Annotated in this window: 53 protein-coding genes and 4 tRNA genes (1 of these 57 only partly in view); 16 read left to right on the top strand and 41 right to left on the bottom strand. The window is 71.5% G+C overall.

The window, feature by feature from the left end; translation table 11 throughout:
* The 7 genes from FS825_RS13480 to FS825_RS13450 all read right to left on the bottom strand — a co-directional run.
* Nucleotides 1–451, bottom strand: partial view of a type 1 periplasmic-binding domain-containing protein gene (locus FS825_RS13480; RefSeq protein ID WP_144713869.1) — the 5' portion only. It extends 122 nt beyond the left edge of the window; the window shows 451 of its 573 coding nt (coding positions 1–451); its start codon is at nucleotides 449–451; its stop codon lies beyond the left edge, outside the window.
* Nucleotides 452–461: 10 nt separating this feature from the next.
* A complete protein-coding gene (locus tag FS825_RS13475; RefSeq protein ID WP_144713867.1) occupies nucleotides 462–1,850 on the bottom strand; it encodes an MFS transporter in 1,389 nt (462 codons plus the stop codon).
* Nucleotides 1,851–1,930: 80 nt separating this feature from the next.
* On the bottom strand, nucleotides 1,931–3,076 hold the full coding sequence (locus FS825_RS13470; RefSeq protein WP_144713865.1) for a cystathionine gamma-synthase: 1,146 nt from the start codon (nucleotides 3,074–3,076) through the stop codon (nucleotides 1,931–1,933).
* A gap of 14 nt (nucleotides 3,077–3,090) precedes the next feature.
* Entirely contained in the window at nucleotides 3,091–4,455 is a 1,365-nt protein-coding gene (locus FS825_RS13465; RefSeq protein WP_144713864.1) for a cystathionine beta-synthase, read from the bottom strand.
* 10 nt (nucleotides 4,456–4,465) lie between these two features.
* On the bottom strand, nucleotides 4,466–5,899 hold the full coding sequence (locus FS825_RS13460; RefSeq protein WP_186377243.1) for a mechanosensitive ion channel domain-containing protein: 1,434 nt from the start codon (nucleotides 5,897–5,899) through the stop codon (nucleotides 4,466–4,468).
* The gene (locus tag FS825_RS13455; RefSeq protein WP_144713860.1) at nucleotides 5,896–8,088 is read right to left on the bottom strand and encodes an adenylate/guanylate cyclase domain-containing protein; all 2,193 of its coding nucleotides are present in this window, start codon (nucleotides 8,086–8,088) and stop codon (nucleotides 5,896–5,898) included. Before FS825_RS13455 ends, FS825_RS13460 begins: the two co-directional genes overlap by 4 nt.
* Before the next feature lie 112 nt (nucleotides 8,089–8,200).
* Nucleotides 8,201–10,090: an ABC transporter ATP-binding protein gene (locus FS825_RS13450; protein WP_144714203.1), complete on the bottom strand. Its 1,890-nt coding sequence runs from the start codon at nucleotides 10,088–10,090 to the stop codon at nucleotides 8,201–8,203.
* A 137-nt stretch (nucleotides 10,091–10,227) separates the two neighbouring features.
* Here FS825_RS13450 and FS825_RS13445 point away from each other — a divergent pair, with 137 nt between their 5' ends.
* Nucleotides 10,228–11,652 (top strand): amino acid permease, encoded by a 1,425-nt coding sequence (locus FS825_RS13445; RefSeq protein WP_144713858.1) that lies wholly within the window; start codon nucleotides 10,228–10,230, stop codon nucleotides 11,650–11,652.
* Nucleotides 11,653–11,854: 202 nt separating this feature from the next.
* Nucleotides 11,855–12,775: a hypothetical protein gene (locus tag FS825_RS13440; RefSeq protein ID WP_144713856.1), complete on the top strand. Its 921-nt coding sequence runs from the start codon at nucleotides 11,855–11,857 to the stop codon at nucleotides 12,773–12,775.
* 181 nt (nucleotides 12,776–12,956) lie between these two features.
* On the opposite strand, the gene rplL is transcribed toward FS825_RS13440, so the two are convergent.
* The 4 genes from rplL to FS825_RS13420 all read right to left on the bottom strand — a co-directional run bounded on the left by rplL (nucleotide 12,957) and on the right by FS825_RS13420 (nucleotide 16,657).
* A complete protein-coding gene (gene rplL, locus FS825_RS13435; RefSeq protein ID WP_144713855.1) occupies nucleotides 12,957–13,340 on the bottom strand; it encodes a 50S ribosomal protein L7/L12 in 384 nt (127 codons plus the stop codon).
* Nucleotides 13,341–13,391: 51 nt separating this feature from the next.
* The gene (gene rplJ, locus FS825_RS13430) at nucleotides 13,392–13,907 is read right to left on the bottom strand and encodes a 50S ribosomal protein L10 (RefSeq protein WP_144713853.1); all 516 of its coding nucleotides are present in this window, start codon (nucleotides 13,905–13,907) and stop codon (nucleotides 13,392–13,394) included.
* Between the two features lie 364 nt (nucleotides 13,908–14,271).
* On the bottom strand, nucleotides 14,272–15,858 hold the full coding sequence (locus FS825_RS13425) for a sensor histidine kinase (RefSeq protein ID WP_144713851.1): 1,587 nt from the start codon (nucleotides 15,856–15,858) through the stop codon (nucleotides 14,272–14,274).
* A 10-nt stretch (nucleotides 15,859–15,868) separates the two neighbouring features.
* Entirely contained in the window at nucleotides 15,869–16,657 is a 789-nt protein-coding gene (locus tag FS825_RS13420) for a response regulator transcription factor (protein ID WP_144713848.1), read from the bottom strand.
* A 57-nt stretch (nucleotides 16,658–16,714) separates the two neighbouring features.
* On the opposite strand from FS825_RS13420, the gene FS825_RS13415 reads away from it, so the two are divergent.
* The 5 genes from FS825_RS13415 (at nucleotide 16,715) to FS825_RS13395 (ending at nucleotide 22,302) form a co-directional block, all read left to right on the top strand.
* Complete coding sequence (locus tag FS825_RS13415) at nucleotides 16,715–17,752, top strand: acyl-CoA dehydrogenase family protein (RefSeq protein ID WP_144713846.1); 1,038 nt, start codon at nucleotides 16,715–16,717, stop codon at nucleotides 17,750–17,752.
* Nucleotides 17,749–19,107: a PIG-L family deacetylase gene (locus FS825_RS13410; RefSeq protein WP_260981179.1), complete on the top strand. Its 1,359-nt coding sequence runs from the start codon at nucleotides 17,749–17,751 to the stop codon at nucleotides 19,105–19,107. The genes FS825_RS13415 and FS825_RS13410 overlap by 4 nt, the downstream gene beginning before the upstream one ends.
* Entirely contained in the window at nucleotides 19,104–19,832 is a 729-nt protein-coding gene (locus tag FS825_RS13405) for a glycosyltransferase family 2 protein (protein ID WP_260981178.1), read from the top strand. The genes FS825_RS13410 and FS825_RS13405 overlap by 4 nt, the downstream gene beginning before the upstream one ends.
* Nucleotides 19,833–19,960: 128 nt before the next feature.
* Entirely contained in the window at nucleotides 19,961–21,487 is a 1,527-nt protein-coding gene (locus FS825_RS13400; RefSeq protein WP_144713840.1) for an ABC transporter permease, read from the top strand.
* An 83-nt stretch (nucleotides 21,488–21,570) separates the two neighbouring features.
* A complete protein-coding gene (locus tag FS825_RS13395; RefSeq protein ID WP_260981177.1) occupies nucleotides 21,571–22,302 on the top strand; it encodes an ABC transporter ATP-binding protein in 732 nt (243 codons plus the stop codon).
* Nucleotides 22,303–22,435: 133 nt separating this feature from the next.
* Here FS825_RS13395 and FS825_RS13390 read toward each other — a convergent pair whose 3' ends face one another.
* The 6 genes from FS825_RS13390 to FS825_RS13365 all read right to left on the bottom strand — a co-directional run bounded on the left by FS825_RS13390 (nucleotide 22,436) and on the right by FS825_RS13365 (nucleotide 28,791).
* Complete coding sequence (locus FS825_RS13390) at nucleotides 22,436–23,368, bottom strand: TolB family protein (protein ID WP_144713839.1); 933 nt, start codon at nucleotides 23,366–23,368, stop codon at nucleotides 22,436–22,438.
* Nucleotides 23,369–23,472: 104 nt separating this feature from the next.
* Entirely contained in the window at nucleotides 23,473–24,312 is an 840-nt protein-coding gene (locus tag FS825_RS13385; protein ID WP_144713837.1) for a carbohydrate ABC transporter permease, read from the bottom strand.
* Nucleotides 24,305–25,297 (bottom strand): carbohydrate ABC transporter permease, encoded by a 993-nt coding sequence (locus FS825_RS13380; RefSeq protein WP_144713835.1) that lies wholly within the window; start codon nucleotides 25,295–25,297, stop codon nucleotides 24,305–24,307. The genes FS825_RS13385 and FS825_RS13380 overlap by 8 nt, the downstream gene beginning before the upstream one ends.
* A gap of 214 nt (nucleotides 25,298–25,511) precedes the next feature.
* The gene (locus FS825_RS13375; protein ID WP_144713833.1) at nucleotides 25,512–26,813 is read right to left on the bottom strand and encodes an ABC transporter substrate-binding protein; all 1,302 of its coding nucleotides are present in this window, start codon (nucleotides 26,811–26,813) and stop codon (nucleotides 25,512–25,514) included.
* 89 nt (nucleotides 26,814–26,902) lie between these two features.
* A complete protein-coding gene (locus tag FS825_RS13370) occupies nucleotides 26,903–28,048 on the bottom strand; it encodes a Gfo/Idh/MocA family protein (protein ID WP_144713831.1) in 1,146 nt (381 codons plus the stop codon).
* Nucleotides 28,045–28,791, bottom strand: coding sequence for a sugar phosphate isomerase/epimerase family protein (locus FS825_RS13365; RefSeq protein ID WP_144713829.1), 747 nt, complete (start codon nucleotides 28,789–28,791; stop codon nucleotides 28,045–28,047). Before FS825_RS13365 ends, FS825_RS13370 begins: the two co-directional genes overlap by 4 nt.
* Before the next feature lie 145 nt (nucleotides 28,792–28,936).
* On the opposite strand from FS825_RS13365, the gene FS825_RS13360 reads away from it, so the two are divergent.
* A complete protein-coding gene (locus FS825_RS13360; protein WP_186377241.1) occupies nucleotides 28,937–30,148 on the top strand; it encodes an ROK family transcriptional regulator in 1,212 nt (403 codons plus the stop codon).
* Between the two features lie 106 nt (nucleotides 30,149–30,254).
* The gene (locus FS825_RS13355) at nucleotides 30,255–30,977 is read left to right on the top strand and encodes a YqaJ viral recombinase family protein (protein ID WP_144713827.1); all 723 of its coding nucleotides are present in this window, start codon (nucleotides 30,255–30,257) and stop codon (nucleotides 30,975–30,977) included.
* A gap of 9 nt (nucleotides 30,978–30,986) precedes the next feature.
* On the opposite strand, the gene FS825_RS13350 is transcribed toward FS825_RS13355, so the two are convergent.
* The 6 genes from FS825_RS13350 to FS825_RS13325 form a co-directional block, all read right to left on the bottom strand.
* Complete coding sequence (locus FS825_RS13350; RefSeq protein ID WP_144713825.1) at nucleotides 30,987–31,595, bottom strand: Pr6Pr family membrane protein; 609 nt, start codon at nucleotides 31,593–31,595, stop codon at nucleotides 30,987–30,989.
* Nucleotides 31,596–31,692: 97 nt separating this feature from the next.
* The gene (gene rplA, locus FS825_RS13345; RefSeq protein ID WP_070418374.1) at nucleotides 31,693–32,382 is read right to left on the bottom strand and encodes a 50S ribosomal protein L1; all 690 of its coding nucleotides are present in this window, start codon (nucleotides 32,380–32,382) and stop codon (nucleotides 31,693–31,695) included.
* A gap of 87 nt (nucleotides 32,383–32,469) precedes the next feature.
* Nucleotides 32,470–32,901 (bottom strand): 50S ribosomal protein L11, encoded by a 432-nt coding sequence (gene rplK, locus FS825_RS13340; RefSeq protein WP_022906459.1) that lies wholly within the window; start codon nucleotides 32,899–32,901, stop codon nucleotides 32,470–32,472.
* A 144-nt stretch (nucleotides 32,902–33,045) separates the two neighbouring features.
* The gene (gene nusG / locus FS825_RS13335; RefSeq protein ID WP_144713823.1) at nucleotides 33,046–34,089 is read right to left on the bottom strand and encodes a transcription termination/antitermination protein NusG; all 1,044 of its coding nucleotides are present in this window, start codon (nucleotides 34,087–34,089) and stop codon (nucleotides 33,046–33,048) included.
* A gap of 118 nt (nucleotides 34,090–34,207) precedes the next feature.
* The gene (gene secE, locus FS825_RS13330; RefSeq protein WP_395886284.1) at nucleotides 34,208–34,471 is read right to left on the bottom strand and encodes a preprotein translocase subunit SecE; all 264 of its coding nucleotides are present in this window, start codon (nucleotides 34,469–34,471) and stop codon (nucleotides 34,208–34,210) included.
* A 35-nt stretch (nucleotides 34,472–34,506) separates the two neighbouring features.
* A tRNA-Trp gene (locus FS825_RS13325) sits at nucleotides 34,507–34,579 on the bottom strand.
* Nucleotides 34,580–34,751: 172 nt separating this feature from the next.
* On the opposite strand from FS825_RS13325, the gene FS825_RS13320 reads away from it, so the two are divergent.
* Entirely contained in the window at nucleotides 34,752–35,942 is a 1,191-nt protein-coding gene (locus FS825_RS13320; RefSeq protein WP_144714198.1) for a pyridoxal phosphate-dependent aminotransferase, read from the top strand.
* A 31-nt stretch (nucleotides 35,943–35,973) separates the two neighbouring features.
* Here the strand turns inward: FS825_RS13320 and FS825_RS13315 are convergent, their stop codons facing one another.
* Genes FS825_RS13315 through FS825_RS13305 form a run of 3 tightly spaced genes read right to left on the bottom strand, consistent with a single transcriptional unit; the run spans nucleotide 35,974 to nucleotide 37,873 of the window.
* Nucleotides 35,974–37,002: a UDP-N-acetylmuramate dehydrogenase gene (locus FS825_RS13315; protein WP_186377240.1), complete on the bottom strand. Its 1,029-nt coding sequence runs from the start codon at nucleotides 37,000–37,002 to the stop codon at nucleotides 35,974–35,976.
* 2 nt (nucleotides 37,003–37,004) lie between these two features.
* A complete protein-coding gene (locus FS825_RS13310; RefSeq protein WP_144713819.1) occupies nucleotides 37,005–37,427 on the bottom strand; it encodes a MaoC/PaaZ C-terminal domain-containing protein in 423 nt (140 codons plus the stop codon).
* On the bottom strand, nucleotides 37,424–37,873 hold the full coding sequence (locus tag FS825_RS13305) for an FAS1-like dehydratase domain-containing protein (RefSeq protein ID WP_144713817.1): 450 nt from the start codon (nucleotides 37,871–37,873) through the stop codon (nucleotides 37,424–37,426). Before FS825_RS13305 ends, FS825_RS13310 begins: the two co-directional genes overlap by 4 nt.
* A 135-nt stretch (nucleotides 37,874–38,008) precedes the next feature.
* Here FS825_RS13305 and FS825_RS13300 point away from each other — a divergent pair, with 135 nt between their 5' ends.
* Nucleotides 38,009–38,398: a hypothetical protein gene (locus FS825_RS13300; RefSeq protein ID WP_144713815.1), complete on the top strand. Its 390-nt coding sequence runs from the start codon at nucleotides 38,009–38,011 to the stop codon at nucleotides 38,396–38,398.
* Between the two features lie 396 nt (nucleotides 38,399–38,794).
* Here FS825_RS13300 and FS825_RS13295 read toward each other — a convergent pair.
* The 5 genes from FS825_RS13295 to FS825_RS13275 all read right to left on the bottom strand — a co-directional run bounded on the left by FS825_RS13295 (nucleotide 38,795) and on the right by FS825_RS13275 (nucleotide 41,432).
* A tRNA-Met gene (locus FS825_RS13295) sits at nucleotides 38,795–38,868 on the bottom strand.
* Between the two features lie 32 nt (nucleotides 38,869–38,900).
* Nucleotides 38,901–38,972 (bottom strand) — tRNA-Thr (locus tag FS825_RS13290).
* Between the two features lie 91 nt (nucleotides 38,973–39,063).
* Nucleotides 39,064–40,335: a M23 family metallopeptidase gene (locus tag FS825_RS13285; protein ID WP_144713813.1), complete on the bottom strand. Its 1,272-nt coding sequence runs from the start codon at nucleotides 40,333–40,335 to the stop codon at nucleotides 39,064–39,066.
* A 102-nt stretch (nucleotides 40,336–40,437) separates the two neighbouring features.
* Nucleotides 40,438–41,289 (bottom strand): inositol monophosphatase family protein, encoded by an 852-nt coding sequence (locus FS825_RS13280; protein ID WP_260981174.1) that lies wholly within the window; start codon nucleotides 41,287–41,289, stop codon nucleotides 40,438–40,440.
* A gap of 58 nt (nucleotides 41,290–41,347) precedes the next feature.
* Nucleotides 41,348–41,432, bottom strand: a tRNA-Tyr gene (locus tag FS825_RS13275).
* 138 nt (nucleotides 41,433–41,570) lie between these two features.
* On the opposite strand from FS825_RS13275, the gene FS825_RS13270 reads away from it, so the two are divergent.
* Nucleotides 41,571–42,059: a YajQ family cyclic di-GMP-binding protein gene (locus FS825_RS13270; protein ID WP_022906448.1), complete on the top strand. Its 489-nt coding sequence runs from the start codon at nucleotides 41,571–41,573 to the stop codon at nucleotides 42,057–42,059.
* Nucleotides 42,060–42,075: 16 nt separating this feature from the next.
* Nucleotides 42,076–43,536 carry a cardiolipin synthase gene (cls, locus tag FS825_RS13265; protein ID WP_144713811.1) on the top strand — a complete coding sequence of 487 codons (1,461 nt, stop codon included), beginning with the start codon at nucleotides 42,076–42,078 and terminating at the stop codon, nucleotides 43,534–43,536.
* A gap of 81 nt (nucleotides 43,537–43,617) precedes the next feature.
* On the opposite strand, the gene FS825_RS13260 is transcribed toward cls, so the two are convergent.
* Genes FS825_RS13260 through FS825_RS13245 form a run of 4 tightly spaced genes read right to left on the bottom strand, consistent with a single transcriptional unit; the run spans nucleotide 43,618 to nucleotide 48,109 of the window.
* On the bottom strand, nucleotides 43,618–44,736 hold the full coding sequence (locus tag FS825_RS13260; RefSeq protein WP_144713809.1) for a heparan-alpha-glucosaminide N-acetyltransferase domain-containing protein: 1,119 nt from the start codon (nucleotides 44,734–44,736) through the stop codon (nucleotides 43,618–43,620).
* 17 nt (nucleotides 44,737–44,753) lie between these two features.
* A complete protein-coding gene (locus FS825_RS13255; protein ID WP_144713807.1) occupies nucleotides 44,754–46,154 on the bottom strand; it encodes an FAD-dependent oxidoreductase in 1,401 nt (466 codons plus the stop codon).
* Between the two features lie 51 nt (nucleotides 46,155–46,205).
* On the bottom strand, nucleotides 46,206–47,285 hold the full coding sequence (locus tag FS825_RS13250) for a polyprenyl synthetase family protein (RefSeq protein ID WP_144713805.1): 1,080 nt from the start codon (nucleotides 47,283–47,285) through the stop codon (nucleotides 46,206–46,208).
* Nucleotides 47,286–47,317: 32 nt separating this feature from the next.
* Nucleotides 47,318–48,109: a demethylmenaquinone methyltransferase gene (locus FS825_RS13245; RefSeq protein WP_144713803.1), complete on the bottom strand. Its 792-nt coding sequence runs from the start codon at nucleotides 48,107–48,109 to the stop codon at nucleotides 47,318–47,320.
* 69 nt (nucleotides 48,110–48,178) lie between these two features.
* On the opposite strand from FS825_RS13245, the gene FS825_RS13240 reads away from it, so the two are divergent.
* Complete coding sequence (locus FS825_RS13240) at nucleotides 48,179–49,438, top strand: isochorismate synthase (RefSeq protein ID WP_144713801.1); 1,260 nt, start codon at nucleotides 48,179–48,181, stop codon at nucleotides 49,436–49,438.
* A gap of 80 nt (nucleotides 49,439–49,518) precedes the next feature.
* On the opposite strand, the gene menD is transcribed toward FS825_RS13240, so the two are convergent.
* On the bottom strand, nucleotides 49,519–51,267 hold the full coding sequence (gene menD, locus FS825_RS13235) for a 2-succinyl-5-enolpyruvyl-6-hydroxy-3-cyclohexene-1-carboxylic-acid synthase (RefSeq protein WP_186377256.1): 1,749 nt from the start codon (nucleotides 51,265–51,267) through the stop codon (nucleotides 49,519–49,521).
* On the bottom strand, nucleotides 51,260–51,643 hold the full coding sequence (locus FS825_RS13230; RefSeq protein WP_144713796.1) for a PLDc N-terminal domain-containing protein: 384 nt from the start codon (nucleotides 51,641–51,643) through the stop codon (nucleotides 51,260–51,262). Before FS825_RS13230 ends, menD begins: the two co-directional genes overlap by 8 nt.
* Nucleotides 51,644–51,708: 65 nt before the next feature.
* Between FS825_RS13230 and FS825_RS13225 the strand changes: the two genes are divergently transcribed.
* The gene (locus tag FS825_RS13225; protein ID WP_260981173.1) at nucleotides 51,709–52,032 is read left to right on the top strand and encodes a DUF4229 domain-containing protein; all 324 of its coding nucleotides are present in this window, start codon (nucleotides 51,709–51,711) and stop codon (nucleotides 52,030–52,032) included.
* Between the two features lie 41 nt (nucleotides 52,033–52,073).
* Here FS825_RS13225 and FS825_RS13220 read toward each other — a convergent pair whose 3' ends face one another.
* The 4 genes from FS825_RS13220 to FS825_RS13205 all read right to left on the bottom strand — a co-directional run bounded on the left by FS825_RS13220 (nucleotide 52,074) and on the right by FS825_RS13205 (nucleotide 55,771).
* Entirely contained in the window at nucleotides 52,074–53,069 is a 996-nt protein-coding gene (locus tag FS825_RS13220; RefSeq protein ID WP_144713794.1) for a 1,4-dihydroxy-2-naphthoate polyprenyltransferase, read from the bottom strand.
* 98 nt (nucleotides 53,070–53,167) lie between these two features.
* On the bottom strand, nucleotides 53,168–54,310 hold the full coding sequence (locus FS825_RS13215) for an AMP-binding protein (protein ID WP_144713792.1): 1,143 nt from the start codon (nucleotides 54,308–54,310) through the stop codon (nucleotides 53,168–53,170).
* 16 nt (nucleotides 54,311–54,326) lie between these two features.
* On the bottom strand, nucleotides 54,327–55,256 hold the full coding sequence (locus FS825_RS13210; protein WP_144713790.1) for a 1,4-dihydroxy-2-naphthoyl-CoA synthase: 930 nt from the start codon (nucleotides 55,254–55,256) through the stop codon (nucleotides 54,327–54,329).
* Nucleotides 55,257–55,279: 23 nt separating this feature from the next.
* Nucleotides 55,280–55,771 (bottom strand): hypothetical protein, encoded by a 492-nt coding sequence (locus FS825_RS13205; RefSeq protein ID WP_144713788.1) that lies wholly within the window; start codon nucleotides 55,769–55,771, stop codon nucleotides 55,280–55,282.
* Nucleotides 55,772–55,900: 129 nt separating this feature from the next.
* Here FS825_RS13205 and FS825_RS13200 point away from each other — a divergent pair, with 129 nt between their 5' ends.
* Complete coding sequence (locus FS825_RS13200) at nucleotides 55,901–56,890, top strand: o-succinylbenzoate synthase (RefSeq protein WP_260981172.1); 990 nt, start codon at nucleotides 55,901–55,903, stop codon at nucleotides 56,888–56,890.
* Nucleotides 56,891–57,075: the final 185 nt, after the last annotated feature.

The raw sequence follows: 57,075 nt of genomic DNA, 5'->3' as shown, positions 1-57,075 counted from the left end.
CGGTCCCCGACGCCGGCAGCGGGTCCCCCAGGGCGACGATGACCACGCCGGCGTCGTGCGCGACCTGGATCTCACCGGTCAGGGCGGACGGGTCCGCTGCCTCGACGAGGATCGCCTTCGCGCCGGCACGGACGAGGGCTCGGAGGGCGGTCCGCTGGTCGGTCGCCGGGTCGCTCGCGCCAGCGACCCGCACGTCGGGCCGGAAGCCCGCGGCGGTGAGGTCGTCGTGGAGGCGGTCCGACAGAGCGACCCCGCCGGACGTCGTCCCGGGGGTGGCCGCAGCGTGCAGCAGGACGACCCCGACCACGGCGTGCTGGTCGAACCCGCCGTCCGAACTCGTCAGGTCGGTGCTCTGGACCGGCGTCGGCGCAGCGGTGGTCGTGCCCTGGCACCCGGTCAGGGTGAGGGCGGCGCCGAGGACGGCGGCAGCGGCGACGATGCGGAGGAGCACGGCTGCCACGCTACCCGCCCGCCGGTGCGGCCGACGGCCCGGGAACCGGCCCGAGACGTCGGACGGCGGCGATCGCGAGCACCGCGATCACCGTCATGGCGCCGAACACGAGCGGGAACGCGGCCGGGGCGTCGGCGCCGCCCGTGCCGGTGAAGAGCAGCCCGGTGACGGCGAGTCCGATCACGCTGCCGGAGGCGTCCGCGATCGTCAGGGCCGAGCTGGCGAACCCGTCGTCGCCCTCGCCGGAGAACCGGAGCGTCAGCATCGACGTCCTCGGGTACGCCACGCCCATGCCCGCGCCGCCGACGAACCACCCGACGACGAGCAGCCACCACGGCAGCCCGAACGACGCCACGGCGAGCGCGGTGAGCAGGCTGACGAGCACGAGCGCGAGGCCCGCCCCGAAGGCCCGCGCCGCGCTCAGGCGCTGCTCGCCGAGTCGACCGTGCACCCAGCTCGACCCCGCCCAGCTCAGCGCCCCGACCGTCAGGGCGAGTCCGGCGGCCGAGGCGGACAGGCCGTCCTCCGCCTGCAGCAGGTACGGCACGTACGCCTCGGCGCCGAAGAACGAGGCGGCGAGGAGCCCGCGGAGCAGGACCACCGACGGCAGCCCGGGGGCCGCACGGAACGTCCCGACGGGCAGCAGCGGACGGAGGGCGGACCACGCCCCGACGAGTCCGACGACGATGGCGGCCACCTGCGCCCAGGTGCCGAGGTCGGGCGCGACGTTGAGCAGCAGGATCGCCACGGCGGCGGCCACCGACCAGCCGATCCGGGAGCGCTGCCAGGGCGGCCGGAGCTCGGGAGCCGGCGGGTGCAGCCGCCCGAGGGTCGGCACGAGCACGGCGAAGGCCCCCACGGCGATCACCAGCGCCCCGGCGAACACCCAGTGCCAGTCCCAGACGTCCGTCACGATGCCGGCGAGTGCCGGTCCGACGAGCGCCGGCACCACCCACGCCGCCGCGAACCCGGCGAACACCGGTCCGTGCAGCTGGGCGGGGAAGAGCCGGGCGACGAGCACGTAGAGGACGACGTCGATCGCACCGGCGCCGAACCCCTCGACGAGCCGACCGGCGAGGAACACCTCCATCGAGGTGGCGGTCATCACCACGGCCGTGCCGACGGCGAAGAAGCCGGCGGACACCCACGCCACGACCCGACCACCGGCCCGGTCGGTCCAGTTGCCGGCGAGGACCATGCCGGGGACGCCCGCGGCCAGCGGTGCGGCGAAGGCCAGGGCGTACAGCGTCTCGCCGTCGAGGTCGCGGCTGATCTCCGGCATGATCGTCGTCATCGCGAGGTTCTGGAACGCCGCCACGGCGACGATCGCTACCATGCCGACGGTGGCGAGCGCGTACCGACCGCTGAACAGACTGGTCGCCTTCGCCGCGGTGCTCACCCGGCCATGCTACGGACCGGGAGGCGCGGTGCGGGCCCGCACCGCGCCTCCCGTCCGACGCCCCGCACGGTCGACCGCCCTCAGCGGTCGAGCGCCTGCAGCACGTCCGCGACGAGGTCGCCGGCGTCCTCGATGCCGACGGACAGTCGGACCACGTTCTCCGGGACCGCGAGCTCGGTGCCCTTGACCGACGCGTGGGTCATCTCGCTCGGGTACCCGATGAGCGACTCCACGCCGCCGAGCGACTCGGCGAGCGCGAACACCTCGGTCGACTCCGCGAACCGCTTCGCAGCCGGTGCGCCGCCGGACAGCGCGACCGAGAGCATGCCGCCGAAGCCACGCATCTGGCGGGCTGCGACCTCGTGTCCGGGGTGGTCGGTGAGGCCCGGGTAGTAGACGCGCTCGACACCGGGGGCGGCGACGAGCGCCTCGGCCACGGCCTGCGCGTTCTGCGAGTGCCGCTCCATCCGGACCGCGAGCGTCTTGATGCCGCGGGTGGTCAGGAACGCGTCGAACGGCGACGAGATCGCGCCGGCGCCGAACTGCAGGAACTGCACCTTCGCCGCGAGCTCCTCGTCCGCGAGCACCACGGCGCCGCCGACGACGTCCGAGTGGCCGCCGAGGTACTTCGTCGTCGAGTACACGACGACGTCGGCGCCGAGCGACAGCGGCTGCTGGAGGTACGGCGACGCGAAGGTGTTGTCGACGACGACGACCGCACCGGATTCGTGGCCGATGGCGGCGAGGGCGGCGATGTCCGCGATCTTCATGAGCGGGTTCGTCGGCGTCTCGACCCAGAGCAGGGTCTGCGCGGGAGCGCCCTCGAGCGCGGTCCGGACCTGGTCGGTGTCGCTCATGTCGACCACGACCAGCTCGACGCCCCACGGCACGTGCAGCCGGTTCACGAGGCGGTGCGTGCCGCCGTACACGTCGTTGCCCATCACGACCCGCCCGCCGGGGGCGAGGGCCGCACGGAGCAGGGCGTCCTCGGCGGCGAGCCCGGACGCGAACGAGTACGCCGCGACGCCGCCGTCGAGGTCGGCGAGGAGCGTCTGCAGCGAGTCGCGCGTCGGGTTGCCGCCGCGGGAGTACTCGTAGCCGTTCCGCATGTTCCCGACGCCGTCCTGGACGTAGGTCGAGGTGACGTGGATGGGCGGGATGACGGCACCGGTCGTGCCGTCGGGGTCCTGGCCGGCGTGGACGGCGCGGGTGCTGAACTCGGTCATGCTGCGGGGATCCCTTACTCGGACAGGTAGGTGAGGAGGTCGTGGCGGGTGAGGACGGTGACGGGCTTGCCGTCCTCCACCACGAGGAGCGCGTCGACGGTCTCGAGCGCACGGCGGGCGGACGACACCGACTCGCCGACGCCGATGAGCGGCAGCGGGTCGCCGACGAACCCCGTCAGCGCGTCCGCCATCTTCGCGGCACCGGTGAAGACCAGCTCGAGCAGCGCCTTCTCCTCCACCGCGCCGACGACCTCGCCGATGACGACGGGCGGTTCGGCGCTGAGCACCGGCATCTGCGAGACGCCGTACTTCGTCATGATGTCGACGACCTCCCGCACGGTGTCCGCGGGGTGGGCGTGCACGAGGTCCGGGAGGCGACCGTCCTTGCCCGCGATGAGCGAGCCGACGGTGCGCTCGTCGTCCGTCTCGGCGAACCCGTAGGAGCGCATCCACCGGTCGTTGAAGATCTTGCCGAGGTACCCGCGGCCGCCGTCCGGCAGGAGGACCACGACGACGTCGTCCTCGGTGAGGTCGCGGGCGGCCCGGAGCGCGGCGACGACGGCCATGCCGCTCGACCCACCGACGAGGAGGCCTTCCTCACGGGCGAGCCGACGGGTCATCGCGAACGAGTCGGCGTCCGACACGGCGATGATCTCGTCCGGCACGTCGGCGTCGTAGGCGCCCGGCCAGAAGTCCTCGCCCACGCCCTCCACCAGGTACGGACGGCCGGTGCCGCCCGAGTACACCGAGCCCTCGGGGTCGGCGCCGACGATCCGGACGCGTCCGTCCGAGGCCTCCTTGAGGAAGCGACCGGTGCCCGAGATCGTGCCGCCGGTCCCGACGCCCGCGACGAAGTGGGTGATGCGCTGCTCCGTGTCGCGCCAGATCTCCGGCCCGGTGGTCTCGTAGTGGCTGCGCGGGCCGTTCGGGTTCGCGTACTGGTTCGGCTTGTAGGCGCCCGGGATCTCGCGGACGAGGCGGTCGGACACCGAGTAGTAGGACTCCGGGTGCTCCGGCGGCACCGCGGTCGGCGTGACCACGATCTCGGCGCCGTACGCCGTGAGGACGTTCCGCTTGTCCTCGCCGACCTTGTCCGGCAGCACGAAGACGCACCGGTACCCGCGCTGCTGGGCGACGAGCGCGAGCCCGACACCGGTGTTGCCGGAGGTCGGCTCGACGATCGTGCCGCCGGGTCCGAGTTCACCGGAGGCTTCGGCCGCGTCGAGGATCCTCGTCGCGATCCGGTCCTTCGCGGAGCCGCCGGGGTTGAAGTACTCGACCTTGACCAGCACGGTCGCACGCACCCCCTCGGTCACCCGGTTGAGCTTGACGAGCGGGGTGTCGCCGACGAGGTCGACCACGGAGTTCGCGTAACGCACGCGTCCGAGTCTAGGCGGCGGACACCCGGCGCTGCTGGGACTCGACGTGCGCGGACACCGCCGCGGACACCTCCTGCCGCCGCCGGTCGATCACCTCGCCCATGTCCCGGGCGAGCACGGGGCTGCTCCGGACGATCTGGTCGAGCGCGGTGGCGGGGACGACCAGCACCGCGACCTCGGTGCGCGCGACCGCGGTGGTGAGCAGGGCCTCCCGGGTCAGCGCCGTCTGCCCGAGGTAGTCGCCGGCCTCGACGCGGGACGCCGGCAGCTCGGCGTCCTCGAACGGCACCCGGAGGTCCACGCTCCCGGACAGGACGAACCGGACCGCGTCGGGCACGGTCCCCGCCGTCACGATCGTCTCGCCGGACGCGTACCGCTCGAGGCGGACGAGCGGTGCCAGTGCGGCCCCGTCGTCGCCGGTGAGGTGCAGGGTCGGTGCGATCGAGGCAAGGGCGGCGTCGCGGCGCTCGTCGGTCACGAAGTCGTCGGTGGTGTCGCCGTCCAGGCCGACGCCGGCTCGACGCGCGGCGTACCAGAGCCACATCCGGAGCTGGGCGAGGGCGTCCGCCTCCTGGGACGGCCCCCGCACCTCGAAGGACAGCCGGTAGCCGGCTCCCCCGGTCGGCACGGCCACCGGCTGCGTGCCGGGGAAGCGCTGCGGCAGCCGTGCCGCGACCCGCTGCAGGAGCGCCACCACGGCCGCCGGCGGGTCGTCCGTCGTGAACGTGAGGTCCGTCGTGACCGGGAACGTGCCTCCCGTCCGACTGAGGTTGGTGAACGACGCCCCCGCCAGCGACGAGTTCGGCACGATGAGGATCCCGGCACCCGTGTCGATGTGCACCGACCGCCAGTTGACCTCGACGACCCGGCCCCGCACGCCGCCGGCGTCCAACCAGTCGCCGAGCCGGAACGGCTGCTCGAAGAGCAGGAACAGGCCGGCGATGACCGGACCGACGGCGGACTGCAGCGCGAGACCGATGACGAGCGAACCGACGCCGAGTGCGGTGAAGATCCCGCCGACGTCCGCGCCCCACACGATCTTGAACACCAGCGCGAGCCCGAGGGCGATGAGCACGATCCGGGCGATGTCCACGAAGATCGACGGGATCTTCTCGCGCCACGACCCCTTCCGGGCGTTCGTGAACAGGACGATGTTCACGCCGTTGAGCACGAACACGATGACGAGGAACCCGAGCACCGTGCCGATGATCTGGTTCACCACCGGCTTCCCGGGGTCGACCGCGTCGGTGACCTGCACGGACAGGACGAGGATCGCGATGATCGGCACGACGGCGTTCCGGAGGAGGCCCACCACCTTGTGCAGCGGGTTCGCGCGGCGTTCCAGAGCGGACTGCAGCTCCGTGAGCACGAGCAGCACGACGGGCAGCCCGACGATCACGCTGATCGCCGGCCAGAACCACGGCTGCTGCCAGAACGCGGTCACGCGAGGGCCCCGCCGCTCCGCTCGAGCTTCCACACGCGCTGCGGGCCCGCCTGGGTCGCCACCTCGCCGGCCTCCCGCACGCCCGCGCGGTCGCCCAGTTTGTCGACCACCCGCTGGGTCGCGTACACGCCGGGCGTCGGCGCGATGCCCTGCACCCGGTACGCCAGGCTCACCGCGTCGCCCCACATGTCGTAGACGATGCTCGAGCGCCCGACCAGCCCGCTCGTGACCTGCCCGGTGTCGATGCCGGCGCGGAGGCCGAGTCGCGCGCCGTGCTGGGCGTTGAAGCGGTCGAGGACGCCCTGTGCCTCCTCCGCCCAGTCGACCACCCGGCGGACGTTGTCCACGCGGGGCACGTTGAGTCCGCAACTGGCGAGGTAGCCGCTCCGGGTCGTCCGCACCCGCTCGACGCCGTGCCGGCCGGCCGCCTCGTCGAGGGAGCGCCAGACGTCGTTGACGAGTGCCAGGGACTCCTCGGCGGTGAGGCCGGCCGCGAACTCGTCGAAGCCGGTGATGTCCGCGTAGACGACGGCGACGTCCTGGTGGTCCGCCGCGATGGTCTCGTCGCCCTGCTTGTAGCGCCGGGCGACCTCCTCCGGCATGAGGGTCAGCAGCAGGGTGTCGTTCTGCCGCCGCTGCTCGTCGAGGAGGTCCTGCTTCACCTGGAGGCTGCGGCTCATGTCGTTGAACGCGAGGCCGAGGTCGCCGATCTCGTCGCCCGCCTTCGTGTCGACCTCCACCCCGAGCTCTCCCGAGCTCACCCGGTTCACCGCGGTCTGCAGCCGTCGGATCGGGCGGACGAACACCTGTGCGAGCAGCAGGGACAGCAGGCACACCAGGACGATGATGCCGACCAGCGCGAGCCCGATGTTCCGCGCGAAGTCGTTCACTGGGGCGAAGGCCTCGGACGTGTCCATCTGGGCGACCACGACCCACCGGAGGCCGTCGACCTCGAGCGGGGCGTACGCGGACAGGACCTCCTTCCCGCGGTAGTCCGTCGAGATCAGCGTCCCGGTCTTCCCCTGCAGCGCGCGCGTCACCGGGCCGGTGTTGACCGCCTGCAGGAGCACCGAGCCCTTCACGGCGACCTCCCGCTTCGCCGTCGAGGGAGCCGTCCCGGCGGCGACGACGTCCCGCTGGTACTGCTTCGGGTGTTCGATCAGCTGCCGCGGGTAGGACCGCATCAGGTGGTCGGCGCCCACCAGGTACGACTCCCCGGTGTCGCCGAGGCCGTCGCCCTGCCACTGCTCGTTGCCTGTCATCACCTGGTTGACGAGGTCGATCGGCACCTGCACCGCCATCACGCCGATGACCTTGCCGCCGTCACCCACCGGGGACATCACCCACAGGGTCGGGACGTTGAGGCTCGGCACGTAGCGCTGGAAGTCGGTCACCACGAAGTCGTCCGCGCTCGTCAGCTGCAGGGCCTGCTGGTACCCGGACGCCAGGTTCGAGTCGCGGTACGGCCCGTCGTCGAGGTTCGTCCCGAGGTCGGCTCCCGCGTACGCCGAGTAGACGACGTCACCGTCGGTGTCCATGAGGAGCAGGTCCTCGTACCCGGCGGACTCCACCGCCTGCCGGAAGTACGGCTGGTACTCGGCGTGCGCCTTCGACCAGGCGCTGCCGTCGCCGGCGTCGTCCTGCTGGATCGCCTTGTCGTAGTCGGTGAAGGGCGCCGTGTACCGCGCCTGCAGGTAGGCCTGCGGGTCCGCGGTGGGGGCGAACTGGTCCGGGTTCGCGCTCCCGCCGCTGCGGGCGTCGAGCTGCGGCACGAACGTGTCGCGGTACCAGCCCTCCACCGTCGTGTGGTCCGCGGACGACACCGGACGGGACTGGAGGTCGTTCCAACCGGCCTCGAGGTCCTTCGTCGCGCCGATCACGCTCTCGTTCCGGGTCTGCGCGACGACCGTCTGGGTGAACTGCGAGAACGACCGCTTCAGCTCGGTGATCCGGGACTCGCGCAGGGAGGTCACCTGGTTGAACGCCGCGTCCTGCAGGGAGCTCCGGCCGTTGAGGTACCCGACGACCCCCACGACGAGCGCGGCCACGATGCTCACGGCGAGGAGCATCACCAGCAGCTTCGACTGGATGTCGAACGAGCCCCTGGCCAGGAACCCCCGGACCCTGCCCCGTCGCCTCGCGGTGTCGCCGGGCTGGACGGGCTCGGGCGTCGGTGGGACAGCTGTCACTTCGAACTCCGCTCGGGCAGTTCCGGCACGGTCACGATCGCGTTGCCCGTCCAGGGCTACCACGCGGGTCGTGCTCGTGTCCGGACCGTTGCGCAGCCGTGACACGCGCCCGTCAGCTGCCGAGCGCGCCTGCCGGGGCGTTCTGCTGGTGGTGCAGGGAGGCGTAGACACCCTCGGACGCCAGGAGCTCGTCGTGCGTGCCCTGCTCCACGATCTGCCCGTGGTCGAGCACGAAGATGACGTCGGCGTCCCGGATGGTGGACAGCCGGTGCGCGATCGAGATCGTGGTCCGTCCGGCCGCCGCGTTGTCGAGGGCCGTCTGGACCACCCGCTCCGAGATCGAGTCGAGCGCGCTCGTCGCCTCGTCGAGGACGAGCACCGGCGGGTCCTTGAGCAGCACCCGGGCGATCGCGATCCGCTGCTTCTCGCCGCCGGAGAGGCGGTACCCGCGCTCCCCCACCACGGTGTCGTACCCGTCGGGGAACGACGCGATCGTCTCGTGGATGTTCGCCGCGCGGGCCGCACGCTCGAGCTCCGCGTCGGTGGCGTCGGGCTTCGCGTACCGGAGGTTCTCGCCGATCGTCGCGTGGAAGAGGTAGGTCTCCTGGCTGACGATCCCGACGTTCTTCATGAGGTCTTCGTGGACGATGTCGCGGACGTCCTGCCCGGCGAACCGCACCGAGCCCGCGGTCGCCTCGTACAGCCGCGGGACGAGGTACGACACCGTCGTCTTGCCCGCGCCGGACGGACCGACGAACGCGGCGAACTGCCCGGGCTGCAGCTCGAAGGACACCCCGCGGAGGGTCGGCTTGTCCTGCTCGCCGTCCGGGTAGGCGAAGGTCACGTCGTCGAACGCCACGTGCCCGACCCGGGACGCGTCGACGGGTCGGGCGGTCGGCGAGTCGGTGATCGCTGGCTTGAGGTCGAGGTACTCGAAGATGCGCGCGAAGAGCGCGCCGGAGGTCTGCAGGTCGAGGACGACGCGCAACAGCCCGACGGTCGGGAAGAGCAGCCGGGACTGCACGGTCGTGAACGCCACGATCGTGCCGGCGGTGATGGGGACGTCGCCGATGATGAGGTACGCGGCGACGACGTAGATGATGGCCGGGATGATCGACAGGAAGATCTGCACGATCGCGAAGAACCACTGGCCGGACATCTGCTGGCGCACCTGCAGCCGGATCTGGTTCCGGTTCTCGTCGCCGTACCGCTGGGTCTCGCTGCGCTGCTGGTTGAAGCTCTTCGCGAGCAGGATGCCCGACACGCTCAAGGCTTCCTGCGTGATGGCGGTCATGTCGGACAGGGATTCCTGCGTCTGCGCGGCGATCTTGGCGCGGACCTGGCCCACCCGTCGCTGGGCGATCACGAGCAGGGGCAGCAGGACCACCGCGACCAGGGTCATCTGCCAGCTGAGCAGCAGCATCGCGACGACCGCGGCGATGACCGTCACGGTGTTGCCGAGCACCGACGAGATCGTGTTGTTGAGGACGCTCGCGACGCCGCCCACGTCGTTCTGCAGTCGGGACTGGATGACGCCGGTCTTCGTGCGCGTGAAGAACGCGAGCTCCATGCGCTGCAGGTGCCCGAACAGCCGCATCCGCATCGAGCCCATGACCTTGTTGCCCACCGTGGCGGTGAGGTAGGTCTGCCACACGCCGACCCCGGCGCTCGCGATCCACAGCCCGACCATGGAGCCGACAAGGAGGTACAGCACCGGCAGGTTCGGGCCACCGCCGTCCTTCGGGAACAGCCCCTCGTCGAACGCCCGCTGGGTGAGGAGTGGCGGGATGACCGAGATCGCCGCGCCGACGAGGACCAGCACGACCGTCAGGAGGATCGCGTTCCGGTGCGGGACGAACAACCCGGAGATGCGCCGGAGGAGGTGCGGGATCTTCGGCGCCTCGGCGTTCGCGGCCTTCTGCGCCTCGAAGTCGCCGCTCGAGATCCGGCCACCGCCGCGGCCGCCGCCACCGCCGCCGCCGCGCATCCCGCCGCCGTGCATGCTCACGGCGCGTCAGTCCTGTCCATGCTGCAAACCTATCCCCGGGCCCGGACATCGGCGGCCTCCGGCGCATTTGACCCCGTTCAGGGGGCATGCCACCATTTCCCGTCCCCCGTCCCCGCACCACTCGAGGTCCCATGACGTCCGCGTCCACCCGCCCAACGTCCCTCCGCGCACAGCTCGCACGCCGCAAGCCGATCGAGCAGCTCCAGGCCGAGGCGTCGGCAGGGGTGGACGGCGAACCGCTCCGCCGGTCGCTCGGCGTCTGGCACCTCACGATGATCAGCGTCGGCGCCACCCTCGGCACCGGCATCCTCGTGGTGCTCGGCACGGCCGTCCCGCTCGCCGGGCCGGCGGTGTGGATCTCCTTCGTGGTCGCGGGGGTCGCGGCGCTGCTCTCGGCGCTGTCCTACGCGGAGATGGCGGGTGCGGTGCCGACGTCGGGCTCGAGCTACTCGTACACCTACGCGACCATGGGCGAGGGCATCGCCTGGGTCTGCGGCTGGTGCCTCGTCCTCGAGTACGCCGTCTCCGTCGCGGCCGTCGCGGTCGGCGCGAGCGAGTACGTCGACGAGACGCTCGGGGTGTTCGGGCTGCACCTGCCCGCGGCACTGTCCGCGCCTCCGGGCGACGGTGGCGTGGTCAACCTGCCGGCCGCGGTCCTGGTGCTGCTCGCCACGGCGATCCTGCTGCCCGGTGCCCGTGAGAGCGCCTGGGTGAACACGGTCATGGTCCTCGTGAAGATCGCCCTGCTCGTGTTCTTCGTCATCGTGGCGTTCTCGGCGTTCCGGTCGCAGCACTTCGAGCCCCTCGCGCCGATGGGCGCCGCCGGCGTGACTGCGGCCGCGTCCCGACTGTTCTTCTCGTACATCGGGTTCGACGCGGCGTCCACCGCGGGCGAGGAGGCGAAGAACCCCCGCCGTGACCTCCCCCGCGCCATCATCGGGTCGATCGCCCTCATCACGGTGCTGTACATCCTCGTCGCGATCGCGGCCATCGGCGCCCGGCCGTGGACGTCGTTCTCGTCGACCGAGGCCTCCCTCGTCCGCATCGTCGTGGACGTCACCGGGCAGCCGGTCGTGGCGCTCGTGTTCTCGGTCGGCGCGGTCGTCGCGATCGCCAGTGTCGTGCTCACCGTGCTCTACGGCCAGACCCGGATCCTGCTGACGATGGCCAGGGACGGTCTCGTGCCGAAGGTGTTCGGCCGCGTGTCGCGCCGCACCGGGACCCCGATCGCGAACACGCTCATCATCGGGCTCGTGGTCACCGTCGTCGCCGCGCTCGTGCCCCTCGGTGAACTCGCGGACGCGACGAGCATCGGCACGCTCGTGGCGTTCGCCCTCGTCAACGTGTCCGTGATCGTGCTCCGTCGCCGCCAGCCCGCGCTCGAGCGGTCGTACCGCGTCCCGCTGTTCCCCGTCGTGCCGATCCTCGGCGCGCTCTGCTGCGTGCTGCTCGCGGTGTTCCTCGGCATCGGGACCTGGATCGCCTTCGGCATCTGGATGGTCGCCGGCGCCGTGCTCTACCTGGCCTACGGCCGCCGCCACAGCACCCTGCGCTGAGCGCGCGCGGCGCTGCGCGCACCAGGCCCCGAGACTCGGGCTGGGCGACAGTTCTCGGAACACAACGCACGAGGACCGTCGCTCAGCCCGAGTCTCGCAACGACCCCGGCGAGACTCGTCCCCAGCCGCCAGGCGCGACGATCGCTCCACAGTTCCAACGCAGCCGCTCCTGCGGCGTTTCGGTGTCGACGATCCTGTGGCGATGACGACCGAACCAGTTCGACTCCTCCGCGCCACCGATCTCGACCGGGCAACCGCGCGTTCACTCCAGCGCCGGCACGCCGCCGGTGCGCTCGTCCGCGTCACCGATGGGGTCTACGTCGAAGCCGAGACCTGGCGAGACCTGCAACCGGGCGCGCGGCACCTCCTCGTCGCCCGCGCCCTGGCACCACGGATCCGTGAGACCGCGGCCTTCTCACACCAGACGGCTGCGCTCGTGAAGGGCTGGCCGATGGTCGGGAGCCACCCGGAGATGGTCCACGTGACGGACGGGGCGACAGCCCGTACCGAGCACCGGGCGCACCTCGTGCGACACGCTGGTGTCCCGGAGACGAGCGGCTCCGAGGCGACGTTCGCTGGCGTTCGCGTCACGAGCACGCTCCGCACCGCGATCGATCTCGCCACTTCGCTCGAGCCAGCGGTGGCCGCGGTTGCCATCGATCACGCTGTGAGGACCGGGGCGCTGACGGTGGAGGCGTTCTCGGCTGCACTCCCTGTCGGGCCGCGGCGAGGGTCGGTTCGATCGCGCAAGGTCGCGGATGCACTCGACCCCCTGCACGAGTCGGCTGGCGAGTCGTACACGGCGGTCCGGATGGTCGAACTCGGGCTCCCGATCCCGGTCGCCCAACACCAGTTCCGCCATGCGAACGGCAACGTCGATCGCGTGGACTTCTGGTTCGAGGAATTAGGGGTGATCGTCGAGTTCGACGGGCGGCAGAAGTACGCCGATCGCGACATGCTCGATGGGCGGAGTGCTGGTGACGCGGTCTGGCACGAGAAGGTCAGGGAGGATCGCCTGCGGTCGTTGCCGCAGGTTCGAACCGTCGTCCGACCGACGTGGTGGCACCTCGTCGACCCTGACCGGCTCCGAGCCCTCTTTCGTCAGCACCGAGTGCTGTTCTGAGCTCCGAGTCTCAGAGCTGCCTCGTCGAGACTCAGCCTCAGCGACCGATCTCGGCGTCCTCGCCGCAAGAAGTGTCGCTCAGACCGAGTCTCGGCGCCCCGGCGCCCGCCGCGGCCCCGCGCACGACGAAGGCCGCCGCCCCCGGAGGGACAGCGGCCTTCGCGACCGGAACGGTCAGTACTTACGCAACCTCGACGGTGGCGCCGGCGGCCTCGAGGGCCTCCTTCGCCTTGTCGGCGGCTTCCTTGTTCGCACCCTCGAGGATCTTCGCGTCGGGGGTCTCGACGAGCGCCTTGGCCTCGCCCAGGCCGAGCGACGTGAGGCCACGGACCTCCTTGATGACCTGGATCTTCTTGTCACCGGCGGACTTGAGGATGACGTCGAACTCGGTCTTCTCCTCGACCTCCTCGGCGGGGGCAGCAGCGCCACCGGCCGCGGCGACCGCGACGGGGGCAGCAGCGGTGACCTCGAAGACCTCTTCGAACTTCTTCACGAAGTCCGAGAGCTCGATGAGCGTGAGCTCCTTGAAGGCCTCGATGAGCTCGTCCTGCGAAAGCTTCGCCATGATTTTCTCCTACTACTAGCTAGTACGTGTGGTTGATGAACGCGTGCCTGGTCAGGCCGCGGACTCCTGCTTCTCGCGGAGGGCGTCCACAGTGCGGACGGCCTGCGAGAGGGGTGCCTGGAACAGGTACGCAGCACCGAACAGCGAGGCCTTGAAGGCGCCGGCGAGCTTGCCGAGCAGGACTTCACGGGACTCGAGGTCAGCGAGCTTGTCCACCTCGGTCGCGGAGAGCGGGTTACCGTCGAAGTAACCACCCTTCACCACGAGCTGAGGGTTCGCCTTGGCGAATGCACGCAGCGACTTCGCGACGGCGACGGTGTCGCCGTGGACGAAGGCGAGAGCGGACGGACCGGCGAGCTCGTCGTCGAACGACGAGATGCCGGCGTTGTTCGCCGCGATCTTGGTCAGCGTGTTCTTCACCACGGCGTACGTGGCGTGCTCACGGATCGTGTTGCGGAGCTCCTTGAGCTGCGCGACCGTGAGACCGCGGTACTCGGTGAGCAGAACGGCGTTCGAGCTACGGAAGGACTCCGTGAGCTCGGCGACCGCAGCTTCCTTGTTCGCCATGGTTCTCCTTGGGGGTCTTGCCGGCTAGCCCCAGGTCGCCACCACATGAAAAAAGCTCCGGCGCAGAGGCTCGGAGCTGCTCCCCCGCGAACGGAAGGAGTGGTTCGGAACACCTGCGCGGGCTGCCTCATGAGTGAGGACCTTCGGTTCCCGTGCACGCACGCGAACGACCGGCGGTCTTTGGCTTCGAGAACTGTACCAGACGCGGTGGGCCTCACCAAACGGCGGACTGGAGGCTCGGCGCGGCTCCGCCCCGCGCCTCCAGTCCCGGAACGCGCGCGATTATGCCCCGCCACGTGCGATGGAAAGCGGAATCGGGCGTACCTGGCCGAACGATTTGGCAGGCTACGCCCGATTACGCACGCTACGCCCGGTTCGGCACGTCGGACCAGGTGTCGGCAGGGTCCGCGGGCGGCTCCGCCGGCGCGGACGGGGCCGGCGCGGCGCCCGGCGCAGGCGCGGCGCCCGGCGCGCCCGGCACGGCCGCGGCCGCGCCGCCCGCCGCAGCCGGCTGCTCCGCCGGCAAGTGCACCGTGAACACGGTGTCCCCCGGCTCGCTCGTCACCTCGACCGACCCGCCGTGCGCCTGCACGACCGCGTCGACGATCGCCAACCCGAGCCCCGTCGACCCCGCGGTCCGGGACCGCGAGCTGTCGGCCCGGGCGAACCGTTCGAACAGCTTCGGCAGGAACTCCGGGTCGATCCCCTGCCCCGTGTCCCGCACGGTCAGGTCGACACCGGACCCGGAAGCCGCCGGAGCGATCCCCACGGTGATCCGGGTGCCGTCCGGCGTGTGGGTCCTGGCGTTGGTGACGAGGTTCACGATGACCTGGTGCAACCGCGCGGCATCGCCGACGACGACCACTGGAGAGTCGGGCACGTCGACGTCGATGGGGTGCTCGGGCGACGCGGCGTGGGCGTCGTTCACGGCGTCGAACACCAGCCCGGTGAGGTCGACGTCGTCGAACTGGATCTCGCGGCCCTCGTCGAGGCGGGCGAGGAGCAGCAGGTCCTCGACCATCGACGTCATCCGGATCGACTCGGACTCGATCCGGCTCATCGCGTACACGACGTCCTTCGGCAGGTCGCCGCCCATGCGGCGGGTGAGCTCGGCGTACCCGCGGACGGACGCGAGCGGCGTCCGGAGCTCGTGCGACGCGTCGGCGACGAACTGGCGGACCTTCTGCTCCGACCGCTCCCGGGCCTGCATGGCTCCGGCGATGTGCCCGAGCATCCGGTTGAACGCACTGCCGACCCGGCCGACCTCGGTCCGAGGATCGGTGTCGGGCACCCGGACGTCCTGCAGCGCGTCGCTCCGTTCGAGCGGCATCCGCGCGACGGTCGAGGCGGTCTCGGCGACGCGTTCGAGCGGGCGGAGCGACCGCCGCACGACGACGGCGGCGACCACGGACGCGGCCACGAGGGCGGCGGCGACGACGATGATGACGACGAGCAGCAGTGACCGGACGCTGTCGTACACCGGGGACATCGGGAGTCCGACGACGAGCACGGCGTTGCCGAGCACGGGGTTGTCCACCTGCACGGCTGCGACGCGGTAGCGACCGATGCCGCCGCCGAGGTCCATGGTGGTCGGGGCGACACCGACCTTGACCTCACCGAGGCGCTGCAGCTGGGTGCTCGTGAGCTGGGCGCGCGAGCTGTCCTCCTGCAGGACGATGCCGCCCGCGCCGCCGCCGGTCACGTAGTAGGCGGTGAGCGTTCCCGCCGCCTGACCGAGGGGCTGCAGCAGGTCGTCGCTCGGACGGCCGCCCTGCTGCCCGTCGCCCTGGCCGAACTTGGTCGAGGCGCGGGCCGTCGCCTTCTGCAGCTGCGCGTCGATCGCGCCGGTCTGGATGGACGCGAGCGCGATGATGCTGCCCGCGCCGATCACCGCACTGACGGCGACGACGAGGGCGACGATGCTCAGGACGAGCCGGCGCCGGAGCGTCACAGGAGGCCCCTCACGAGGTGGGCTTGATGACGTACCCGACTCCGCGCACCGTGTGGATCATCGGGGTCTCACCGGCGTCGATCTTCTTGCGCAGGTAGGAGATGTAGATCTCGACGACGCTGGACTTGCCACCGAAGTCGTACGACCACACGCGGTCCAGGATCTGCGCCTTGGACAGCACGCGGCGCGGGTTTCGCATGAGGAAGCGGAGGAGTTCGAACTCGGTGGCCGTCAGCTCGATCGGACGTCCGGCACGGGAGACCTCGTAGGACTCCTCGTCGAGCAGGAGGTCGCCCACGACGATGCGCGAGTCCCCGGCCTCGGAGATCGAGATCTGCGAGCGGCGGATGAGCCCGCGGAGCCTGGCGACCACTTCCTCCAGCGAGAACGGCTTCGTGACGTAGTCGTCGCCGCCCGCGGTGAGCCCGGTGACGCGGTCCTCGACGGAGTCCTTCGCGGTGAGGAACAGCACCGGGGTGTCGTCGTTGTTCTGCCGGAGACGGCTCAGCACCTGCAGCCCGTCGAGGTCCGGCATCATGACGTCGAGCACCATGGCGTCCGGCTTCCACTCCCGCGCGGTCGTCAGCGCGTCCTGCCCGCCGTTGGCGCTCTTGACGTCCCAGCCCTCGTAGCGGAGCGCCATGGACAGGAGGTCGGTCAGGCTGGCCTCGTCGTCGACGACGAGGATGCGCAACGGGGTTCCGTCGGCACGAGTGAGGCGCGGGGCTGCTGCAGGCTGGGAGATGGTCACGTCTTCGAGTATCGAGAGATTCCTATGAGCCGTCTGTGGAGCGCCCATCGGCGCTCTGTGGATCAGCCCGCGCACATCGGACATCGACTCCGTACATTCAATTGCATGCTGCAATCCACGGCCTGGCCCGCCTCCGCGCGAACCGTCGACACCGCTCGGATCGAGGCGACGGCCGGGAGGCACGGGTCGTCCCCCGCGGACCGGCTCGCGGTCGCCGAGTGGGTCGCCACCACCGCCCCGCCGCTGTCCCGAGGGACCGCCGGATCGCTCTTCGCCACCCTCGCCGCCGTCGCGGCGGCGGACGTCGCGACCGCCCGCACGGTGGAGCCGCACCTCGACGCGCTCGGCATCCTCGCGCAGGCGGGCGTCCCGGTCCCCGCGGGGTCGACCTGGGGCGTGTTCGCCGCCGAGGCACCCGGCCTCCGACTCACCGCGACGGGATCCGGCGACCGTGTCGTGCTCGACGGCACGAAGCCGTGGTGCTCGCTGGCGTCGACGTTGTCGCACGCGCTCGTCACCGCGCACGTCGGGGACGGCCGCCAGCTGTTCGCGGTCGACCTCCGACAGCCCGGGGTCACCACGCACGACGAGGCCTGGGTGGCACGGGGCATGCCGGACGTGCCGAGCGGTCCGGTGGACTTCGCCGGGGTCGCCGCTGCACCCGTCGGCGGTCCCGGGTGGTACCTGGAGCGGCCGGGGTTCGCGTGGGGCGGGATCGGCGTCGCCGCGTGCTGGTGGGGCGGTGCGGTCGGACTCGGGCGGGTGCTCCGCGGCGTCGCCGAGACGCGCCCGGACTCCGAGCTGCTGCGGGCCGCGCTCGGCGCCACGGTGGTCGACCTCGCCGATGCCGAGGACGCCCTCGCCGGCGCCGCCGCGCGCATCGACGACCCCGAACCGGGGCGCGACGAACCGGACTGGTCCCTGCTCGCGCAGATCGTCCGCTCCCGGGTCCGCCGCGCGGTCGACGCCGTGCGGGCCCGGGTCGTCGGGGCGATCGGACCGGCTCCGCTGACCTCGGACCCCGCCGTGGCCCCACGGGTCGCCGACCTCGAGCTCTACGTCCTGCAGGACCACGGCGACCGCGACCTGGCGCGCATCGGCAGCAAGGTCCTCACCGGCGCCCGCGGGGGTGTCGCGTGGTGACGTTCGACCACCGGGAGCCGGGCACCGACCCGGCCGCCTGGGCCCGGTCCACCGCCGCCCGCTCCGCCGCACCGGTGTCCCTCGATCGTGTCGGCTCGGTGGTCGTCGTCGCGCCGCACCCGGACGACGAGACCCTCGGCGCCGGTGGGCTGATCGCCTCGGCGGCCGACGCCGGGGTGCCGGTGCACGTGCTGCTGGTCACCCGCGGGGAGCTGTCCCATCCGGACTCGCCGACCACCACCCCCGAGCAGCTCGCCGCGATCCGCGACCGGGAGTTTCGCGCCGCGCTCCGGACGCTGCACCCCACGGCGAACGCCACCGTCCTCGACGTCCCGGACGGCGGGCTGCGCGAACACCCCGGGGTCCTGCGGGACGCACTCGCCGGACAGCTCGGGAACGGCACCGGACGGACCCTCGTCGTCGCACCGTGGCGCGGCGACGGACACCGGGACCACCGTGTCGCGGGCGAGGTCGTCGAGGAGGTCGTCGCCGCGTCGACCGGCGTCGAGCTGCTCGCGTACCCGATCTGGGCGTGGCACTGGGACACACCGGAGTCCTCCGCGATGCCGTGGGACCGTGCCCGGTCGCTCCGCCTGGCTCCTGCGCTCCTGGACCGGAAGCGCGCCGCCCTCGACGCGTACCCGTCGCAGACCCAGGCGCTCTCGCCGGCACCGGGTGACGAGCCGATCGTCGACGACCGGCACGCGGCGCACCACCTCGGGCCGACCGAGTGGTTCTTCGCGGTGGGTCCCGAACCGTCGTCCCGCTCCCGGGAGTCCTTCGACGCGCACTACGAGCGGAAGCCGGAGGGGTGGGACTTCGAGGGCTCCTGGTACGAGCGACGGAAGCGTGCCGTGACGATGGCCGCACTCCCCCGCGAGCGCTACCGCTCCGCGCTCGAGCTCGGCTGCGCGACCGGGGTCCTCACGGCGGCGATCACCGAGCGTGCCGACGCCGTCCTCGGCACCGACATCTCGGCAGCACCCCTGGAGCGTGCACGGCTCCGTGCTCCGGCAGCGCGATTCGTGCAGGCCGCGCTGCCGGAGGAGTGGCCGGCCGGCCGGTGGGACCTCGTCGTCATGTCGGAGGTCGGCTACTACCTCTCGCCGGCGGACCTCGACGCGACGATCGACCGGGTGCTGGCCTCCCTCGACGACGACGGTGTCCTGGTCGCCTGCCACTGGCGGCACCCCGACGACGAGGCGGTCTCGGACGGCGACACCGTGGACACACGGCTCGCCGAGCGGTGGCCGCGTCCGGCCCTCGTCCGGCACGTCGAGGAGGACTTCGTGCTGAGCGTGTTCCCCGGGCCCGACGTGCTGTCGGTCGCGACGGCCGAGGGCCTTGTCCGGTGACCCGGCCCGCACGGCTGGACGTCGTGGTGCCCGCGCACGACGAGGAGGACGCGATCGCACCGTGCCTGCTCGCGATCGCCGACGCGGTGCGGACGCTGGGGCGCGCGCACCCGGACGTCGAGGTGGCCGTCACGATCGTCCTCGACGGCTGCACGGACCGGACCGCCGCGGTCCTCCGCGCAGCCGCCACCGCCGACCCGCTCTGGGGCACGGTCCGGCTCGCCGTCATCGAGACCGAGCGGCTCGGCGTCGGACGGGCCCGGGCAGTCGGCACCGCTGCGGCCCTCGCGGACGGCCCCGTGCCGAGCGAGCGGTGGCTCGCGCACACCGATGCCGACTCCCGGGTCGACCGCGGGTGGCTCGTGCAGCAGGTCGAGGCCCACGACGCCGGCGCGCACGTGCTCGTCGGCGCGGTCGTGCCGGATCCGGACGACCTCGAGCCGGTGGTGCTCGCCCGGTGGGAGCAGGCCCATCCACCCGGCTCGACGCTCGGTCACGTGCACGGCGCGAACCTCGGCGTGCGTGGCGACGTCTCCCTCGCGCTCGGCGGCTTCGACCCCGTCCCCGAGCACGAGGACGTCCGGCTGGTGGAGCGTGCCCGCGCCCTCGGGTTCGACGTCCGTGCCACGACGGAGCTGCCGGTGGTGACGAGCGGCCGCTTCGACGGTCGGACGCCCGGCGGGTACGCCGAGCACCTGCGCCGCACCTACGGCGACGCGAGCTGAGGGTCCCTTAGGCACCTCATAGGGACGGACAGTGCCGCCCATAAGCAGGCTGCCTAGGTTCTCCCCGTCGGCCCCGCCGTGCGCTCTGCGCGGCCGGTGACCCCCGCCGGCCACCACCGAGGAGAACCATGTTCCTGACCTACCTCAGGCGCGAACTCACGAACCGCAAGAAGCAGACCGTCATCATCGCGATCGGCATGGCGCTCGCCATCGCACTCGTGGTCATCGTGTCCTCGATCGCGGGCGGCGTGAAGGCCGCGCAGGCGAGCGTGCTGCAGTCCGTGTACGGCGTCGGCACCGACATCACCGTCTCGAAGACGGAGACGCCGACCGGATCGAGCACCGGCCGGCCGAGCTTCGACTTCGGCAGCCAGAGCGGCTCCGGCAGCAGCAGCAGCGGGTCGACCGACCTGTCGCAGTCGCGGCTCGCGGTCACCCGCGGCACGAGCACCCTCACGACGGCGAACGTCAAGACGGTCGCGGGCACGACCGGCGTCAAGGCCGCGACCGGTGTCCTGACCCTCGAGAACAGCACGTTCTCCGGCCAGGTCCAGCAGCAGTCCGGCAGCGACAGCAGCAGCACGTCCACCCAGCAGGGCCCGCCGAGCGGTGGCACCGAGGGCAGCGGCGGCGGCTTCGGCGGCGGTTCGTTCAGCGTCGACTCGTTCACGGTGACCGGCATCCCGGTCTCCGGCGACACCGTCGGTCCGCTGACCAGCACCGAGCTCACGAAGGGCCGCACCTTCACCTCCGCCGACTCCGGCAAGGACGTCGTCGTGCTCGACGCGAGCTACGCGAAGAGCGAGTCGAAGGCCGTCGGGGACACCCTGTCGATCGGCGGCAAGGACTTCACCGTCATCGGGATCGTCTCGTCGACGGGTTCGTCGTCCACCACCGGCTCGAACACCTACATCCCGCTCGACACCGCGCAGACGCTCTCCGACAACGCCGGCAAGGTCTCGTCGATCTACGTGTCCGCCGAGTCCTCGTCCGACGTGTCGACCATCAAGGCGGCGCTGCAGAAGAAGCTCACCAGCGCGACCGTCTCCACCGAGTCCGACCTCGCCTCGAGCGTGTCCGGTTCGCTGAGCACCGCGTCGAGCCTCGTCTCGAACCTCGGCAAGTGGCTGTCGATCGTCGTGCTCGCCGCGGCGTTCCTCATCGCGATCCTCTTCACGATCTCCGGCGTCACCCGCCGCACGCGTGAGTTCGGCACGCTCAAGGCCATCGGCTGGTCGAACGGTCGCATCACCCGGCAGGTCGCGGGCGAGTCCCTCGTGCAGGGGCTCATCGGCGGCGTGATCGGTGCCGCCGCGGGCCTCATCGGCATCCTCGTCGTCAACGTCATCTCCCCCACCATCTCGGCGAGCGCGACGAGCTCGACGAACCGCGGCGGCACGGGCGGCTTCCCCGGTGGCGCGGCGACGGCAGCGGCCGGGTCCGGCACCACCGGCGGCGCCCCCGCCGGCGGGTTCGGCGGCGGCGGCGCGAGCACCGCGTCCACGACCGACGTCGTCCTGCACGCCCCGGTCACCGTCGAGGTGATCCTCCTCGCGATCGGGCTCGCGATCCTCGGCGGGCTCATCGCCGGCGCCCTCGGCGGATGGCGCGCGAGCCGTCTCCGCCCGGCCGAGGCACTCCGGAGCGTGGCCTGATGCCCGGCCCGGCCACCGGCACCACGCCCGTCGTCCCCGCGGGCGACGCGACCACCCCGAACACGCGAGCAGAAGGAGCACCCGTGACCAGCACCGAGACCGCGCCGTCCCAGGCGGACGCGAACCGCGCCTCCCGTCCGATCTACCGTCTGCAGAACGTCAGCAAGACGTACAAGCAGAAGAACCGGACCGTCACCGCCCTGACGAACGTCGACCTGACGATCCCGCAGGGGCAGCTCGTCGCGGTGCAGGGGCCGACCGGCGGCGGGAAGTCGACGCTGCTGCAGATGCTCGGCGCGCTCGACCGGCCGAGCGCGGGGAGCGTGCTCCTCGGTGACCAGGACGTGGCGAAGCTCGGCGACGGGGCGCTCACGAACCTGCGCGCCACGGAGATCGGCTTCGTGTTCCAGAGCTTCAACCTCATCCCGACGTTGACCGCCCTGGAGAACGTCGAGACCGCGTTCGCCGGGTCGCTCGCGAACCGGTCCCGCGCCGAGATCCGCTCCCGGGCGACCGACGCGCTGCAGGAGGTCGGGCTCGGCGAGCGGCTCGACCACCTGCCAGCCGAGCTGTCCGGTGGCCAGCAGCAGCGTGTGGCGATCGCGCGGGCACTGGTGAAGAACCCGAGCGTGCTGCTCGCGGACGAGCCGACCGGTGCCCTCGACGAGGCGACCCGTGACGAGATCATGGGCCTCATCGAGAAGCAGTGGAAGGAGCGCGGGCTCACCGTGGTCATCGTCACGCACGACTCGTGGGTGGCGAAGCGGGCCGAGCGCCGGCTGCACATCAAGCAGGGCCAGGTGCGCGAGCTCTAGCCCGCCGCCCCCGCCCCGCCTCTGCCCTCCCCCGGAACCAGGTTCCGGACACAGCACCGCGTCACCGCGCGGTGCTGTGTCCGTCCCGCGGTGTCGAGCGACCACCGCACCGAGCGACCACCGCACCGAGCGACTACCGCACGGGGTAGTCGCAGTACGCGAACCACGACGAGTCCGGCGCCCACGGCGGCACGTTGACCGTCCCCTGGCCGCCGTCCAGCGCCACGAGGGTCTCCGGCACGACAGCGATCCGAGCACCCCGCACGAGGGCACCCGGCAGCAGCCGGAGCTCCACCCGGTGGTCCGCGGGGTGCCCCTGCACGCCGGGCTCGTACGACAGGTAGAGCAGGTGCGCGCCGTCCGGCGACAGGTGCGGGAACCAGTTCACCCGGTCGTCCGCGCTGATCCGCACCGGGTCGGCGTGCCCCGGCCAGACCGTGGCGAGCTGCGCCGTCCCGGGGGTGAACCGCTCGGTGGTGAACAGCCAGATGCCGCCGACGGGCGTGATCGCGCACCCGTCGTCCGGGTGCTCGTCGCGGGTGACGAACGTCGGTTCGCCCGTCGCCGGGTCGACGCTCGCGACGTCGGTCGTCCACACGCCGGCCTCGGAGCGCTCCCCCACGATCGCCGCCAGCGCGCTGCCGTCCGGTGCGATCCCGTGCAGGTAGAACTTCCGGAACACCGGCAGCACCGATGCCGCGTCCGTGATCCGCCACGGTGCCCCGCCGGACAGCGGCACCCGGTAGAGGTCCCCGTCGCGACCGCTCACCACGACCGAGGTCCCCGACGGGTCGACAACGTGGTCGTTGTTGATCTCCGGCACCCCGGGCATCGGGATCCGCTCGAGCGCGGTCTCGTCGAGGACCGCGCCGGTGCCCGGCAGCCGCAACCGCCAGAGGTCGCCGTCGGCGTTGACGACGAGCGTGGTCGGGTCGAGGACGTTCGGGGCCTCGACGAGCACGGTGGACGACTCGAACACGACCCGACCCTCGCGGGCCGCCAGGTCGTACACGTGCACCCTGCTGCTCTGTCCGGGCAGCAGCTGCCGCCCGCGCGTCTCGCTCATGCGCTCATCCTGCCGGGTGGCGGTCCGCGCCGCGCGCGCCGCCCCGGACGGACAGGAGGCGCGGTGCGGGACCAACCCGCACCGCGCCTCCGGAGAACGACCGTCTACTTCACCGCACCGGCCGTCAGACCCGCCACGAACTGGCGCTGCACGACGAGGAACGCGATCACCACGGGGATCGACACGACGAGCGACGCACCCATGATCTGGTTCCAGTACACGTTCGTCTGCGTCGAGTACTGCTGCAGACCGACAGCGAGCGTCGACCCGGTGCCGTTCGTCATCACGGAGGCGAAGAGGACCTCACCCCACGCCGTCATGAACGAGTAGATGCCGACCGCGACCAGACCCGGACGGGCCGAGGGCAGGATCACCCGGAACAGGGCGCCCATCGGACCCGAGCCGTCGACCATCGCGGCCTCGTCGAGTTCGCGCGGGATGGTCTCGAAGTAGCCAGCGAGCATCCAGATCGAGAACGGCAGCGTGAACGTCAGGTACGTGATGATCAGGCCGGTCCAGCTGCCGACGAGCTGGATGCCGAGCGAGTTCCCGAGGTTCGTGAAGATGAGGAACAGCGGGAGCAGGAACAGCACGCCGGGGAACATCTGGGTGGAGAGCACCGCGGTGGTGAAGGTGCTCTTGCCCTTGAAGTTCCAGCGCGAGACACCGTAGGCGGCGAACGTCGCGATGATCAGCGAGAACACCGTGGCGACCGTGCAGACCACGAGCGAGTTGATGAAGTACTGTCCCAGCGGCACCGTCGACCACATGTCGATGAACGGCTGGAAGGTGATCCGGGTCGGGATCCACGTGAAGTTGTTCTGGACGTCACCGAGCGGCTTGATGGCCGTGGTGATCATCACGTAGAGCGGGACGACCGTGAACAGGGTCAGGACGACCAGGGTGACGATCTTGAAGGACTTGGCGCCAGCTGTCTCACGCACGGACGGACCTCCGGTTGGTCACGGCGAGGTAGATGCCGGTGACGATGAGCAGGAAGATGAGGAGCAGGACGCTCATCGCGGCACCGGAGCCGAAGTTCCAGGTGATGAACGAGGCGTTGTAGATGTGGAAGCTCAGCAGGTCCGCAGCGGGCGGCTGGGCCGTCGAGCCGAACAGGACGAACGGCGTGTTGAAGTCGTTGAACGTCCAGAGGAACATCACGAGCACGAGCGTCACGTTGACCGGGCGGACCATCGGCAGCGTGATCGAGCGCCACTGCCGGAAGGGCTTCGCACCGTCGACCGAGGCGGCCTCGTAGACGTCGTTCGGCACGGACTGCAGGCCGGCCATGAGCATGAGGAACGCGAACGGCCAGGTCTTCCAGATCGCCACGACGACCACGGCGACGAAGGCGTTGTTGCCGATCAGCCAGAACGGGGCGTTCCCACCGAAGAGGTGCAGCTGGTCGACGAGCAGGTGGTTGATCGCGCCGGAGTCACGCTGGAACATGAACTTCCACGTGATCACGCCGGCGTACATCGGCAGCGCGTACGGCACCAGGAACAGGGTGCGGAAGAGCCCGCGGCCCTTGAACTCCTTCTGCAGGGCGACCGCTGCGGCCATCCCGAAGGTCCACGAGAGTCCCACGACCAGGACCGTGAAGGCGCAGGTGACGAGGAACGAGTTGAGGACGCCCTTGCCGATCGCCTGGTCGAAGTCGACCACGACCGAGTAGTTGTGCAGCCCGGCGAAGGGCGCTGCCCCCCAGTTGGCGATGAAGTACTTGGTGAGCTGGATGAACGAGATCCAGATGCCGACGAGCATCGGCACGATGTGGATCAGCAGCTCGAAGAGGATGGCCGGCGCGACGAGCGCGTAGGGCAGCCAATGGGTCTTGCGCTTCCGACCCGTGGGTCCCGAGATGGTCGGGCCCTTGGTGTGGGTCAGGTCGATGCGCTCGGAGTCGGGCAGGACCGTCGTGGACATGGGCGGGGGCCTTTCGGCGTGAGGAGTGTCGGGTGCTTCGCACCGTGGACCGTGGCAGCGGTGGGGAGGCGCGGCATGCGTGAGACGTGGTGCTCACGACCGGCGGGTGGCCGGGTGTGGACCGCGGGTCACCGCCCGGCCGGAGCCGAGCGGTGGACCCGTGGGGTGGAGGCCCGGGCGCGTCCTGCGGACGCGACCCGGGCCTCCAGGCGGATCAACCAGCAGCCTGGGACACCTGGTCCTGGGCGGTCTGGAGCGCCGACTTGATGTCGCTGTCGGACACCGTCGAACCGGTCGCGATCTTGGCGAACATGTCGTTCATCGCCTTGCCGACCGTGGACTCGAACTGGTCCTCGGCGGGCACCAGCGGGAGCGGCTTCGCCTTGTTGTTGTAGATGTCGAGGAACGTCTTCGTCTGCTCGTCGGTGACCGAGTCAGCCGCAGCGGCGAGCACCGGCAGCGCCGAGTACGGCTTGTCGAGCGTCGTCTGCGTGTCCATGCTCGTCATGTACTTGACGAACTTGAGCGCGCCGTCCTTGTTCTTCGTGTTCTTGAAGATCGACAGGTTGATGCCGGCCGGGAAGCTGGCGATGTCCGTGCCACCCTTCGGCGCGGGCAGTGCGACCACGCCGTACTCGTCCGACTTCATCCCGAGGGACGCGATCGTCGCGTTGGCGTTGTTCTGGTTGAGGATGAACGCGGCCTTCTTGTTCGCGAAGTCCGTCACCGACTGCGTGGCGTTGTCGTACTGCGCGTTCGACGGGTTCGCGACCTTGGAGACCTGCATGAGGTCGAGGTAGCGCTTGATGCCGTCGACGTTCGCCTTCGAGGTGAAGGTGGGCTTGCCGTCCTTGTCGAACCACTCGCCACCGTTCTGCGCCGAGTTGATGAACGCGAAGTGCGAGTTCTCGGTGTAGGAACCACCGGCGAGGCTGAACCCGTAGGTGCTCCCCGTGGTCAGCTTCTTGGCGTCGGCGACCAGGTCCTCCCACGTGGTGGGCGGGGTGATGCCGGCGTCGGAGAGCATCTTCTTGTTGTAGTACAGGCCGTAGGCGAGGCCGTAGAGCGGGACGCTCGTGACGGTCTTGCCGGGGGCACCACCGGTGGAGAGCGCGACCTTGCCGAACTTGTCGGACCCGCCGATCGCCTTCATCTCGGAGGAGCCGAACTCCTGGAACGCACCGGTCGCCTGGAGCGACGTCGCCCAGGTGTTGCCGATGTTGACCACGTCCGGGCCGTTGCCCGAGGTGACGGCGGTCTGGATCTTGTTCTGCAGGTCGTTCCAGCCGATGACCTGGAGGTTGACCTTGATCCCGGTCTCCTTGGTGAACTTCTTGAGGACGGGGGTCAGCACCTCCTTGTCGTTCTGGAGCGACGTGCCCTGGTTCGACGCCCAGTAGGTGAGCGTCTTGGAGTCGCCGGACGAACCGGAGCTCCCGGAGGAGCAGGCTGCGAGGCCGGTCACGGTGAGTGCCGCGGCCGCGGTGATGGCCAGTGCGCGGATGGCAGTGCGCATGACTCTCTACTTTCTCGTCGTTGAGATGGTGCAGGGGATGGTGACGTGCTGTCGGGTGCTGCTGTGTGGTGCGGAGCGCACCCCGGCCGTCAGGCCAGGGTGGACGCCGCGGGGTCCCAGCCCTCGGGGAGGGTCGGGGAGGGTGCGACGGTGCTCTCGACGAGCACTGCCTCACCACGTTCGGCTGCCTCGGCGATGGAGACCATCACGTCGAGGACGTGGAAGGCGAGGGCACCGGGGACCCGGTTCTCCTCACCGGCGCGGAGGGAGCGGGCGAGGTCGACCACGCCGGTACCGCGCGAGTAGGTGGAGCCGACGGCCGTGATGACCTCGGGCTCCTCGGCGCCGAGCGCGTAGAGCTCGGTGTCGCCGTCGAAGTTGTTCGGGTCCGGGAACACGACCGTGCCGGTCTCGCCCGCGATCTCGACGAAGCCGGTGCGACCGCGGTCCGACTCGAACGAGAAGACGCTCTGCGCGCTCCCGCCGTTCTCGAACTCGATGAGTGCCGAGTGGTTCGTGGGCACCTCGACCGGGAACTCGGTGCCGGCCTTCGGGCCCGAGCCGATCGTGCGCGTGGCACGGGACTTCGACGCGGTCGCGGTGACCTTCTTGACCGGTCCGAACGTCTGCACGAGGGTCGTGATGTAGTACGGGCCGATGTCGAACAGCGGGCCGGCGCCGTACGCGAAGAGGAACTCGGGGCTCGGGTGCCACGACTCCGGTCCGGGGCTCTGGAAGAGCGTCAGGCCGTTGAGCGGGGTGCCGATGCGACCGTCGCGGATGGTGCGGAGCGCGGTCTGGAGACCGGCGCCGAGGAACGTGTCCGGTGCGACGCTGACGGTCTTGCCGGCGGCCACGGCGGCGTCGCGGAGCTGCGCGGCGCTCTGGCGGTCGAGCGCGTAGGGCTTCTCGCCCCAGACGTGCTTGCCGGCGGCGAGGGCCTGCAGGGCGACCTCGACGTGGGCGGCCGGGATGGTCAGGTTGACGACGATCTCGATGTCGTCGTTCGCGAGGAGCTCCTCGACCGTGCCGGACCCGGCGACGCCCCACTTCTCCGCCTGCGACGCCGCGCGGGGCAGGTCGATGTCGGCGATGAAGTGGACCTCCACGTCGGGGAAGACGGTGAGGTTCGAGAGGTACTGGTCCGAGATGACCCCGGCGCCGATGACGCCGACGCCCACGGGGCCGGTCTTGGTGGTGCTGGTGTCGCTGTCGTGCACGGCGGTGTCGGTCATGCGCGGGCCCCCTCGAGGAACGTGTAGGAGTCGGTGACGGCCTGGAAGACGTCGCCCTCGTGGTCGTCGAGTTCGACGACCCACTGGGCGTCGGGTGCGGCGCCGGTGATGTCGGCGATCGGCATGATGCCGTTGCCCACCGCGACCTGCTTCTTGTCGTCGTGCGAGCCGTCGCCGTCCTTGACGTGCAGGAACTGGACCTTGTCGCCGTACTTGCCGATGATCGCCACCGGGTCGTCGCCGCCGACCTTCACCCAGTACGTGTCGAGCTCGAGCACGACGTCGTCGGACAGGGCGTCGGCGAAGACCTCGTAGGCGCTGACGCCGTCGATGCGGTTCGAGAACTCGAACGCGTGGTTGTGGTAGCCGAGGGTCAGGCCGTGGTCGGCTGCCCGCGGGGCGAGGGCGCTGAGTTCGCGGGCGATCGCCTCGACGTCCTCGCGGGTGGTCCAACGGGCTTCGTCGATGTGCGGGTCGATCAGGGTGCCGAGGCCGACCGTGACGCTCGCGTGGAAGATCTGCTCGAGGTCCTGCTCGCCGGTGTCGAGCAACCGGGCGTGGCCGCTCGGGCTCTGCAGGCCGGCAGCGGCGAGGGCGTCGCGCAGCGGCTCTGCACGGTCGACGAAGCCGAAGGCCTCGACGTTCGTGTAGCCGATGTCGGCGATGCGCTGCAGCGTGCCGGGCAGATCGGCAGCGAGGGCGTCGCGGACTGTGTAGAGCTGGACCGAGAGCGGTTGGGTCACCGGGGGGTTCTCCTCGTCGAGATGTGCGGTCGTCTTCGACCGAGCGTCACACTACGAGGACTTTTGTCGGCGGTCAAGCAGAAGTTCGAGGAATGTCGACGGACTTCGTTGCGTGCCGCGTTCGATGTGTGCTTCACTCCCCCACATGGTCGACTTGACTCGGACGGCAGCGTCGCCTCCGGTCGGGACGAGCGAGCTCTTCCAGATCCTCCGCGACGGTGTGCCGCGGACCCGGGCGGAGCTCGCCGCACTGACAGGACTCGCACGCTCGACGATCGGCGTGCGCCTCGATGCCCTCATCGAGGTCGGACTCGTCGGTCCGGTGGACACCGCTGCCTCCACCGGCGGACGCCCACCAGCACAGGTGGCGCTCATGCCGCGCGCCCGGCTCGTCATCGCAGCCGACCTCGGCGCCTCGCACGGCCGGGTCGCCGTGACCGACCTCGTCGCCTCCACGCTCGCGACGCGGGAGGCGCGGATCGACATCGCCGCCGGCCCCGTCCCCACGCTCACCTGGCTCGTCGAGACGATCGACGAGCTCCTCGACGAGGTCGGCCGCGCCCGCGACGACGTCATCGCGATCGGCATCGGGGTGCCCGGACCGGTCGAGTTCTCCACCGGCCGACCCGCCAACCCGCCGATCATGCCCGGGTGGGACGGCTTCGACGTGCCCGGCTGGCTCCGGGCGCACATCGCCGCCCACGTCCTGCTCGACAACGACGTCAACATCGCCGCGCTCGGCGAGCGGGAGCACGGCTGGCCCGACGTCGACCACCTGCTCTTCGTGAAGGTCGCCACCGGCATCGGCTCCGGCATCGTCTCGGACGGCGAGCTCCAGCGGGGCGCACAGGGCACCGCGGGTGACATCGGCCACGTCCGGGTGTCCAGCGCCGGCGACGTGCCGTGCCACTGCGGGAACACCGGCTGCCTCGAGGCCGTCGCGTCCGGCCCCGCCATCGCCAGGCGACTCCGCGCGAAGGGACACGACGTGCACACCAGCGCCGACGTCCTCGACCTCGTCAACCGCTCCGACCTCGACGCGATCTACGCGGTCCGCCAGGCCGGACGGGACATCGGCGAGGTGCTCGCGACCTGCGTGTCCCTGATGAACCCGTCGGTGATCGCCCTCGGCGGCTCGATCACGCAGGCCGGGGAGCACCTGCTCGCCGGGGTGCGCGAGGTCGTGTACTCCCGCTCGATGCCGCTCGCCACCGAGCACCTCGTGATCGCGCAGTCCCGGGCAGGCTCGCTCGCGGCGCTGCAGGGGGCCGCGGCGCTCGCCATCGGGTACGCGCTCTCCCCCGCGGGCGTGGACGAGCTCGTCGCCTTCGCGGAGGGCCGCCAGCTGGTCTCCTGACCGCGCGCGTCCGATGCGTCGGTGCTGTCCGCGTCCGATGCGTCGGTGCTGTCCGCGTCCGGTGCGTCGGTTTCGCCACGTCGGTGCGCGGGGGGACAATCGTGGGGTGACGATCGTGCAGCCCACCCTGTGGGGCGACCTGGACCCCGGCCTGGAGGCGCAGCCCGCCCCCGGCACGCCGGCGTCCACCCGGCGCGGCGTCACGACCACCGCCCCGGCCGGCCGCGCCACGCACGACACGTTCACGGCCCTCCGCGGCCACACCGAGCGGATCGTGGCGCACTCCTCCGACCGCGTCGCCTGGCTCCGCGCCCGCGCGATGGGCATCACGGCGACCGACGTCGCCCGCCTCGCGTCGCTGCACGCCGTCGACGCCGTCGTCACCGAGAAGCGCTACGGGTCCCGGTTCTCCGGCAACTCCTTCACCGAGCACGGCAAGGAACGCGAACCCGTCATCGCCGCCTGGGTCGCCGCGACGCACGGCATCCAGCCGTCCGCGCACCTGTTCCACGCGAGCACCAACCGCGCCCACCTCGCCACCCCGGACGGGGTCGGCGTCGACGGGTCGTCCCGCGTGGTCCTCGCCGAGATCAAGACCACCGGCAAGGCGTGGCGGAGCATCCCGCGGCACTACCTGCGGCAGATCTGGTGGCAGCAGTACGTCCTCGGCGCCGACCGCACCCTGTTCGTCTGGGAACGCCACGACGGGTTCGTACCGGTCGCCGACGAGCCCGAGTGCCGGTGGGTCGACCGCGACGACGACCAGATCCGCGGCCTCATCCAGCTCGCCGACCTCGTGCTCGACCGGCTCCGCGGCTTCCGGTCGTAGCGGGTCGCGCTAGACCTTCACGATCCGCAGGCGGCTCATCCCGATGACGAGCACGCCGAGCAGGACGATCGACACCGCCACGCCCAGGCAGTACAGCGCCACGACGCCGTAGCCGAGGTCGGGGTTCAGGAACGGGTACGGCACCCACCCGTCGGTGGCGCCCCGGATCAGGATGACGATCGTCCAGACCGCCGGGTAGATCAGGAACCACCACACGTGCCGGAAGAGCAGCTTCGCGCGGTCGGAGAACAGGAGCCAGTCGAGCACCGCGTACACCGGCAGGATCTTGTGCAGCACGTCGTTCGACCACTGCACCGAGGTCTGGACGTCCACGCTCACCAGCAGCGTGTTGTAGACGATGCCGGTCGTGGCGATGTACACCGTCGAGGCGCCCCGGAACAGACTCACCCGGAGGTCACCGCGCCGGCGCCGTGCGGCCGCGACGAGCGTGATGGCGAACGCGAGCGCGATGAGGATGTTCGACTGGATCGTGAAGTAGCCGAAGAAGTTGAAGAAGTTGTAGTTCGCGAGCTTCGAGCTGACGAGCCACTGGGCGAGGATCGCGGCGACGACCGCGATGACGGCGATCAGCCGGAGCGAGTTCACGAGGGTGCGCACGGTGCCACGCTATCGGGCGATCAGCCGGCGCGACGCTCGTCCGGGAAAGCAGAAGGACCCGCACCGTGTCGGTGCGGGTCCTTCAATGATCCATAGATCAGATGCTGTTGACGTCCAGCGGGATGCCGGGGCCGAAGGTCGTCGAGACGGCGCCCTTCATGATGTAGCGGCCCTTCGAGGCGCTCGGCTTGAGGCGGTTGATCTCCTCGAGCGCGGTCGAGATGTTCTCGTCGAGCTGCTCCGGCGTGAACGAGGCCTTGCCGACGACGAAGTGCACGTTGGCGTGCTTGTCGACGCGGAACTCGATCTTGCCGCCCTTGATGTCGTTGACGGCCTGCGCCACGTTCGGGGTCACGGTGCCGGTCTTCGGGTTCGGCATGAGGCCACGCGGGCCGAGCACCTTGCCGAGACGACCGACCTTGCCCATGAGCTCCGGCGTCGCGACGGCGGAGTCGAAGGCGGTGTAGCCCTCGGCGACCTTCGCGATGAGCTCGTCGCCACCGACCTCGTCGGCACCGGCGGCGATGGCGGCCTCAGCCGCAGCGCCGACGGCGAAGACGATGACGCGCGCGGTCTTGCCCGTGCCGTGCGGCAGGATGACCGTGCCGCGGACCATCTGGTCCGCCTTGCGCGGGTCGACACCGAGCTTGAGGGCGACCTCGACGGTGGAGTCGGTCTTGGTCGAACCGGTCTCCTTCGCCAGGGCGACGGCCTCGGTGGGGGTGTAGAACTTGTCGGCCTCGATCTTCGCGGCCGCGGCCTGGTAGGCCTTGGACTTCTTCGCCATGGTGTTCTCCTTGGGAGCTACGTGGTTGACGAGCCGGCGCGGCTCTCCCACGGAAGGGTGTGGGGGGTGTGGCTGAGCAGGTGGGGCTTACGCCTCGACCGTGATGCCCATCGAACGAGCGGTGCCGGCGATGATCTTCGCGGCCTGCTCGATGTCGTTGGCGTTCAGGTCGGCCTGCTTGGTCTCGGCGATCTGACGGACCTGGTCCATCGAGATCTTCGCGACCTTGACCGTGTGCGGGGTCGCGGACCCCTTCTGCACACCCGCAGCCTTCTTGATGAGCTCGGCGGCCGGCGGGGTCTTGAGGACGAACGTGAACGAACGGTCCTCGTAGACGGTGATCTCGACCGGGACGACGTTGCCACGCTGCGACTCGGTCGCCGCGTTGTACGCCTTGCAGAACTCCATGATGTTCACGCCGTGCTGACCGAGTGCCGGACCGATCGGCGGGGCCGGGTTGGCGGCGCCCGCGTTGATCTGCAGCTTGATCAGGCCCGTGACCTTCTTCTTCGGTGCCATGTCTTGTCTTCCTCCTGGAATCGAACGCACGGGGATCCGTGCACTCTCCCGCTGGCCCGGCCGTTCCGGACCGCGGTGAAGCCCCGCACGCACGAAGCGTGCGGGGCCAAACTCGATGAGTCTACCCGAACGGGGAGACCTGGACTAGAGCTTCGTGACCTGGTCGAAGCTGAGCTCGACCGGCGTCTCGCGCTCGAACAGCGAGACGAGGACGGTGAGCTTGCCGCTCTCCGGCTTGATCTCGGAGATCGATCCCGGCAGACCCGCGAACGAGCCTTCCTTGATGGTGATCGTCTCGCCGACCTCGAAGTCGACCTCGGCCGCGGGCTGGGCCTGCAGCGAGCCGCCGCCCTTGCCGCCCTTGGTCGGAGCCGCCTCGGCGACCTGGACCAGCGACTTGAGCATGCCGAACGCCTCGTCGAAGCGGAGCGGCGTGGGGTTGTGGGCGTTGCCGACGAACCCGGTGACACCGGGGGTGTGCCGGACGACGGACCACGAGTCCTCGTTGAGGTCCATGCGGACGAGCACGTACGAGGGGATCCGGACGCGGGTGACCAGCTTGCGCTGCCCGTTCTTGATCTCGACGACGTCCTCCATCGGGACCTCGACCTGGTAGATGTAGTCCTCCATCGACATCGACACCATGCGGTTCTCGATGTTCGACTTCACGCGGCGCTCGAAGCCCGCGTAGGAGTGGATGACGTACCACTTGCCCGGCTTCATCCGCAGCTCGGCCTTGAACGACTCGTACGGGTCGACCTCCGCGGCTTCGTCGTCCTCGGCGTCGAGGGCCTCGTCCGCGGCGAGGGTGGCGTTCGCCTCGGCGGCGGTCTCCCCCTCGAGCTCGACCTCTTCTTCGTCGTCGACGGCCTCGACGGCGGCCTCGGCCTCGTCAGCGGTGTCCACCTCGAGCGCGTCGTCGACGACGGCGTCGGCCTCGGGGTCGCGGGCTTCCTGGAGCGCGCTGAGTGCCTCGTCGATGCTGGCGTCGACGGTGCCGTCGTCCGGCTCGTCGCTCAGGCCGAGGGAGGGGTCGTCCTCGTCCTCGATCTCGATCGCGCGCTCCTCGGCGGACTCGACAGACAGGCCTTCGCCGGTCTCGACGTCGCCTTCCTGGTTCTCCTCGACTTCGGAGGACTGCTCGGCAGCCGTGGCGAGGTCGATGTCGTCGCGGGAGTTGTCAGACACTGTCGGTTCTTTCCTTCGGTGGTGCGGATCGGGTTGGCGGGCGGATCGGTTCACGATCGGCGCCGTCTCGGGCGACCGTACTCCTGTCCGCAGGGGGCCAGGGCAGCCGAGGTCCGGGTCAGGCCGTCGGCCCGTTGCCGAACACGTACCCGACGCCGAGTCCGAACGCGAAGTCGAGGATCGACACCAGGATCATCATCACGACGACGAAGACCAGGACGACGCCCGTGTAGCTGAAGAGCTCCTTGCGGGTCGGCGTGACCACCTTGCGCAGCTCGCCGATCACCTGACGGATGAAGAGCACGATGGCAGCGAAGGGCCCGCGGCGCTCGGCCCGGTCCTGCTTCGCCTTGGCGACGACGTCATCCGCCGTCGTCTCCATGTCTTTGCTCGCCAACTTCTACCCTTCCAGATGTGCAGGGCGGACAGGACTCGAACCTGCAACCTGCGGTTTTGGAGACCGCTGCTCTACCAATTGAGCCACCGCCCTTCGGACGCGGTTCGTCACCGATCCGCGTTCCGGTGGTCGAGTGTACGGGAGTCCGTCACACGGTGTCCACTTGACGGATGCTCCGGCGTGCCGCGCCGGTAGGCTGGAAGCCGTGAGCACCGAAGCCCCCGGCCCCGAGTCCACCGCCAACCCCGCCGCCGCGTCGACCGACCTGCCGCGCATCGCGTCCCGCATCGCGGCGATCGCCGAGTCCGCGACGCTCAAGGTCGACGCGAAGGCCAAGGCGCTCAAGGCAGCCGGCCGCCCGGTGATCTCGTTCGCCGCCGGCGAGCCGGACTTCGCCACGCCGCAGCACGTCGTCGACGCCGCCGTCCAGGCCGCGCAGGACCCGAAGAACCACCGCTACACCCCGGCCACCGGCCTGCCCGAGCTGAAGCAGGCGATCGCCGAGAAGACCGCGCGCGAGTCCGGGGTCACCGTCGACCCGTCGCAGGTGATCGTCACGAACGGCGGCAAGCAGGCCGTCTACCAGGCGTTCCAGACGGTGGTCGACGACGGGGACGAGGTCATCCTCCCCGCCCCGTACTGGACCACCTACCCCGAGGCGATCCGCCTCGCCGGCGGGGTGCCCGTCGACGTCTTCGCCGGCAGCGACCAGGACTACCTCGTCACCGTCGAGCAGCTCGAGGCCGCGCGCACGCCGAAGACCAAGGCCCTGCTGTTCTGCTCGCCGTCGAACCCGACCGGCTCGGTGTACACCGCCGAGCAGACGAAGGCGATCGGCGAGTGGGCGCTCGAGCACGGCATCTGGGTGATCAGCGACGAGATCTACCAGGACCTCGTCTACGACGGCGTCCGGTTCACCGGCATCCTCGACGCCGTCCCGGCCCTCGCCGACACGACGATCCTCGTCAACGGCGTCGCGAAGACGTACGCGATGACCGGCTGGCGGGTCGGCTGGTTCATCGGCCCGACCGACGCCGTGAAGGCAGCGTCGAACCTGCAGTCCCACCTGTCGTCGAACGTCGCCAACGTGTCGCAGCGCGCCGCGATCGCCGCGCTGACCGGGCCGCAGGAGCCGGTCGCCGCGATGCGCGAGGCCTTCGACCGTCGCCGTCGCGCCATCGTGGACGGGCTCAACGCGATCCCGGGCTTCGTCACGCCGACACCGCAGGGCGCCTTCTACGTCTACCCGGACGTCACGGCGCTCCTCGGCCGCGAGTGGGCGGGGTCGACCCCCACCACGACGCTCGAACTGGCCGACCTCATCCTCGAGCACACCGAGGTCGCCGTGGTCCCTGGTGAGGCGTTCGGGCCGTCCGGCTACCTGCGCCTGTCGTACGCCCTCGGCGACGACGACATCGCCGAGGGCGTCCGGCGCCTGGCCGCGTTCTTCAGCTGACCCCCGGCGGGGCCTGGAGGCGCGGCTCGGCTCAGCCGAGCAGGTCGCCGACCACGACGGGTTCCGGCACGAGCGAGACCCCGAACCGGTTGAGGACGGTCACCTGGACGTACCGGGCGAGCTCGGCCACCTGGGCGGCGGTCGCGCCGCCACGGTTCGTCAGCGCGAGGGTGTGCTTCGACGAGATGGCGGCTCGAGACCCTGGCACGGCGTACCCGCGGTGCACGCCGGCCTGCTCGATGAGCCATGCGGCGCTGAGCTTGACGTCGTCACCCGCGGGCCAGCGCGGCGCCTCGAACGGCAGCGTGTCGGCGAACTGACGGGACACGATCGGGTTCGTGAAGAACGAGCCCGCGCTCCAGGTGTCCGGGTCGTCCGCGTCGAGCACCATGCCCTTCGAGCCGCGCAGGCGCAGGACCTCGGCACGGACCGTCGACGGTGCCACGAGGGAGCCGAGTTCGACGCCGAGCGATCCGGCCAGCTGGGCGTACCGGACGGGCACCCCGGCCTCGGTCGCGGTGCCGAGTCGGAACTCGACCGTCAGCACCGCGCCCCGGCGTCCGTGCTTGAGCGTCGACGTGCGGTAGCCGAGCGCCAGCTCGGCCGCGGTGACCCACGCGCGCTCCCCCGTGGCCGCATCGAGGAACTCGACCCGGGTGAGCACGTCGGACAGCTCGACCCCGTAGGCGCCGATGTTCTGCACGGGGGCGGCGCCGACCGTGCCCGGGATGCCGCTGAGCGCCTCCAGTCCGGTCCAACCGTTGTCGACGGTCGACGCGACGAACGCGTCCCAGGGTTCGCCGGCGGCGACGCGGACGGTGACGCCGTCGGCGTCGGCGTCGTGATCGATGCCGGTCGTGCGAACGAGCACGACGGTCCCGTCGAAGCCGTCGTCGGCGACCAGCACGTTGCTGCCGCCGCCGAGGACGAGCCACTCGTCGTCGTCCCACGCGTCGGTGACGTGGGCGACGAGCTCGTCGGTCGTCGTCGCCGTGAGCAGGCGGGTGGCCGGTCCCCCGACGCGGAGGGTCGTGAGGTCGGCGAGCACCGGGTCCGACACGGTCAGCGGAACGCCACCGTGACCTGCGCCCTGCCGAGCACGGTCTGCCCGGCGGCGGTCACGGTGAGGTCGATGCGCTGCGGACGGCCTTCGTCGTCGACGGTGCCGACCTTCGCGACGACGCCGACGGTCGCGCCCTGCTCGGGGTCGACCACGACCGGGCGCGTGAACCGGACGCCGTACCGGACGACCCAGCCGCGGTCGCCGAGCCACTCGGAGACGGGCTGGACGGCGAGGCCCATGGTGAGCATGCCGTGCGCCAGGACGCCGGGGAGGCCCACGGACGCGGCCACGTCGTCGCGGTAGTGGATCGGGTTGAAGTCGCCGGAGGCGCCGGCGTACCGGACGAGCGAGTCGCGCGTGAGGTGCACGTCGCGCTCGGCGACCACGGTGCCGACCGTCTCGTTGGTGGTGGTCGGGTTCATGCGTCGTCTCCTCGGACCACGAGGGTGGAGGTCGCCGTGACGACGTGCTCCCCCGCGGCGTCGTGCATCGTGCTCTCGGCGGTGACCATGGCGTTCCCGCCGAGGGTCTTCACGCTCGTCACCGTCAGGGTCGCGGTGAGCTCGTCACCGGCGACGATCGGCCGCGCGTACGCGAACGCCTGCTCGCCGTGGACCACGCGGGAGAAGTCGATCCCGGCGTCGGGCTCGGCGAGGAGCTGCGCGAGCGTGGCTTCCTGCACGACGACCGCGAAGGTCGGCGGGGCGACGACGTCGGCGTGACCGGCGGCCCTGGCGGCGTCGGGCTCGTGGTGGATCGGGTTCGTCGCGAAGACGGCGCGGGAGAACTCGCGCACCTTCTCACGACCGACGAGGTAGGGCGCGGCCGGCGGGAACGTCCTGCCGACGAGCTCGGGGTTCACAGACACCACCACAGTCTACCGAGCCCCGTCCTGGGGCCTCACGTTGATGAGAATGCATCGGCTATGCTCGGGAGGGCGGTTCGGGGGAACCGACGCGGTCCGGGCGGTCCGGACCGGGTCTTCCGGGGACGGGGAGGAACGATGGACACGACGACCGAGTTCGCGGTGCACACGGGCGACCGGTGCACGGCCATGGAGGTCGCCGGCGCAGCCCTGCGCCAGGCCGGGCACCACGTCGAGTCGACGGGCGGGACGCTCACCGCGACGACGGGGAGCCGGACGCTGACGATCCTGCTCGGAGCGCTCGTGCACCCGTCGCGGGAGTACCGCCGGTACGAGCTCTCGACGACCGTCTCGGGGACGTCGACCACGATCACGCTGCGGCACTCCGGGCACGGCACGGCCGTCGCGGGCGGGGGCATCGGTGCCGGGCGGCGGCAGACGGCGTGGCGGCAGGTGAACGTGACGCTCGAGCGGGCGTTGCGCTCGGCCGGGGTGCTCGTGGCGCGGACGGAGCGCCGGCCGTTCTGACGGGCGGGTGCGTGGCGCCCGCGCCCGCGGCGCGGGCGCGGCGGCCGCGGCCGCGGCGGCGCGGCGGCGCCAGTCGAACCACGGAACCGACATCAAACCAGGCGCGGGGCCCGGTTCGACGTCGCAATCGTGGTTCGACGCCGAGCGCCCCGCGGCGTGCCGAGCGCAGCGGCGCGGCGCACCCGCGCGCCCGCGGCCGTTGCGGCGGGCGCGCCAGTCGAACCACGGGAACGACATCGAACCAGGCGCGGCGCGCGGTTCGACGTCGCAATCGTGGTTCGACGCCGAGCGCGCCGCACGCGCGCCCAGCGCCGCGAGCGCCCCGTGGGCAGCGCCCCGGCGCGCCCCGCCCCCAGGAACGACGAAAGCCCGGCGAGCAGATCGCCGGGCTTGCGGTAGCGAGGGCGGGACTTGAACCCGCGACCCCACGATTATGAGTCGTGTGCTCTAACCAACTGAGCTACCCCGCCAAGGATCCGGAGCGACAACAGCTCCGGGTCGGAGCCCCGAGTCAGGATTGAACTGACGACCCCTTCCTTACCATGGAAGTGCTCTACCACTGAGCTATCGGGGCATGTGCCGCTCAGCGGCACCACACGAGGATAGCAGACCACCGACGGTGCTCAGGAACCGGCCGTGACGCCCGGGCGTGCCGCGCGGGACGACTAGTTCGCGTTGGCCTCGAGCCACGCCAGCGGGTCCACCGGGACGCCGTCCACGTGGACCTCGAGGTGCAGGTGCGGACCCGTCGAGTTGCCGGTGCTGCCGACGAGACCGAGCTCGTCGCCGACCTCGACCCGCTGCCCCGTGACGACCTTGAACGAGTTGTCCTCCATGTGCCCGTAGACGCTGGTGAACTGCTTGCCGTCGACGTCGTGCTCGACCCAGACGTCGTTGCCGAACCCGCCGTCGTCCGCCTGCACCTTGATGACGGTGCCGGCGGCGATGACGCGGATCGGGGTGCCCTCGCCCGGGGCGAAGTCGACGCCCATGTGGTTCGTCGAGCAGAACGAGCAGCCCTCGACCTGCCGGCCGCCGAACCCGGAGGTGATCGGCACGCCGGTCAGGAACGGCCACTGGATGGTCCCGTTCGGGTCGTTCGTGAAGCTCGACGCGTCGACGTTCTTGTACTGCGTGGCCGAGGACACCGAGTACTGGTCACGGTTCGTCTCGGCGTCGGTCGCTCCGGCACCGACGCTGAGCGACTGCGTAGCCCCGGAGGCGCCCGACGCGGTCTGGCGAGCCGAGGTCGATCCGGGCTCCGGGGTGTACAGCGCCTGCGCGGGCAGCGAGGTCGAGACGACGAGGCCGGCGGCGAAGAGCAGCGCCCCCACGGCGGTCACCCGCGAGGCCGTGCGTCGGAACGACACACCCTGCTTCGCAGAGGAAGAGGAGGAGGAAAGAGCAGGAGCGGCCCCGATGTGGCGCGTGGCCCGGTCGACGTGCGCCGTGCGCGCGGGCCCTGCGGTGCGGCGCGAAGCCGGCACCTGGCCGAGGACCCGACGCGTCGCCGGCGCGGCGGACGCGGACCCCGTGGACGGCACGGCACCCGACGGACGGATGGCCGACGCGGGAGCCACCGGGCCCGCAGTCGACGACGCCACGACCGGCGAGGTGGGCGCGGGCGGCGTCACCGGTGCCACGGTCGACGCCGGCATCGCCGGGGACGTCGGAGCGAGGTCGATCGGGGAAGCGGGCGCGGGCGGGGTCCGGGGAGCGTCCGGCGTCACCAGGTCGTCGAAGGACGGACGGGAGGCGCGGCTCGACTCTGCCCCGTCCGTCGCCCGCTCGACACGCGCACCGAGACCCCCGCCTGCTGCGGCTGCAGCCGCCGCCCGCTCCGCCTCGATGCGCTCCCGCCGGGTGAGGTGGACGACCGGTGCGGACGTGTCCGCGGTGCCGTCGGTGTGCACGGGCGAGAGGGAGGAGTGGGGCATGTCTGCGGTGGTGATCCTGATCGGGGCGTGGAGCGCTCGTTGGTAACGAGCAGATAACGGGACCAGAGCACGCTAGCAGGACGGTCTCCGTGTCGCCAGTCGTCAGCCCCCGAGCACAGCCCCTTCCAGGCGTCCGAGCAGCCCGGCCAGCTCGTCGACGACCGCGGGACTCGCGAACAGGAAGGAGCGCGTGCCGCCGGCCTCCCAGATGCGGATCTCGGCGCCGGCCTCCTGCGCGACGATCGATCCGGCGGCCATGTCCCACGGGTTGATCCCGCGCTCGTAGTAGGCGTCGACCGTCCCGGCACCGACCGCGCAGCAGTCGAGTGAGGCCGCTCCCCCGCGGCGGATGTCCCGCACCTCGCCGATGAGCCCGGCGAGCACCGCGACCTGCTCGCGTCGGCGGTCCGCGGTGTACCCGAACCCGGTGGCGACGAGCGTCTCGGCGAGCGACGCCGGCGATCCGACGCGCAACGGTGCACCGTCACGCGTGGCTCCCTCGCCCGCGGCCGCCCGGAACACGACCCCGGTCGCCGGCGCGATGACGACGCCGGCGACCGGTTCCCAGGCGCTCGGGTCGGCCGGACCCCGGACGACACCGATGCTCACGCCGTAGTCGGGGCTCCCGTACAGGTAGTTGACCGTCCCGTCGATCGGGTCGACCACCCACGTGATCCCGGTCGTCCCGGCCCCCGTGCCGGACTCCTCACCGAAGAAGGCGTCGTCCGGGCGGGCCTCGGCGATCCGGGCACGGATGAGCGCCTCGACCTCGCGGTCGGCGGCGGTGACGACGTCGACGATGCTCGACTTCCGGTCGGCGACCTCGACGCCCTCGGCGCGACGGCGGGCGGCCAGCGCGGCGGCCTCGCGCGCGATGGACTCGGCGAGGTCGGCGAACCACGAGGCGGACGGGGCGGACCCGGCGGAGGGGGCCGGGACGATGTCGGAGCTCACCGCACCATCCTCGCGGAAACGGAACGGCCCCGTCCGCAGTGGACGGGGCCGTTCTCGATGGTGGCAAGTGAGGGATTCGAACCCCCGAAGGCTACGCCGGCTGATTTACAGTCAGATCCCTTTGGCCGCTTGGGTAACTTGCCATGCGCGCACCCGGCCCGTGTGATCACCAACCGAAGGCGCGCAAGAAAGCATAGCGGATCCCGGACCGTGGACGTGACCACGGTGACCCGCCCACGGGGGCCGAACCGCGCCTCCCGTCCGCCGTTAGGCTGTCCTCCATGGCAGACAGCTCCTTCGACGTGGTCAGCAAGGTCGACAAGATGGAGGCGGAGAACGCCCTCAACCAGGCCGCCAAGGAGATCGAACAGCGGTACGACTTCAAGGGCGCCGACGCCTCGATCGCGTTCAGCGGCGAGGACGTCCTCATCAAGGCGAACTCCGAAGAGCGCGCGAAGGCCGTCCTCGACGTCCTGCAGAGCAAGGCGATCAAGCGCAACATCAGCCTGAAGAGCCTCGACGCGGGCGACCCCTACCCCTCGGGCAAGGAGTACCGCATCGAGGTGAAGTTCAAGAACGGCATCGAGCAGGACGTCGCGAAGAAGATCGGCGCGTTCCTCCGGGCCAACGCCCCGAAGTCCGTGAAGAACCAGATCCAGGGCGACGAGCTCCGCGTCTCCTCGAAGAGCCGGGACGACCTGCAGAACACGATCCAGCTCCTCAAGGGTGAAGAGTTCGACGTGCCACTGCAGTTCATCAACTTCCGCTGACGCGCCGCCCGCCGCTGTGGAGCACTGGCTCAACGTCGCGATCACGGTCTTCCTGGTCCTGCTGGACCTGGCGATCCGCGTCTTCTCGATCATCTACGTCCCGATCAACCGGAAGCCGCAGACCGCGACCGCCTGGCTGCTCGCGATCTTCCTCATCCCGTACATCGGGTTCATCGTCTTCCTCGTCATCGGGTCCACCAAGCTCCCCCGGGCCCGGCGTGAGAAGCAGACCGAGATCAACGCGTACATCCTCGAGCAGACCGAGGGCATCGAGCGGGTCCGCCGCGACCACCCGTGGCCGCTGTGGCTCGAGAGCATCACGACGCTGAACCGCGAGCTCGGTGCGATGCCCCTGGTCGGCGGCAACTCCGCCGAGCTCTACCCCGACTACGACGAGTCGATCGCCGAGATGACCCGCGCGATCGACCAGTCGCGACGGTTCATCCACGTCGAGTTCTACATCGCCACGATCGACGACACCACGCGCCCGTTCTTCGAGGCGCTCGCCCGGGCCCAGGCCCGCGGGGTCACCGTGCGGTTCCTCCTCGACCACTGGGCCAGCCGCGGCTACCCCGGCTACAAGGACACGCTCGCCTTCATGGACCGCGCCGGCATCGAGTGGCACCTCATGCTCCCGCTGCTGCCGTTCCAGGGGAAGTTCCAGCGGCCCGACCTCCGCAACCACCGGAAGATCATGGTCGTCGACGGCTCGGTCGCGTTCACCGGCTCCCAGAACCTCATCGACAAGTCCTACGACCTCAAGGCGCACATCGAGAAGGGCATGGTCTATAAGGACCTGTTCGCCCGGTTCGAGGGGCCGGTGGTGGCCGGCCTCAACGCGCTGTTCGTGACCGACTGGTACAGCGAGACCGACGAGCTCCTCCTCCGCGAGAGCGACCCCGTGCAGCGAGCCGACCGCGGGGACGCGCTGGACTGCCAGGTGGTGCCGTCCGGGCCGGGCTTCGACGGCGAGAACAACCTGCGCCTCTTCAACGCCCTGCTGTACTCGGCGCAGCAGAAGGTGTCGATCACCTCGCCGTACTTCGTCCCCGACGACTCGATGCTCTACGCGATCACCACGACGGCCCAGCGCGGGGTCGAGGTCGAGCTCTTCGTCGGTGAGATGGGCGACCACGCGATGACGTGGCACGCGCAGCGGTCCTACTACGAGGGGCTCCTCCGGGCCGGCGTGAAGATCTGGCTGTACCGCGCGCCGACGATCCTGCACGCGAAGCACTTCACGATCGACGACGAGGTGTCGGTGATCGGGTCGAGCAACATGGACATGCGCTCGTTCAGCCTCAACCTCGAGGTGTCCGTGATGGTGCGCGGCCACCGCTTCGTCGACGCCCTGCGCGGGGTGCAGGCGGCGTACAAGGAGCACAGCTTCGAACTCACGTTGGACGCGTGGCTGGACCGGCCGCGTCGGTCCCAGGTGCTCGACAACGCCGCGCGGCTCACGGCGGCGCTGCAGTAGCGGCGGGCGGACGGGAGGCGCGGGTCGTCCCCGTCCCGCGCGTCACGATCTGCGATCGGTCAGGAGGCGCGGGGCGCCTCGTCAGCGCACGTCCGGCACCAGCCGGGTGAGCCGGGCGGTCAGCCGTTCCAGTGGCCCGCGCCCGAGGAACGTGCGCCACGTCATCGCGGACAGGACCGAGCCGACCGCGAAGCACCACCACGCCACCCCGGAGTCGGGGAACCCGGGCAGCAACGCGAGCACGACGATGTGCCCCGCGTACACCGACAGCGGCATGGACCCGGTCGCGGCCAGGGGGAACGCGACGCGACGGAGCGTGCGACCACGACCGTCGAACACCAGGGTGCAGAGCGCGATGACGGCGACCGCGACCCCCGCGGTGCCGACGACGTCGACGATCGACGACGAGTGGTCCCGTGGCGACAGGAACAGCTGCGCGACGGCTTCGGACGGTGTGCTCCCCTCCCCCGCGAACGGCAGCCCGGGGAACGCCTTCGCGGCGTCGACCGGTACCGGTGCCAGCGTGTTCCCGACGGCGTAGGCCGCGGCGGCGACCACGGCACCGACCGCGAGGAGCCCGACCTGGACACGGCGTGCGCCCAGACCGCCCCTGGCGACCGCGAGCCCGACGAGGACGTACGCCAGGAACGTGACCACGGGGTAGACGAGACCGAGCTGGGCCTCCCACAGCCCGGCGTCACCGTACAGCGGGACGACCGCGAGCGCGGCGACGGGCGAGACCACCGCGCAGCCCCCGGCCAGCACGAGGAGCCACCGGGCGCGCACCCGCAGCACCGGGATGACGAGGAGGAACAGCGCGCCGTACGTCGGGAGGATCACGTACACCGGCGTCTGCAGCGCCATGAGGAGCAGGCCGAGGGCGATCACCACGGCGGCCCGCACGGCGAGCCGCCCGCGGATGCGCCCGATCTCCGGTGGTCCCGGCGGCGTGCTCCGTCCGCTGGTCAGCCCGATCGACACCCCGGCGAGGACCGCGAACAGCGACGACGGGCGGCCGTTCGCGACCGCGGCCCAGGTGCCCGGGTCCGACCATTCGACCTGGTCGGCGATCCCGCCGACGTGGGCCGCCATCATGCCGAGGAGGGCGAGTGCCCGGGCGACGTCGACACCCTCGAGTCGTCCCCCGGGAACGGCCGCGCCCCGCACCGCGGTGGGCGGTGCGGGGCGTGCTGTCGACATGCGGTGCGCCCGGACGGTCAGCTCGTGCGGGAGGAGGCGGCGTCGGCCCCGGCCCGGGGTGCGGCGTTCCCGAGGGACACGTCGACCATCTCGTCGCGCGGCACGACCTTGATCCGCTCGCGCCCCTCGGCCGCGCCGAGGGCGAGCTCGTGCGCGTCGAGGTTGTGCCAGCCGTCGAGGTCCGTGTACTGCACGCCGCGCTCGGCGAGGAGGGCCGGGATCGCCCCCTCGGACGGGTCCGCCGGGGTCCACCAGCTGGCCTGGTCGTTCACGATGTGCTGCACGGTCTCCATCGCGTCGGACTTCGTGTGCCCGATGAGGCCGATCGGACCGCGCTTGATCCACCCGGTTGCGTAGACGCCGGGGATCTGCTGGTTGTCGTCGTCGAGGACCTGGCCCTCGTGGTTCGGGATGACGCCGTGGCGCTCGTCGAACGGGACGCCCGGCAGCGGCGAGCCGAAGTAGCCGACGGCGCGGTAGACGGCCTGGACCGGGATCTCGCGGATCTCGCCCGTGCCCTCGACACCGCCCTGGCCGTTCGGGCGGGTGCGCTCGTACCGGATCGCGGCGACCCGGCCGTGGTCGTCGCCGACGAACTCGAGGGGCTTCGCGTAGAAGTGCAGGTGCAGTCGACGGCTCGCCTGACCCGTCTCGCGCGTGCGCCACTGTTCGAGCACGCGGTTCATCACCATGACCTGCTTGTTCGTGGCGATGGCGGTCTTCGAGGCCTCGTCGTGGTCGAAGTCCTCGTCGGCGACGATCATGTCGACGTCCCGGAGCTCGCCGAGTTCGCGGAGCTCGAGCGGCGTGAACTTCACCTGCGCGGGGCCGCGGCGGCCGAACACGTGCACGTCGGTGACCGGCGAGGCCTTGAGCCCCTCGTACACGTTCGCGGGGATCTCGGTCGGCAGGAGGTCGTCGGCGTGCTTCGCGAGGATCCGGGACACGTCGAGGGCGACGTTCCCGTTGCCGATCACCGCCACGCTCGAGGCGTCGAGCGGCCAGGTGCGCGGCACGTCCGGGTGGCCGTCGAACCAGCTGACGAACTCGGCGGCGCCGTACGACCCCTCGAGCTCGACGCCCGGGACGTCGAGGTCGGCGTCCTTGATCGCCCCGGTCGAGAACACCACGGCGTGGTAGTGCTGCTTGAGGTCGTCGAGGGTGATGTCCTCGCCGAAGCGGACGTTGCCGAACAGGCGGACGACGCCGCGGTCGAGGACGTCGCGGAGGGCGTTGATGATGCCCTTGATGCGGGGGTGGTCCGGGGCCACGCCGTACCGGACCAGGCCGTAGGGGGCGGGGAGCTGCTCGAACAGGTCGATCGACACGTCGTGGCCGTGGGCCTCGCGCAGCAGGATGTCCGCGGCGTAGATGCCGGCGGGGCCGGCGCCGACGATGGCGACTCGGAGGGTGGGCACTGATCGTCTCCAGGTTTCGTTCGGGTCGAGCGGCTCGGGTCCGATCGTGGTCTAGCGGCTGCGTTCCACCACGGACTCGGCGAACCGGATGAGGGCTCGCTTGACCGTGCCGTCCGGCAGGGGTGCGAGGGCGTCCACGGCTTCCGTCGCCCAGCGGACCGCGACGGCACGGGTGGCGGCGGTGGCCTCGTGCTCGCGCAGGGCGGCCACGGCGGACTGGTACGGCCGGGAGTCGACCACGTCGTCGGGCGCTGCGTTGACGTCACGCTCGATGCGGCCGAGCAGGTCGACCGCGTCGGGCGCCCCGGTCGCGGCGAGGCGCTTGAGCTGCAGCAGCGGGAGCGTGTCGACGCCGGCTCGGAGGTCGTTGCCGGCGATCTTGCCGGTCTTGTCCTTCGCCGGCGCGAGGTCGATGACGTCGTCGACGAGCTGGAAGGCCACCCCGACCTTCTCGCCGAAGGTGCCGACGGCGTCGAGGTAGGAGCGGTCGGCGCCGGAGAACATCACGCCCGCGCGGGCGGCGGTCGCGATGAGCGAACCGGTCTTGTCGCTGAGCACCTGGATGTAGTGCTCGACCGGGTCGTCCTCGGGCTGGGGGCCGGTGGTCTCGTGGAGCTGCCCCATGCAGAGGCGCTGGAACGTCTCGGCCTGCATCCGGATGCCCTCGGTGCCGAGGTCCGCGGTGATGAGGCTGGCGCGGGCGAACAGCAGGTCACCGGTGAGGATCGCGACGTTGTTGCCGTACGTCACGTGCGCCGCCGGGACCCCGCGTCGGACGGGCGCTTCGTCCATGACGTCGTCGTGGTAGAGCGAGGCCAGGTGGGTGGTCTCGATGCTCACTGCGGCCTTGACCACGGCGTCGGTCACACCGTCGCCGAGCTGCGCGATGAGGAGCGTCAGTGTCGGGCGGATCCGCTTGCCACCGGCGGAGAGCAGGTACCGGCTCGTCGTGTCGGCGAGGGTGTCGGTGGACCGCATCGCGTCTTCGAGGCCATGCTCGACGAGCTCGAGCCCGTCGTCGACGGCCGAGATGAACCGGCGTTCGGCGGGCGTGGCGAACAGTCGCTCGCCGATGCCCAGCGACGCGCGGAGACTCGGTGCACGACGTGCGACCGGGACGCTCGGATTCAAGTGCTGCTCCGTGTTCGGGGATGGAGGACCGGTCAGGCGTCCGTCGGGTCGACGCTGGGCTGCTCGCCGGTGTGCTGGTGCTCGCGCCGGGCCTTCGCGCGACGGGCGACGGACTCGCGGACCGGGCCCGCGACGGGCTTGCGACCACGGTGCAGTGCGACGATACCGGCCGTGAGGTTCCGGTAGGCGACGACCGAGAACCCCACGCCGCGGAGCCACTGGCTGAGGACCTGCTGGTCGGGCCAGGCCTCGATCGACTCGGCGAGGTAGCGGTAGGCGGCGGGGTTGCTGCTCGACAGCCGCGCGACCCCGGGCAGCACGCGCTTGAGGTAGGTGCCGTAGCCGAACCGGAGCAGGGCGAGCGGCGGGGTGGAGAACTCGCAGATGACGACCCGGCCGCCGGGCTTGAGGACGCGGAGCATCTCGCCGAGGGCCTGCATCGGGTCGTTCACGTTGCGGAGACCGAACGAGATCGAGACGGCGTCGAACGTGTCGTCGTCGAAGGGCAGCTGCTCGGCGTCGCCCTCGACGAAGGTGATCTCGGGGTGGCGTTCCCGGCCGACGGCGATCATCCCCGCGGAGAGGTCGAGCGCCGTGACGTCGGCGCCCTTCTTCGCGAAGGCCGCGGCGCTCGTGCCGGTCCCGGCGGCGATGTCCAGCACCTTCTCGCCGGGCTGGGGGTCGACCGCGCGGACCGTCGCGACACGCCACAGCGGAGCGTTGCCCGCCGAGAGGATGTCGTTGGTGAGGTCGTACTTCGCGGCGACGTCGTCGAACATGGCCGCCACCTCGTCCGGCCGCTTGTTCAGGTCCGCTCTGCTCACCCACAACATCCTAGAGGTCCCGGCCGGACGTTCCCCGGGCCACACTCCGCAGCGCGTACGATCGCTGGAGTGACCCGAACCACCACGGCGGCCCCTCCGCTGACGGTCTCGACCCGGATCCTCGACGATCCGGGCGCCGTCCTCCGCCACACCCTCCGGGACAGCCCGCTCGCGTTCGTCCGGAACGGCGACGGCATCGTCGGCATCGGCGAGGCCGTGCGGTACACGTTCAGCGGGCCGGAGCGGATGCGCGAGGCCTCGGCCGTCTGGCGGACCCTGGTGCAGGACGCCGTGGTCGACGACCCCGTGCAGCTCCGCGGCACCGGGCTCGTGGCGTTCGGCGCGTTCACGTTCGCCGACGACTCCGCCGAGACGAGCGTCCTCATCGTCCCGCGCGTCGTGATCGGTCGGCGCCGCGGCAAGGCGTGGCTCACCGCGGTGGACACCACCCCGGACCCCGAGCCGTTGGCCTTCAGCCGCACCTCGGTCCCGGTGCCCCGCGTCGGCCCGCACGTCTCGGTGGCGCTCGGCCCCGGCCGGATCGACGCCGACGCGTACGCCGCGCGGGTCGCCGACGCCGTGCGCCGGATCGCGGCGGGCGACGCCGAGAAGGTCGTCCTCGCGCGCGACCTCGTCGGGGAACTGCCCGCCGGCGCCGACCTCCGCGCGGTCCTCCTGGACCTCGCCGACACCTACCCGCAGTGCGTCACCTTCGCGGTCGACGGACTCGTCGGCGCGACCCCCGAGACGCTCGCCCGGACCGACGGCACGCGGCTCTCGGCGCGGGTGCTCGCCGGCAGCGCGGCACGCGGCACCGACCCCGTGTCCGACCGTGCCGCAGCCGAGGCCCTCGCCGCGAGCGCGAAGGACGTCGAGGAGCACGGCTTCGCGATCCAGAGCCTCCTCGCGGCCCTCCGCCCGATCGCCTCCGACCTGCGAGCCGACCCGGAGCCGTTCCGGCTGCAGCTGCCGAATCTCTGGCACCTCGCGACGGACGTCCAGGCGACCCTGCCGGCCGGCACCACCTCCCTCGACGTCGCCGATGCCCTCCACCCGACCGCGGCGGTCGCGGGCACCCCGACCGACGTCGCCGTCCGGCTCGTCGCCGAACTCGAGGGCGCGGACCGCGGTCGCTACGCGGGGCCCGTCGGGTGGCTCGGGGCGAACGGGGACGGCGAGTGGATGCTCGCGCTCCGGAGCGCTCAGGTCACGGACGACGGCCGGGTGCGGGCGTGGGCCGGCGCCGGCATCGTCGCCGGATCGGAGCCAGCGCGCGAGGTCGCCGAGACCGCGCTGAAGTTCCGGCCGATCGCGGACGCGCTCGCCTGAGCGGACACGGCCGCGTGGTCCTTGCCCGGCCACGTGCCGGACGGGAGGCGCGGTGCGGTCCCGCCCCGCGCCTCCAGGCCTCAGTCGGCCAGCGGCACCTCGATGACCACACGCTCCGCCGGGTCCGTGAGGACCCGTTCCAGGTCCCCCCAGGTCGCCGCGCGCCGGTACTCCCAGCCGAGCCCGGTGACCACGCGCTCGACGTCGACCTGCTGCGGTGTGGTCATCATCCGGCGCATGTCCGCCTCGGGCGTCGTCGCTGCGACCTCGAGCCCGCGGAAGATCGCTCCACCCGCGTCGTTCCCGACCACCACCTGCACCCGGTGGCGGGGTTCCTCGGTGCCCGTGACGAACGCCCCGAGGTCGTGCAGGAACGTCAGGTCGCCGAGCAGCACGCGCGTGGTGCCGACCGACGCCGAGGAGCGTTCGAGTGCCGCGGCGATGCCGAGCGCGGTCGACACGGTGCCGTCGATGCCGGCGAGCCCTCGGTTGGCGTGCACGCGGATCGCCTTGCCGGCGACGTGGCCGTCGGCGACGCGGATGATCTGCGAGGCGCCGAGCACGAGGCGGTCGTGCGGCCAGTTCGCACCCCACACCGCGTCGGCCAGCATGGCGCGGTCGACCGGTCGACGGCGCAGCGCGACCTCGTCGCGGAGGAACTTGTTGCGCTCGGCACGGTCGGCGGAGCGCTTCGCGTCGAGGTCCGGGCCGGCGTCGCCGTCACCGAGCAGCGCGCGGCTCGTCACCACCCAACGACCGACCCACGCACGGTGCTCGGGTCGGGTCCGGCCCGTCACGCGGACGTCGGACACGAACGTCGTCGTGGCGTCCGGGTTCGAGGCGCGAGCCGGGTCGAACGGGTCGGCCCCGGGTCCGCGGACCACGATGGTCTCGACGTCGGCGCGTTGCAGGAGCGCGGGGACCTCCCGGCTGAGGGTCGGGTGGCCGAGCACGACGGCGCGGCGCACCGCCCCGCCGAAGTCGGGGTCGCGGAGGAGTTCGCGGTAGGCCACGACGAGGTTCCGCCCGAAGCGCGCACCGCTCGACACCTCGGCGATGAGCGGCGCACCGAGCTCCCACGCGATCCGCTCGGCGTCCGGCCCGGCGTCGTGCCCCGCGATGACGACCGTCGCGGGCTCGTCGTCCGGGGTCAGCTCGAGCACGGGCAGCCCCGAGTGCACGCGGCGTGCCGCGAAGGCGAGGTCGACCTCGTCGTCGGGCACCCCCTGGACGTCGTCGTCGCCGAGCCCGGCGGAGAGGGGCTCGCGGAACGCGACGTTGAGCTGCACCGGTCCGGGTTGCCCCTCGTGCCCGGCGGCTGCTGCGACGGCCTGCCGGACGAGGGTCCGGACCGTGTCCCGCGTGCTCGCGTCGACACCGTGCGCGCTCGGCGCCTCGACGTCCCGGACGAACGGGACGGCGGCGCCGAAGATCCCCGGCTGGACGGTGGTCTGGTTGCTCCCGATCCCGCGGAGCTCGTCGGGGCGGTCGGCGCTCACGACGATCATCGGGACACCGGAGTGGTGCGCTTCGAGCACAGCGGGGTGCAGGTTCGCGACGGCGGTCCCGGAGGTGGTGACGACCGCCGCCGGACGTCCGGACTCGACCGCGAGCCCGAGCGCGAAGAACCCGGCGGTGCGCTCGTCGAGCCGGACGTGCACGGTGGTCCCACCCGCGCGTTCGAGGGCGACCGCCGCCAGGGCGAGGGCCTGCGACCGCGAGCCGGGGCTCACCACGACGTCGGTCACGCCGGCGCGAGCGAGCTCACCGAGGAGCGCGAGGGCGAAGTCGGTCGCCGGGCTGCCGGAACCCGCTGGACCGTCAGCGATCGGCGCGGCCGTCGTCGTCGGGACGGCGGTCTCGGTCCCGGTCGCGTTCGCGGAACTGCTGTTCGAGGTCTCGGAGGGTCTCGTCGTCCTGGTCCTTGTCCGTGCGGTGCCGCTCGGGGCCGTGTGGGCCGCCGAGGAAGTCCGGGTCGTCTTCGGGACCACGGTACCCGGAGCCACCGCCGGGTTCGGTCGCCGGTGCGCGTCCGAGCACGTACCAGAGCACGGCGCCGAGGACGGGCAGCACGATCACGAGGAGCACCCAGACGCCACGGCTGAGGGAACGGACACGTGCGCGGGGCATGGTCGCGCAGTCGATCACCGCGTACACCGTGAACGCCACGGCGGCCACGACGACGATCAACCACAGTCGGACCATGGCGGGGAGTCTAGGTCGCGAGGCTGTGGGGCCGCTGCCCGTCTTCGCTTCCGTAGACTCGCAGGGTGAAAGCGTGGCTCGTGTACACCCTGGCCCGCCTCGGCATCTTCGCCGCGGCGGCCGTCCTCCTGCTCCTGACGCCGCTGAAGTGGTACTGGGCGGTCATCCTGGCGGCGCTCATCGGCCTGCTGGTCTCCTACATCGCGCTGCCCAAGCTGCGCGCCGAGGTGACCTCGAGCCTCGCGAACCGGCGCGGGAAGCCCGAGCACGACGTCGACACCGACTTCGAGGACGACTTCGTCGACGCGGCCGACTCCGACGCCCCCGCCCCTCGGCCGGTGTCCGACGCCGACCGGCACGCCTCCCGCCGCGAGCACGACGAGGACTGAGCGCGCTCCGTCGCGTCCGCTCCGACGAGCGGTCGCGTCCGCTAGGGCTGGATCGCCAGCGTCACGCCGAGCACGACGCCGAACACGAGCGACGCGAACGACGACAGCTGCAGCGCCGTGATGAGCTCACGCGGCTTCCGCGACGACACCCCGATCGCCAGCGCCGGCAGCGCCAGCAGCAGCGAGAAGTACGTGAAGCCCGTCCGGAAGTACAGCAGCACGAACCAGAGCAGCACCACGTACGGCAGCATCAGGAACAGGCCGTAGAGCACCCGGGCGACCGGGCGACCCACCACGACCGCGAGGGTGCGCTTGCCGGCGAGCCGGTCCTCGTCGATGTCGCGGATGTTGTTCACCATGAGGACCGCGCAGGCGAAGAAGCCCGCGGCGACCGCGGCCGCCCAGCCGCTCATCGTGGCCTGGCGGATGAGGACGAACTCGGTGCCGAGCACCGCGACGAGGCCGAAGAACACGAACACGAAGACCTCGCCCAGCGCGTTGTACCCGTAGGGCTTCTTGCCGCCGGTGTAGAACCACGCGGCGACGATCGCGGCAGCCCCCACGATGAGCAGCCACCACAGCTGCGTGAGCACCACGATGACGATGCCCGCCACCGCCGCGAGGCCGAAGAACGTCAGCGCGACGGTCAGCACGATCCGGGGCTTCGCGAGCCCGGCGCCGGTGAGCCGCGCCGGACCGACACGGAACTCGTCGGTCCCGCGCACCCCGTCGGAGTAGTCGTTGCTGTAGTTCACGCCGATCTGCAGGAACAGCGCGACCGCGAGCGCCAGGATCGCGATCGTGAGGTGGTGGCCCTTCCCGAGGAAGTCGCCGAAGTCGCCCGGGTTCCCGCTGTCCACGAACGCCACCGTCGTGCCCATGACGACGGGGACGACGCCGAGTGTCAGGGTGCGGAGGCGAGCCCCGCCGATCCAGTCGCGGGCTGTCGCCCGGCGCTTCGTGCGCTGCGGAGCCGCGGCCTTCGCCGGGTTGCCGGAGCGGGGCTTGGACCGGTTCGTGTTCTTCGTGCGTGCCACGACCGTCCATGCTAACGGCGTCGGCCATGCGCCCGGTACGGCCGAGCAGTGGATCGGACGGGAGGCGCGGCTCGCCCCCGCCGCTCGGCCGACGTCCGTCAGCGGGTCGCGTCGCGGTCCGCGAGGGCTCGGACCGCCAGGCGGTCCGGTTTGCCGGACGCCAGCATCGGGACGCGTTCGACGAGGACGACGGCGGCCGGCCGTGCCGCTCGACCGAGTGCGTCCCCGACGGCGGCGCGCGCGACCGCGAGGTCGAGCGGCCGGTCCGTCACGACGACGGGCACCTCGCCCCACTCCCCCGACGGCCGCCGGGTGACGACGGCGCGGTCCTGCCCGGGGAGCGCGCGGACGACCCGCTCGACCGCCCCGAGCGGGACCTTCTCGCCGCCGGAGATCACGACGTCGTCGAGCCGGCCGAGCACGCGGACGGTGCCGTCGACCACCTCGGCGGTGTCGCCCGTGCGGTACCACCGGAGGCCGTCCCGCTCCACGAACGTCGCCGCGGTGCGCTCGTCGTCGCCCAGGTACCCCTCGGCCAGCATCGGCCCGGACAGGAACAGCTCGCCGTCGACGACCTCGGTCCGCACCGTGCCGAACGGGACACCGTCGTACACGCACCCGCCGCTGGTCTCGCTCGCGCCGTACGTCGTGACGACCGGGACGCCAGCGGCCCGCGCACGGTCACGGAGCGGCGCCGGCGTGGCCTGCCCGCCGACGAGGACGGCGTCGAAGCCGGCCAGTGCCGCGGTCGCCCGCTCGTCGTCGAGGACGCGGGCGAGCTGCACGGGGACCAGCGACGTGTACCGGCGCGGCGCCCCCGGGCCCGTGACGAGCCGGTCGGCGGCGTCCGCGAAGGCCGTCGCGTCGAAGTGCCCCGGCGGCAGCACGACCGGCGACGTCCCCGCGGCGATCGAGCGGGTGAGGACGTTGAGCCCGGCGATGTAGTGCGTCGGGAGCGCGAGCACCCAGCCACCAGGGCCGCCGAGTGCCGCGTCCGCCGCGGCAGCACCGGCGAGGAGCGCCTCGGAGGAGAGCGCCACGCGCTTGCCGGTGCCGGTGGACCCGCTCGTCTCGACCACCAGGGCGACCCGCTGCGGGACGTCGGCCGGAGCCGGGGTCGGCAGCGCCGGAGCGCCGTCCGCGACGGGGAGCAGCGCGGGGCCGCCGGCGAGTGCCGCCTCCAGTCCGCGCAGCACTGCCAGCGGATCCGACGCGCTCAGCGCGACCAGGGGACGCGTCATCAGCGCTGCCCGGCCGTCAGTAGTGCCAGGGGAACGACGTCCACTCGGGCGCGCGCTTCTCGAGGAAGGAGTCGCGTCCTTCGACGGCCTCGTCGGTGCCGTAGGCGAGCCGCGTGGCCTCGCCCGCGAACACCTGCTGGCCGACCATGCCGTCGTCCACCGCGTTGAAGGCGTACTTGAGCATCCGGATCGCCGTCGGTGACTTGCCGAGGACGATCTCGCCCCAGCGGATCGCCTCACGCTCGAGGTCCGCGTGCGGCACGACCGCGTTCACGGCACCCATCTCGTACGCGCGCTGCGCTGAGTACTCCTGCGCGAGGAAGAAGACCTCCCTGGCGAACTTCTGCCCGATCTGCTTCGCGTAGTAGGCGCTGCCGTACCCGCCGTCGAACGAGCCGACGTCGGCGTCGGTCTGCTTGAACTTCCCGTGCTCCGCGCTCGCGATCGTGAGGTCGCAGATCGCGTGCAACGAGTGACCGCCGCCGGCCGCCCAACCCGGGACGACCGCGATGACGACCTTCGGCATCATCCGGATGAGGCGCTGCACCTCGAGGATGTGCAGGCGGCCCATCGAGGCCTCGGCTGCCGCGGGGTCGATGCCCTCGGGCGGGGCACCGTCGTCGCCGACGTACTGGTAGCCGCTCCGCCCGCGGATGCGCTGGTCGCCGCCGGAGCAGAACGCCCACCCGCCGTCCTTCGGGCTCGGGCCGTTGCCGGTGAGCAGGACGACGCCGACGCGGGGGTCCTGCCGGGCGTCGTCGAGCGCACGGTACAGCTCGTCGACCGTGCGAGGACGGAACGCGTTCCGGACCTCTGGACGGTCGAACGCGACCCGGACGATGCCGTGCGAGACGTGCTTGTGGTACGTGATGTCGGTGAACTGCTCCGCGATCGGAGCCGCGGTCCAGACGTCGGGGTCGAACAGGTCGGAGACGGGAGCAGCCATGCCCCAACGCTACCGCCGCGGGATCAGAGGCCCGTGCTGCCCGACGCCGCGGAGCCGCCCATGTCGGTCAGGACCTCGGGGGCGACCATCACGAGCAGGACGATGAGGATCACCGGGTTCGCGAAGAAGGCCACCACGACGCCGATCGCGCCGTACCAGCGGCCGAACGAGCCGACGGCAGCGACGAAGCCGAGCACCGCGGCGATGAGGGTGAGGAACACCACCACGAAGCAGATGCCGAACGCGAAGTCGGTGTCGCCGCCCATGAACACCGCGAAGGCGCTCGCGTCGACCGCGGCCGAGACCACCGCGAGGCCGAGGGCGATCTTGCCGACCACCGGGTTGCGCTTCTTGCGGCCGCGCTGGGCTTGCTCGCGGACGTCGACCGTGCCGCGCTGCAGGAGTCGGGCGAACTCGTCGGTGTCGCGGCCGGGGGCTGCGCGGTTCTTCGTCTTGCTCGCGGATGCGGGTGCGGCGGATCGCTGCGACGCACGCTGTTGCGGTTCCCGCGCCACCGAGCCTCCCTCGTTCCGCTGTCCACCCTCGAGCCGGCCGTGGCCGACCGATGCATGCTAATGCCCGGCCCTGGCGGTCGGCTCCGAGGAACCGGGAGGTGGCCTGGGTACGACTGCGATGATGGGTCGGTGCCCCCCGAACTCCCCGGCCTTCCCGACCTCCTCGCGGACGCGCACGTCGTGGCGCTGCCGATGCGGGTGCGCTTCCGGGGCATCACCGTGCGGGAAGCCGTCGTCCTCCGCGGACCGTCCGGCTGGACCGAGTTCTCCCCCTTCGTCGAGTACGACGACGCCGAGGCCGCCGCGTGGCTCCGGGCAACGATCGACTTCGGCTGGGGATCGCACGTCCCCGCCGCCGACTCCGTACCCGTGAACGCCACGGTGCCGGCCATAGCCCCGGGCGAGGTCGCCGCGCTCCTCGCCCGCTACCCGGGCTGCACCACCGCCAAGGTCAAGGTCGCCGAACCGGGCACGACCATCGACGACGACGTCGCCCGGGTCACCGAGGTCCGGCGGGTAATGGGCCCCGACGCCGCCGTCCGGGTGGACGCCAACGGCCTGTGGTCCGTGGACCAGGCCGTGACCGCGCTCGAACGGCTCGCCCCGCTCGGTCTGCAGTACGCCGAACAGCCCTGCCGGACCGTGCCGGAGCTCGCGTCGCTGCGGTCCCGCACCGCCGGGCTCGGCGTGCCGATCGCCGCGGACGAGAGCGTGCGGAAGGCCTCGGACCCGCTCGCCGTCGCCCGGGCCGGTGCCGCGGACGTGCTCGTCGTGAAGGCGCAGCCCCTCGGGGGGATCTCCGCTGCGCGGGCGATCGTCGCCGAGGCCGGCCTGCCCTGCGTGGTGTCGAGCGCCCTCGACACGTCGGTGGGTCTCGGGATGGGGGCGTTCCTCGCCGCGTCGGCGATGAGCCCGGGGTACGCCGCGGGCCTCGGGACGGCGGCGATGTTCGAGGCCGACGTGACGTCCGCGCCCCTCCTGCCGGTCGACGGCCGGGTTCCGGTGCGGCGGGTCGAGGTGTCGCGGGACCTGCTCGCGCGGCACGCGGCGTCGCCGGAGCGCACCGCGTGGTGGACGGCGCGGCTCGAGCGCGTGCACGCGCTCCTCGCCGGCGCCTGAGCGCCGTCCCCCGCCGCGCCGCCGCCGCGCCGTCGCCGCCGCGCCCGCCGAGCGGGCACAACACGCCGCTCAGTTCCGCCGAGCGGGCGAACCCGGCCGCCCGCGGCCGCCGAGCGGGCCACAACGTGCCCTCTCGGCGACGTCGCCCGCGCGCGCCGCGCGGCCGGCCGCAGCCGGCGCGCGCC

Origin of the sequence: Curtobacterium pusillum (assembly GCF_007680845.1) — a bacterium.
GTDB lineage: Bacteria > Actinomycetota > Actinomycetes > Actinomycetales > Microbacteriaceae > Curtobacterium > Curtobacterium pusillum_B.
The sequence above is the reverse complement of the archived record's forward strand: the minus strand, read 5'-3'. Positions and strand labels throughout refer to the sequence as shown.

Coding starts and splice junctions, on each gene's coding strand:
- FS825_RS13470 (WP_144713865.1), bottom strand. CDS start 3,076: ATGACCGAGTTCAGCACCCGCGCCGTCCACGCCGGCCAGGACCCCGAC.
- FS825_RS13450 (WP_144714203.1), bottom strand. CDS start 10,090: ATGCACGGCGGCGGGATGCGCGGCGGCGGCGGTGGCGGCGGCCGCGGC.
- FS825_RS13445 (WP_144713858.1), top strand. CDS start 10,228: ATGACGTCCGCGTCCACCCGCCCAACGTCCCTCCGCGCACAGCTCGCA.
- FS825_RS13440 (WP_144713856.1), top strand. CDS start 11,855: ATGACGACCGAACCAGTTCGACTCCTCCGCGCCACCGATCTCGACCGG.
- rplL (WP_144713855.1), bottom strand. CDS start 13,340: ATGGCGAAGCTTTCGCAGGACGAGCTCATCGAGGCCTTCAAGGAGCTC.
- rplJ (WP_144713853.1), bottom strand. CDS start 13,907: ATGGCGAACAAGGAAGCTGCGGTCGCCGAGCTCACGGAGTCCTTCCGT.
- FS825_RS13420 (WP_144713848.1), bottom strand. CDS start 16,657: ATGGGCGCTCCACAGACGGCTCATAGGAATCTCTCGATACTCGAAGAC.
- FS825_RS13415 (WP_144713846.1), top strand. CDS start 16,715: ATGCTGCAATCCACGGCCTGGCCCGCCTCCGCGCGAACCGTCGACACC.
- FS825_RS13400 (WP_144713840.1), top strand. CDS start 19,961: ATGTTCCTGACCTACCTCAGGCGCGAACTCACGAACCGCAAGAAGCAG.
- FS825_RS13390 (WP_144713839.1), bottom strand. CDS start 23,368: ATGAGCGAGACGCGCGGGCGGCAGCTGCTGCCCGGACAGAGCAGCAGG.
- FS825_RS13380 (WP_144713835.1), bottom strand. CDS start 25,297: ATGTCCACGACGGTCCTGCCCGACTCCGAGCGCATCGACCTGACCCAC.
- FS825_RS13375 (WP_144713833.1), bottom strand. CDS start 26,813: ATGCGCACTGCCATCCGCGCACTGGCCATCACCGCGGCCGCGGCACTC.
- FS825_RS13370 (WP_144713831.1), bottom strand. CDS start 28,048: ATGACCGACACCGCCGTGCACGACAGCGACACCAGCACCACCAAGACC.
- FS825_RS13360 (WP_186377241.1), top strand. CDS start 28,937: ATGGTCGACTTGACTCGGACGGCAGCGTCGCCTCCGGTCGGGACGAGC.
- rplA (WP_070418374.1), bottom strand. CDS start 32,382: ATGGCGAAGAAGTCCAAGGCCTACCAGGCCGCGGCCGCGAAGATCGAG.
- rplK (WP_022906459.1), bottom strand. CDS start 32,901: ATGGCACCGAAGAAGAAGGTCACGGGCCTGATCAAGCTGCAGATCAAC.
- secE (WP_395886284.1), bottom strand. CDS start 34,471: ATGGAGACGACGGCGGATGACGTCGTCGCCAAGGCGAAGCAGGACCGG.
- FS825_RS13310 (WP_144713819.1), bottom strand. CDS start 37,427: ATGAACCCGACCACCACCAACGAGACGGTCGGCACCGTGGTCGCCGAG.
- FS825_RS13300 (WP_144713815.1), top strand. CDS start 38,009: ATGGACACGACGACCGAGTTCGCGGTGCACACGGGCGACCGGTGCACG.
- FS825_RS13285 (WP_144713813.1), bottom strand. CDS start 40,335: ATGCCCCACTCCTCCCTCTCGCCCGTGCACACCGACGGCACCGCGGAC.
- FS825_RS13270 (WP_022906448.1), top strand. CDS start 41,571: ATGGCAGACAGCTCCTTCGACGTGGTCAGCAAGGTCGACAAGATGGAG.
- FS825_RS13260 (WP_144713809.1), bottom strand. CDS start 44,736: ATGTCGACAGCACGCCCCGCACCGCCCACCGCGGTGCGGGGCGCGGCC.
- FS825_RS13230 (WP_144713796.1), bottom strand. CDS start 51,643: ATGGTCCGACTGTGGTTGATCGTCGTCGTGGCCGCCGTGGCGTTCACG.
- FS825_RS13215 (WP_144713792.1), bottom strand. CDS start 54,310: ATGACGCGTCCCCTGGTCGCGCTGAGCGCGTCGGATCCGCTGGCAGTG.
- FS825_RS13210 (WP_144713790.1), bottom strand. CDS start 55,256: ATGGCTGCTCCCGTCTCCGACCTGTTCGACCCCGACGTCTGGACCGCG.